Source organism: Duganella callida, from assembly GCF_004614165.1.
In the GTDB taxonomy this organism is placed as follows: domain Bacteria; phylum Pseudomonadota; class Gammaproteobacteria; order Burkholderiales; family Burkholderiaceae_D; genus Rugamonas; species Rugamonas callida.
This window is the reverse complement of sequence record NZ_SPVG01000146.1, coordinates 1-56,157: the sequence shown is the minus strand read 5'-3', so window position 1 is coordinate 56,157 and position 56,157 is coordinate 1. Positions and strand designations below refer to the sequence as shown.

Genomic DNA, 56,157 nt, shown 5'->3' with positions numbered 1-56,157 from the left:
GACCTGACCCCGGATTTAGGCGGCTTTGGCGGGGTGCGCCTGTTTGCGGTACAGGAATTCCAGCACGGCGCCGCGGTAGGCCATGTACTGCGGGTCCGCCGCCAGCGCCACGCGGTCGCGCGGCCGGTCCAGCCGCACGTCGACGATTTCGCCGATGGTGGCGGCCGGGCCGTTGGTCATCATGACGATACGATCGGACAGCAGCACCGCCTCGTCCACGTCATGGGTCACCATCACCACCGTCGATCTGGTGGCGGCGACGATCTTCAGCAGCTCGTCCTGCAGATGGGCGCGGGTCAGCGCATCCAGTGCGCCGAACGGTTCGTCCATCAGCAGCACTTTCGGTTCCATCGCCAGTGCACGGGCGATGCCGACACGCTGCTTCATGCCGCCCGAAATCTCGTTCGGCCGCTTGCTCTCGGCCTGCGTCAGGCCGACCAGCGCCAGCGCCGCCAGCGTGCGTTCCTTCAGTTGCGCTTTCGACTCGGTCTTGCCGAACACGCGCTCGACGCCGAGATGGATATTCTCGTAGCAGGTCAGCCAGGGCAGCAGCGAATGGTTCTGGAACACCACCGAACGCTCCGGCGACGGCCCGGCGATCTCGCGATTGGCGCACAGCAGCACGCCTTCGCTCGGCTCCAGCAGCCCGGCGATCAGATTCAGCAAGGTCGATTTGCCGCAGCCGGAGTGGCCGATCAGCGTAATGAACTCGCCCTTGCCAACCGCCAGGTTGATGTCGCGCAGCGCGTGAAACACGCCCTTTTTGGTGTGGAAGATCATCTCCACGCCTTCGATGTCGATGAATTTCGGATCGTCCATGACGCCGCTCCTCAGTTGGATACTTGTTCGTAGGTGAAGGCACGGGCCAGCGCCATCAGCGCCTGCTCCAGCAGCAGTCCGACCACACCGATCGCCGCGATGGCGATGATGATGTGCGGGACATTCAGGTTGTTCCACTCATCCCACACCCAGAAACCGATGCCCACGCCGCCGGTCAGCATCTCGGCCGCGACGATCACCAGCCACGCGGTGCCGATCGACAGCCGCACGCCGGTCAGGATGTAGGGCAGCGCCGACGGCAGCAGGATCTTGGTCAGCACCTTCCATTCCGACAGGTTCAGCACGCGCGCCACGTTCATGTAATCCTGCGGCACGCGCTGCACGCCGACGGCGGTGTTGATGATCATCGGCCAGATCGAGCAGATGAAGATCGACCAGATCGCCGCCGGATTGGCCGACTTGAACACCAGCAGGCCGATAGGCAGCCAGGCCAGCGGCGACACCGGCTTGAGCAGGCTGATAATGGGACTGAACATGGCGCCGAAAAACTGCACGCGTCCGACCAGGAAGCCGAGCGGAATGCCGACCAGCGCCGCCAGACCGAAGCCCACGCCCACACGCTGCAACGACGCCAGCAGATTCCAGCCTATGCCCTGGTCGTTCGGGCTGTTGCGGTAGAACGGATCGGAGAACAGTTTGACCGCTTCCGCAAACGTGACGGCCGGCGTGGGGAAGCTGCTGTTGTTCACCGTGATCAGCTGCCAGATCAGCACCAGCAGCGCCGCGCCCACCAGTGGCGCGACGATTTTCAGCGCGGTGGCGGAGACCTGCCTGCGCGCGCGGGCGGTGCCGTTTGCCGCCAGCGGACGGCGCGGACGGCGGCTGGAAGGCGAAGCGGCAGGCGCGGCGCCGGCGGCCTCCGGCTCCGCGCTATCGGGTTTGAGCAAGGCGTTCATGGCATCCTCCTGTTATCAGGCTTTGATCTTGAACGAGGCGGCGAACGCTTTCGGGTTCTTGCCGTCCCACACGGAACCATCCATCAATTTCGAAGTGCGTAAAGGGCTCTTGGGTACGGGGGTTTTGGTCATGGTGGCCGCATCCTTGTACAGCTCGATCTGGTTGACCGAAGTGGCCACCGCCAGGTAGTCGGGATCGTCCTTCAGCAGGCCCCAGCGGCGATGCTGGGTCATGAACCACATGCCGTCCGACAGATAGGGGAAGTTGACGGCGCCGTCGTTGTAGAACTTCATGTGGTTCGGGTCGTCCCAGGTCTTGCCCAGGCCATTCTGGTAGCGGCCCATGATGCGCTGGTCGATCGCGTCCTTGCTGGTGTTGACATAGGATTTGTCGGCGATGGTTTCCGCCATCTTGTTCTTGTTGGCCAGCGAGGAATCGATCCATTTGCCGGCTTCGAGAATGGCGGCCATCATGGCGCGGCAGGTGTTCGGGTATTTTTTCGCGAACTCCAGCGTGCAGCCCAATACCTTCTCCGGGTGATCCTTCCAGATGTCCTGGGTGGTGACGGCGGTGATGCCGACGCCGTCCATGATGGCGCGGTGGCCCCACGGTTCACCGACGCAGAAACCATCCATGTTGCCGACGCGCATATTGGCCACCATCTGCGGCGGCGGCACGGTGATCACCTTGGCGTCCTTCATCGGATTGATGCCGTTGGCGGCCAGCCAGTAGTACAGCCACATGGCGTGGGTGCCGGTCGGGAAGGTCTGGGCGAAGGTGTAGTCGCGCTTGTCGGTCTGCATCAGCTTGTACAGCGAGGCGCCATCGACGGCGCCCTTGTCGGCCAGCTTTTTCGACAGGGTGATGGCCTGGCCGTTGTTGTTCAGGCTCATCAGGACCGCCATGTCCTTTTTCTGCGCGCCTATGCCCATCTGCACGCCGTACAGCAGGCCGTACAGCACGTGTGCGGCGTCAAGGTCGCCGTTGGCCAGCTTGTCGCGCACGCCGGCCCAGGATGCCTCCTTGCTCAGTACAAATTTAACGCCGTACTTCTTGTCGAAGCCCAGCACCGACGCCATGACGACGGAGGCGCAGTCGGTCAGCGGGATGAAGCCGATCCTGATTTCTTCCTTTTCCGGTTTGTCCGAACCCGCCGCCCACACACCACCTGTTGCCAATCCCAACATGCTTCCTCCCGCTAAAAGACCCGCCGCTTGAATGATTTTCCTGCGCTTGATACTGATGTCGCCTGGCAAAGTGCTTTCCGCTTTCAGCTGCTTGTATTTCATGGCTATCCCTTTGTAGTCGTCGCTAACTATCGGCCAAAAAAAAGCGTCCACCCTCACGAACGGATTCGTGACCGGTGGACGCCGTTGTCCTGTGGGCCCCGCCGCCGTTGGCGAGGCGCATCAACGCATCATTGCGCTTGCACAGGACTATGCAATGACCGTGCCAGCTTGTTTACAGAGGGAAAGAGCGGCATCCGGGCAAAAAAAATGCACCGCAATCGCGCGGCGCATCATGATCGTGCATCTTTTTAGCCCAGCAAGTCTTCCACGTCGAGGATGCGCTGGGCCACTTCCGACAGCTTGAGGTTCTTGCTCATGGCCATCGAGCGCAGCTTCTGGTAAGCCTGGTCCTCGCTGAAGCCCTGGCGCTGCATCAACAGCCCCTTGGCCTTCTCGATCACCTTGCGCTCGGCCAGTTTGCTCTTGGTATCGGAGAGCTCGTCCAGCAACTTCTGCTCGCGCTTGAAGCGGGCCAGCGCCACCTGCAGCACCGGCTTGATGCGCTCGCTCTGCAGGCCGGCCACGATGTAGGCGGAGACGCCCGCTTCCACCGCCGCCTCCATGCTCTCGGCATCCTCGCTCTCGGTGAACATGACGATGGGGCGGCGCTCGTCGCGGGTGGCGATGACGATATGCTCCAGCACGTCGCGCGCGTCCGACTCGGCGTCGACGATGATCATGTCGGGCTGCAGCTGGGCGATGCGGTCCGGCAAATACATATCGGGCGGCAGCGAGGCGATGATGTCGTAGCCGGCTTCCAGCAGGCCGATACGCAGCACGCGCGCGCGCTCCGCCTGCGCGTGCAGCGCCTCGTCACTCTCATCATGGATGACAGTATTGACGACAACGATACGCAGATTGGGCATGGCCGGCTTACGCATGAGAGGGGGACATGACTCTGCAGCAAGCAAGAATCACTCCAGTAATTTGGATGTGCATGCGCAGATTCTACGGCACAAGTCCCGCATACTGCCAGCGTCACACCTGCCCTTGCATACCCCAGCGGCGCACGGTAATCGTTTCCAGTGGACGGAATACCACGTTTTCCGCCAGTAGGCCGATCAGGATGACGGCGGCCAGGCCGGCGAAAACCTTGTCGGTGTACAGCTCGTTGCGGTTCTGGAAAATGTACCAGCCCAGCCCGCCCTGGCCATTGGTGGTGCCGAACACTAGTTCGGCCGCGATCAGCGTGCGCCAGGCGAAGGCCCAGCCGATCTTCAGGCCGGACAGGATGGATGGCAGCGCGGCGGGTACCAGGATGTGCAGCACCAGCCGCAGACCATGCAAGCCGTAATTGCGGCCGGCCATGCGCAAGGTTTCCGGCACGGCCTGGAAGCCGGCAGAGGCGCCCAGCGCCAGCGGCCACAGCACGGCGTGGACGATCACGAACAGCAGGCTGGCCTTGCCCAGGCCGAACCAGAGCAGCGCCAACGGCAGCAAGGCGATGGCCGGCAGTGGGTTGAACATGGCGGTCAGGGTTTCCAGCAAATCGCGGCCGATGCGGGTGGAGGCGGCCAGCGCGGTCAGCGCGAAGGCCGCAACAATGCCGGCCACGTAGCCTTGCAGCAGCACCGCCAGCGTGATGCGCACCCGCGCCAGCAGTTCGCCGCTGGCGATGCCCTGGAAAAAAGCTTCCGTAGTCTGCACGAAGCCCGGCAGCAGCAGATCATTGGCCTGCCAGCGCGCGACGGCTTCCCAGGCGATGGCCAGCAGGACCAGGATCAGCAACTTGCGCAGCCAGGCTTGCTGCCAAACGCGCCGTACCAGCGGCAGTCGGGGCCCGGCTGCGCGCAGCACTGGCGGCGCGACGGTGTATTCGTATTCCTGGCGGATCGGCGGGTCGAGGATGAGACTCATGGCGCGGCGCTCCAGTCAGGCGATGCCGCTTGCCCGGCACGCTCAGCATGGGTAGCCGCCTGCGCGGGTCCGACAGGGTTGAACAGCAGGTTGTGGATGCGTTGCGTGGCGGCCTGGAATTCAGGGCTGCCGGCGCTGGCCAGGTCGAACTGGTGGCTGTTCAGCTCCGCCCGCACCTGCCCCGGATGCGGCGACAGCAGCAGGATGCGGTTGCCGACCACCAGCGCCTCTTCGATCGAGTGCGTGACGAACAGCAGCGTGAAGCGCAGCTCTTCCCACAGGCGTCCCAGTTCTTCCTGCATCTTGCGGCGCGTGAGCGCGTCGAGCGCGGCGAACGGTTCGTCCATCAACAGCACATCGGGCTGCATCGCCAGTGCGCGGGCGATGGCCACGCGCTGCTTCATGCCGCCGGACAGCGTGTGCGGATGCGCATGTTCGAATCCGCCCAGCCCCACCCTGGCGATCCAGTGCGCCGCCCGCTCGGCCGCCTCGTGGCGGCTGACGCGTTTGGTCATCAGCAGCGGGAACATCACATTCTCCAGCACCGATTTCCACGGCGGCAGCTGGTCGAATTCCTGGAACACCACGATGCGGTCCGGCCCCGGCCCGTCGACCGGCGCGCCGTTGATGCTGATGCTGCCGGCACGGGGGCGCACGAAGCCGGCCGCTGCCTTCAGCAGCGAGGACTTGCCGCAGCCGGAAGGTCCGAGCAGCACGAACCGGTCGCCGCGGTAGACATCGAAGCTGACATTGTGCGTGGCGCGCGTACTGCCATATTCCAGGCTGACGCCTTCCGCGCGCAGCAGCGGTGCGATGCCGCCGGTCGGACTGACAATCTGCAGACTCATGATCCGGCTGCGATCACAGGATCGTCAAAGAAATAATCGCGCCAGCTGGCCGGCTGCTTCTTGATGGCGCCGACGCGGTACAGGAACTGCGCCAGACCATAGGTGTTCTGCGGCGCCACGCTGAAATTCACCTGCGGGTTCCTGATGATCTTCAGCAGCAGCTCACGATCCACCCTGGCCTTGCTGACGCGCAGATAGGTATCGGCCGCCGCTTCCGGATTCCTGCTGATGTACTGCGCCGCTTCCGCCAGCGCGGCGGTGAAGGCGCGGTAAGTCTTGGGATTCTCGTTGCGGAATTTCTCGGTGGCGTACAACACCGTGGCGGAACTCGGGCCGCCCAGCACATCATAGGAATTCAGCACGATATGCGCATTCGGATTACCCGCCAGCTCCTGCTCCTGGAACGGCGGATTGCCGAAGTGGCCGTTGATCTCGGTGCCGCCGGCGATCAGCGCCGCCGCCGCATCCGGATGCGGCAGGGTCTGCGTATATCGATCGAGCCGCGCGAACTCCTTGTCGCCCCACTGCTTCGCTGCCGCGTACTGCAGGATGCGTGACTGCACCGACACCGTCACCGCCGGCAGCGCGATGCGGTCCTTCTCGCTGAGGTCGGCGATGGTCTTCACCTTGGGATTGGTGCTGACCAGGTAGTAAGGGAAGCTGCCCAGCGACGCCACGCCCTTCACATTCTGTTTGCCATTGGTGCGGTCCCAGATGGTCAGCAGCGGCCCGACGCCGGCGCCGGCGATATCGATGGCGCCCGACAGCAAGGCATCGTTCACCGCCGAGCCGCCCGACAACTGCGTGCGTTCGACCTTGATGTCGAGGCCCAGCTTTTTGCCCTGCTTCTCGATCAGCTGTTGATCCTGTACCACATTGAGCAGCAAATACACCACGCCGAACTGCTCGGCGATGCGGATGCGGCCTTCGGCCTGCGCGGGATTGGCGACGGCGAGGCTCAGGGCCAGGGCAGCGGCGGTGAATCGGAACATGGATATCCTCTGACGGTTAGAAAGGCACATCGCCTTCAATGGTGGTGCGGTACAGCTTGCGGCGCAGGTGATCGGGCGTGCCGGCCGCCAGATGCATCAGCGAGCGGTTATCCCAGAACACCATGTCATGCGGCTGCCAGCGGTGGCGGTAGACATGTTCCGGCTTGACGCTGTGCGCGAACAGTTCGGCCAGCAGCGCCCTGCTTTCGGCTTCGGCGAGACCAACGATGCGCGTTGTGAAATGCTCGCTGACGAACAACGCCTTGCGGCCCGTCTCCGGATGGGTGCGCACGACCGGATGCAGTACCGGCCTGACCTCATCGATCTGCGCCTGCGTCAACGCGGGACGGAACGGGCTGCGGCGGCGCAGCTCCTCGTACTGGGCCAGATAACTGTGCTCGGCACGCAGGCCCTGCACCGCATTGCGCAGCGCGGCCGGCAGCGTGTCGTGGGCCAGATGCATGTTCGCGAACAAGGTATCGCCGCCTTCGGCCGGCAATTCCTGCGCGTGCAGCATCGAGCCCAGGCTGGGCGCCTCCTTGTACGACAGATCGGAATGCCAGAAGTGGCCGGCGTCGCCGAGACCGACCGGCTTGCCGTCCTCGATGATATTGGAAATGATCAGCACCTCCGGGTGGGAGGGCAGCTGGAAATTGCGCAGCACATGGATCTGCAACGGCCCGAAACGGCGGCTGAAATCGACCTGCTGCTGAGGCGAGATGCGCTGGCCGCGGAACACCAGCAGATGGTGATCGAGATGCGCCTTGTGGATACGCTGAAAATCCCGCTGCGACAGCGGGCGATTCAGATCGAGCCCGATCACTTCGGCGCCCAGCGGCGCATCGAACAACTCGACCTGTAAGGAATCCTGAAGAACGGCAGCCATGACGCACTCTCATGAAAAGATGTGCGATACAGTCTATGCCGCCGTCCCCGTTTAGAAAACGAAGCTTATTTGATATCGATATGCGGGATTTGATGCCTAGCGAGGAAGAACAAACCTGGCTTCCAGTCGATACAGAAGATCAAAAGTGTTCATCCAATCCAAGCCGAATTCTTTACACAGGTTTTCGTCGCGGCGTTTACCGGATGGTGCGACGCTGGAAATTCCGGTACTGCCTATCACCGACATCCAATATCAGGCAGGGGCAAATATTCCTGCGCAGCGTGCTCCAAAAATAAAGAGCCAAACGGAACGTGGCCAGACTGGCCCAAATCTGGGCCTGGCGGAATGTCGGCTTACTCTGCCCTGCTTTCCCATGCGATCACCATTTCCTCATCAACGGAAATGTTTTAGGCGACCTCGGCCTCAGTCAGGCCGGCTCTGCGGCGAGACCAACTCATCAGACTGGGATTAACGAGTGCGTGAGTCATATTGCAAACAGATTAATTCATTACGACTGTGCTGTCAGTCGTATTTTTGCACCACGGAGGGATCGGGCAGGATTTGCTCCGGCCAGGAATAGCCGGAGCGGGAGGTTTTGCTTACGCCTGAACTTCGTACTTGGCCAGACGGTTGGCCACCGCCGGGGCCAGCTGGTCGCGGGAGCTGATGGCGATGCCCATGTCCTGCAGCTTGCCGTCGTTGATGCCGTAGACCCAGCCGTGCACGGTCAGTTCCTGGCCGCGGTCCCAGGCATCCTGCACGATGGTGGTGTGCACCACGTTGGTCACCTGCTCCACCACGTTGAGCTCCACCAGGCGCTCCGAACGCTTTTGCTCGTTCAGCACGGTGCCCATGTAGCGCTCATGCTTCTGGTGCACGTCGTGGATGTGGCGCAGCCAGTTGTCGACCAGGCCCACGCGGGTGCCGGTCATGGCGGCGTGCACGCCCTTGCAGCCGTAGTGGCCGACGATGATCACGTGCTTGACCTTCAGCACTTCGATGGCGAACTGCAGCACCGAGAGGCAGTTCAGGTCCGAATGCACCACCACGTTGGCGATGTTGCGGTGGACGAAGACGTCGCCCGGCGCCAGGCCCAGCAGTTCATTGGCCGGCACGCGGCTGTCCGAGCAACCGATCCACAGGTATTCCGGCGCGGCCTGTTTGGCCAGCCGCTGGAAGAACTCGGGGTCGCGCTCCACTTCCGATTCGGCCCAGCGGCGGTTGTTCTCAAGCAGGCCACGCAGGGGGGATGTGCTGTTTTCCAGACTTTTCATGATGCTCCTCTCGTACATAAAGAGACCGCCGTTCTGCCCGAAGACATGGCGGCGGTCCTGATACTCGCTGGCTCGGATGACGGCAACTTACTCGAAGAAGTCCTTCACCTTGTCGCGCCAGGTCTTGGTCTGCGGGCTGTGCTTGGAGCCGCCTTCGGTGGTCGATTTCTCGAACTCCCGCAGCAGTTCCTTCTGACGCTCGGTCAGCTTGACCGGCGTCTCCACCGCCACGTGGCAGAACAGATCGCCCGCGAAGCCGGAACGCACGCCCTTGATGCCCTTGCCCTTCAGGCGGAAGGTCTTGCCCGACTGGGTCCCTTCAGGAATCGTAAACGCTACTTTACCAGACAATGTCGGCACCTCGATTTCGCCGCCCAGCGCCGCCTTGGCGAACGAGATCGGCATTTCGCAATGCAGGTCGTCGCCCTCGCGCTGGAACACCGCGTGCGGCTTGATGTGAATCTCCACGTACAGGTCGCCCGGCGGCCCGCCGTTGGTGCCCGGTTCGCCGTTGCCCGACGAGCGGATGCGCATGCCGTTGTCGATGCCCACCGGGATCTTCACTTCCAGCGTCTTGTTGCGCTTGATGCGGCCCTGGCCGGCGCAGGCGGCGCATGGCTCGGGGATGATCTTGCCGGTGCCGTGGCATTTCGGGCAGGTCTGCTGGATGCTGAAGAAGCCCTGCTGCATGCGCACCTGGCCGTGACCGCCGCAGGTGGTGCAGGTGACCGGCGAGGTGCCCGGCTTGGCGCCGCTGCCGTGGCAGGTATCGCACTTGTCCCACGACGGCACGCGGATGGTGGTGTCGAAGCCGTGCGCGGCCTGTTCCAGGGTGATTTCGAGGTTGTAGCGCAGGTCGGCGCCGCGGTACACCTGCGGCCCCGAGCTGCGGCCGCGGCCGCCGCCAAAGATGTCGCCGAAGATGTCGCCGAAGGCGTCACCGAAACCGCCGCCAAAGCCGCCACCGCCGCCGCCCATGTTCGGATCGACGCCGGCGTGACCATAGCGGTCATACGCCTCGCGCTTTTCCGGATTGGTCAGCATCTCGTAGGCTTCCTTGACTTCCTTGAATTTCTCTTCAGCCTCCTTGCTGTCCGGATTGCGGTCCGGATGGTATTTCATGGCCAGTTTGCGGTAGGCCTTCTTGATCTCGTCTTCCGACGCGCTTTTGGAGACACCCAGTATCTCGTAGAAATCACGCTTTGCCATAGTTGGTCGGGACCTTGCTATTTACTCTGTACTGTTTATGCGAAAAAGCCGAGCCGGCACCGCTCACACGGCCACACGGCTCGGCTTGCCGTTCCCGCATGCGCGGGAATGACGCTTACTTGCTGTCTTTTACTTCCTTGAAGTCGGCATCGACCACGTCGTCCTGCTGCTTGGCCTGCTCGGCGCCGGCGCCTGGCGCGGCGCCCGCGTCGGCGCCGCCGGCGGCCTGCTGGGCCTGCATGTCAGCGTACATCTTCTCGCCCAGCTTCTGCGAAGCGGTCGACAGTGCGGCCACCTTGGCGTCGATGTCGGCCTTGTCGCCCGACTTGATCGAACCTTCCAGGTCGGTGATCGCGGCTTCGATCTTTTCTTTCTCGCCGGCGTCCAGCTTGTCGCCGTACTCGGTCAGCGACTTGCGGGTCGAGTGCACCAGCGCGTCGGCCTGGTTGCGCGACTCGGCCAGTTCCTTGACCTTCTTGTCTTCCTCGGCGTTCAGCTCGGCGTCCTTCACCATCTTCTGGATTTCATCTTCGGTCAGACCGGAGTTGGCCTTGATGGTGATCTTGTTTTCCTTGCCGGTGGCCTTGTCCTTGGCGCCCACGTGCAGAATACCGTTGGCGTCGATGTCGAAGGTCACTTCGATCTGCGGCGTGCCGCGTGGCGCCGGCGGGATGCCTTCCAGATTGAATTCGCCCAGGCTCTTGTTGCCGGCCGCGATTTCACGCTCGCCCTGGTAGACCTTGATGGTCACGGCAGGCTGGTTGTCGTCCGCGGTCGAGAACACCTGCGAGAACTTGGTCGGAATCGTGGTGTTCTTCTGGATCATCTTGGTCATCACGCCGCCCAGGGTTTCGATGCCCAGCGACAGCGGGGTCACGTCCAGCAGCAGCAGGTCCTTGCGCTCGCCCGACAGCACGGAGCCCTGGATGGCGGCGCCGACGGCCACGGCTTCGTCCGGGTTCACGTCCTTGCGTGGATCCTTGCCGAAGAACTCCTTGACCTTTTCCTGCACCTTCGGCATACGGGTCATGCCGCCGACCAGGATGATGTCATCGATGTCCGACACTTTCACGCCGGCGTCCTTGATGGCGATGCGGCATGGCTCGATGGTGGCGTTGATCAACTCTTCCACCAGCGATTCCAGCTTGGCGCGGGTCATCTTCAGGGTCAGGTGGACCGGCGCGCCGTTCGCCATGGCGATGTACGGCTCGTTGATCTCGGTCTGCTGCGACGACGACAGTTCGATCTTGGCGCGCTCGGCCGATGCCTTGATACGCTGCAGCGCGATCGGGTCCTTCTTCAGGTCCAGGCCGTTGATCTTCTTGAATTCGTCGATGATGTAGTCGATCACGCGCTGGTCGAAGTCTTCGCCGCCCAGGAAGGTGTCGCCGTTGGTCGACAGCACTTCGAACTGCTTTTCGCCATCCACGTCGGCGATTTCAATGATCGAGACGTCGAAGGTACCGCCGCCCAGGTCGTACACGGCGATCTTGCGGTCGCCCTTTTCCGTTTTGTCCAGGCCGAAGGCCAGCGCGGCCGCAGTCGGCTCGTTGATGATGCGCTTGACGTCCAGACCGGCGATACGGCCGGCATCCTTGGTGGCCTGGCGCTGCGAGTCGTTGAAGTAGGCCGGCACGGTGATGACGGCCTCGGTGACTTCCTCACCCAGGTAGTCTTCCGCGGTTTTCTTCATCTTGCGCAGCACTTCCGCCGAGATTTGCGGTGGCGCCAGTTTCTTGTCGCGCACGCCGACCCAGGCGTCGCCGTTGTCGGCCTTGGTGATCGAGTAAGGCATCAGGCCGATGTCCTTCTGCACTTCCTTCTCGTCGAACTTGCGGCCGATCAGGCGCTTGACGGCGAACAGCGTGTTTTTCGGGTTGGTCACCGCCTGGCGTTTTGCCGGCGAGCCCACCAGGATTTCACCATCTTCTTGATAAGCAATGATAGATGGCGTCGTGCGTGCGCCTTCGGCATTCTCGATGACCTTAGGTGTGCCATTTTCCATGATGGCAACGCAGGAGTTGGTGGTTCCCAGATCGATACCGATAATTCTACCCATGATGTTCTTCCTTATTTGCTAGAGTTCAGATGGTACTAATATGTGGAAAACGGCTATCTTTTCAAGAGCTTGAAACTATCGCCGCAATAGTATTTACTTTGCCTGCGCGGCGGTGACGATGGCCGGGCGCAGCAGGCGGTCGGCGATCATATAACCTTTCTGCAACACGGCAACCACCGTGTTGGCTTCCTGCTCGGCCGGCACGACGGCCACGGCCTGGTGCTTGTTCGGGTCCAGCTTTTCGCCCTGTTGCGGCACGATTTCCACCAGGCGGTTGCGCTCGAACGCGGCGGACAGCTGCTTCAGCGTCATTTCCACGCCTTCCTTCAGCGATTCCAGGGTCGGCGCCTCGACTTTCAGCGCCATTTCCAGGCTGTCCTTGACCGGCACCAGCGCTTCGGCGAAGCTTTCCACGGCAAATTTATGGGCCTTGCTCACGTCTTCCTGAGCGCGGCGGCGGATGTTTTCCCCGTCGGCTTTGGCGCGCATGAACGCGTCGTGCATCTCGGCCAGCTTGGCTTCGGTGGCCGACAGTTGCTCTTCCAGCGACTGCTGCTGCGCCTGTTCCGGGGTCGATGGTGGGGCCGACGCAGCGGCTTCTGCCGCCTCTGGATTAGGGGGTACGGCCTGGTTTTCCTGATCTTGCATCTAGAGACTCCTACAATCGTATTAGTTTGACATTACTTTTCTTACCGATGTGGCAGCAAATGGGGCAGTAACCTACTTTTTTCAAGGGCTTTTTGCGCCTGTCGTTTAAACAACATCGGCAGTAATCAGGCGGCTATTTTAACAGGCTGGCACTCGTCACCCGCAAGTGCTGATTATCGGGTGACGGCGTGGGAGGAATGGAAATGTTGCTTTTCAGTCGGCGGCGCCGAGTTGCAGGGCGGCGGTACGGCCGGTTTCGGCGTCTTTCTTGCGCTGCTCGCGCTCGGACGGAGCCAGCTGGGTCGGCCAGCCGATGATGTGCTGCTCGGCGATCTCGGCCAGCGCGCCGATCCAGGCCGGCGCGGCGTTCAGGCAGGGAATGTAGTGGAAGTCCTGGCCGCCGTTGGAGATGAAGTCGTGGCGCACTTCCATCGAGATTTCTTCCAGCGTTTCCAGGCAGTCGCTGATGAAACCGGGGCAGATCACGTCGATGCGCTTGACGCCGTCGCGCGCCAGCTGGATCACGGTGGGCGCCGTGTACGGCTGCAGCCACTCGGCCTTGCCGAAGCGCGACTGGAAACTGACCACGTACTGCTCCGGCTTGAGTTTCAAGGCGGCGGCCAGCAGGCGCGCGGTTTTCAGGCATTCGCAGTGGTAGGGATCGCCAAGCATCAATGTGCGCTTGGGCACGCCGTGGAAGGACATCACCAGCTTGTCCGGCCGCCCATGCTGCTCCCAGTGATTGAGCACCGATTGCCGCAGGGCGCGGATATACCCCTCATGGTCGTGGTAATTGCGTACGAAGCGCAGCTCGGGGATGTTGCGCACCGAGCCGTAGTGCTGGAATACGGCGTCGTAGATCGAACCGGTGGTGGTGCCCGAGTATTGCGGATACGCCGGCAGCAGCAGGATGCGCTCGCAGCCGTCGGTCTTCAGCTTGGCCAGCACCTCGGGCAGCGACGGCGAGCCGTAGCGCATGGCCATCGCCACGGTCAGGTCCTTGTGGCCGCGCGCCGCCAGCGCGGCATGCAGCTGCCTGGCCTGCCCGGCGGTGTAGGTCCGCAGCGGCGAGCCCTCCTCGGTCCAGATCGACGCATATTTCTTGGCCGACTGGCCCGAGCGGAACGGCAGGATGATCAGGTTGAGGATGAACCACCAGATAGCCTTGGGAATCTCCACCACCCGCGGATCGGACAGGAACTGCTTGAGATAGCGGCGTACGGCGGAACGGGTCGGCGCATCGGGCGTGCCCAGGTTGACCAGGACGATGGCGCTGCGGCTGACAGTGCCGTGCTTGTGGGAAGGTTCGGTTTGGAAGGTCATGAGTGGCTGTAGGTAATTACCGTCAGCCACTATCTTAATGTATAAGCTTGGCAACCGCGACGGCAATCGGCCCCATCACGGCGGCGAGTGCAAAAGCTGTCGCAATGAACCACTTCAGCAAGCGGGTTTCCAGCGCCGCCAGATCTCAGGGAGTGTCTGCGCGATATCAAGAAGCCAGCAGCTCGCGGGCGTGTTTGCGGGTGGTGGCGGTGATCTCCAGACCGCCCAGCATGCGGGCGATTTCTTCGACGCGCGATTTGGCGTCCAGCACGTCGATGCGCGAGGCGGTCTTGCCGTTGTCCAGCGTGCCCTTGGCGACCTGGAAGTGCTGGCCAGCCTGACTCGCCACCTGCGGCAAGTGGGTCACGCACAGCACCTGGCGCTCCTGCCCCAGACGACGCAGCAGACGGCCGACCACTTCCGCCACGCCGCCGCCGATGCCGCTGTCCACCTCGTCGAAGATCAGCGTCGGTACCGTGGTGGCGTTGGAGGTGATCACCGAGATCGCCAGCGAGATGCGCGCCAGCTCGCCGCCCGACGCCACCTTGGCCAGTGGCCGTGCCGCTACGCCGGCATGGCCGGCCACCAGGAATTCGACCTGCTCGACGCCGTACGCCGCCGGCTCGCACGGATGCAACGCCACCTCGAAACGGCCGCCGGTCATGTTCAGTTCCTGCATCGCCCTGGTGACGGCGGCGCCCAGCTGCCCGGCGGCGCGCGCGCGCGTGGCCGACAACCGCTGCGCCTCGCCCAGATACGCGGCCTTCAGCTTTTCTTCCTGCTTGCGCAAGCCTTCCAGATCGGTGGCATCGGCCAGTTGCGCCAGGCGCGACGCCAGCTTGGCGTGTTCTTCGTGCAGCTGCTCTTCCGGCACACGGAACTTGCGCGCCGCCGAGTGGATCGCGTCCATGCGCGCTTCCACCGTGCGCAGGCGCTGCGGGTCCAGATCGACGCGGTCGAGATAATCGTTGAGCGCATACACCGCTTCCTGCAGCTGGATGCGCGCCGGCTCGATCAGCTCCACCACCGCGCGCAGGCCGCTGTCGATGTCGGCCAGCTTGCCCAGCTTCTGGTTCAGCGACGACAACTGCGACAGGATCGGATGATCTTCCGCTTCAGAGATCACCGCCAGCGCTTCCTGCGCGCCCTCCAGCAGACTGGCCGCGTGCGACAAACGGCTCTGCTCATTGCTGACCTCCGCCCACTCGCCCGGCTTGACCGCCAGCTTTTCCAGCTCGTTGACCTGCCATTCCAGGCGCTCGCGTTCATACAGCACATTGGCCGCGTTGGTCTCGAATTCCTCCAGCTGCCGCGCCAACGCGCGCCACGCCTTGTACGCGACAGACACCGCCTTCGCTTCGCCATCGGCGCCGGCCTGACCGTCCAGCAGCGCGCGCTGCGCATCGGTCTTCATCAACGACTGGTGCGCGTGCTGGCCGTGGATGTCGACCAGCAGGTCGCCCAGCTCGCGCAGCTGCGCCGCCGTGGCCGCGATGCCGTTGATGTAGGCCTTGCTGCGGCCGGCGTTGTCGATCACGCGGCGCAGCAGCGCGCCGTCCTCCTCGGCCGCGAATTCATGCGTCGCCAGCCACGCGCGCGCCTGCGCGCTGACGGCGAAATCCGCCGTGATGTCGGCCTTGGCCGCGCCTTCGCGCACCACGCTGGCGTCGCCGCGGCCGCCCAGCGCCAGCGTCAGCGCATCGATCAGGATCGATTTGCCTGCCCCGGTCTCGCCGGTGAACACGGTGAAGCCGGCTGAAAATTCCAGTTCGATGGTATCGACAATAACGAAATCACGGATGGACAGGGTACGCAGCATGTGATGGTGTGTGGTTAGTTGAGTTTGCCCTCACCGGACGGATACTCGTTCCAGTGCAGCTTTTCGCGCAGCGTGTGGTAGTAGCTCCAGCCGTCCGGATGCAGGAAACTGATCGTGTGCGGCGAACGCCGGATCACGATGCGGTCCTGCGTCTGCAGGCTGGCGAAGGTTTGCATATCAAAATTGACGCTGACATCGCGCCCGCGCATGATCTCGACCACGATCTCGCTCGATTCCGGCAGCACGATGGGGCGGTTGGACAGCGCATGCGGCGCGATCGGCACCAGCACGATGCCGCCCAGCGACGGATGCAGCAGCGGTCCGCCGGCGGACAGCGCGTAGGCGGTGGAGCCGGTCGCGGTCGAAATGATCAGGCCATCGGAGCGCTGGTTGTACATGAACTGGCCGTCGACCTCGACGCGCAACTCGGCCATGCCGGCGCCGGTGCCGCGCGAGACCACCACGTCGTTGACCGCCATGCCGACGTGAATCGAGACGTCGTTGCGCAGCACACTGCCTTCCAGCAGGGTGCGGCGCTCGGCCTTGTAGCTGCCGCTGAGGATACGCGCCAGCACGTCCAGCATGCCTTCCAGCGGAATGTCGGTCATGAAACCCAGCCGGCCCTGGTTGATGCCGATCAGCGGCACATCGAACGGCGCCAGCTGGCGCGCGATGCCGAGCATGGTGCCGTCGCCGCCCATGACGATGGCGGCGTCGCAGCTGGCGCCGATGGCGGCGGCGTCCATCACCTGCACGTCATCGAAGCGCAGGTCGAGGTGCGCGGCGGTCTGCTCCTCGAACACCACCTGATAGCCGCCCTGCTGCAGGAAGTCGACCAGGCTGCGCACCGGTTCGGCGATGCCGTCGGTATTCTGGCGCACGACCAGGGCAATGGTGTGGAAAACAGCGTGGGTGGCGGTCATAAAAATCTCGGCTAGGGGCCATGGGCGGCGACACGCAGCAGGTTAACCCATAACGCCGCCTTGTGCCATCCTCCGCTGGCGTCGCCACTGTACATTTAAACAGTGCTCAATGCAAGCGGAGCAAGGGGATGACGCTCAGTGGCCCACCGTCATCACGCCCAGCGCCGCCGACGCCATGATCGCCAGCATCAGCGCGATCAGATAGGCCAGCATCAGCAGCACCCAGCGCCAGAAGGTGCCGAAGCGGCCCTTGTGGTAGACGCGGCGCATGGCCCACGGCAGATAGGCGATCATCCAGCACCACAGCGCAAACTGCAGCAGGCCGTAATGCGCGAACAGGATCACGCTGAAGATCAGGAAGGCGAAGGCGTTGGTGTGCAGCGCGAACAGCATATGCTCGCCGAAGCCGCGCCCCGAGCCCAGGTACAGCACCTTGAGGAACAGCGCGAACACCGGCATCAGGCAAAAGATTGCGTACGGCGCGTAGTGCAGCATGCCGTTCTTGAAGGCTTTCAGCTGTTCCTCGGCCGGCAGCTGGTTGAACGCATGCCACTGATGCCGCAGCGTGGGCCAGCCGGCCAGCTGGCCGTCGATGTATTCCTCGCTGATGTTGTCGTGCTTGTCGATCTCGATGGCCTTGGCGGCGCGGGCTTCGGACTTGGCGTCTGCCTCGCCCATGTCCTTCATGGCGGCCCCCACCGCCGTTTCCGCCGCTGCGCGGCTGCTTGCCTCGGCCGGATCTTGCGGCGTGGCCGATCGGACTTCGCGTGCGGCGGTGTCGGCCAGCACGCGGGCCGGCGCCACCACCCTGGCGGCCGTGGTGTCGCCCTCGACCTTGGTCTCTTCATGCTCGCCGCCGCCGAACTTCAGCAGCGCGAAGAACAGCACGCTGAAGGTCAGGTACAGCCGCAGCGGCTGCACGTAGCGTACCCGCCGGCCGCGGATGTATTCGTTGGTCAGCTCGCCCGGCTTGAGGATCAACCGGCGCAGCGAGCCCCACAGCTTGCCTTCCAGCGCCACATAGTGGCCGATGAACTCGTGCAGGAATTCGCGCGTGCTGGCCGCATGCAGCACCGCCTCCTGGCCGCAGTGGGAGCAGTAATGGCCGCTCAGCGGCGTTTCACAGTTGGCGCAGTTCGACAGCGGGACAGCGTGGCTCATGCAAGAAATCCTGACGATGGAAGGTGCTCTGAATGATAAACGACTTCGCTCCGAAGTTGTCAAAATTCAATCTGGCGACCGCCCCGAACCCAACCCGCTAAGATGGACCGCAACCACATGGAGGCCGTCATGAAAGACCAGCACGTCAATACCGACGCCAAAGTAAAGGACGATGGCGTCAAGCGCATGCCGCACGAGCGCGATGAAGCGCCCGATGCGCTGCAGGGCAACAAACAGCACAGCATCATCCAGCAGGCCGCCACCGACATCGACAGCGGCCTGGTCGACACCGACCTGCACAACCAGCGCGGCGTGCAGAAACCGCGCAGCGACGCCCAGGCGCAGCCGCAACCGCACACCAAACGCGACTAACAGGAGTCCCCGACCATGCAGCACCGTACCGCCCTCGTCCTTACGCTGACCGCCCTGCTGGCGCCGCAACTGGCGCCGGCCCAGTCCTATCAGGTCGGCTATGGTCCCAATCCGCAATTGCCGGAACCGGACCGCAAACTGATCCCGACCGTGAACGTGGCCGACACGGCGCCATGGTCGGCGGACCAGAAGCCGATGGCGCCGGCCGGTTTCAGCGTCAGCGCCTACGCCGGCAATCTCGACCATCCGCGCTGGGTCTACGCCCTGCCGAACGGCGACGTGCTGGTGGCAGAGACCAACGCGCCGCCCAAGCCGGACGACGCCAAGGGCATCAAGGGCGCGGTGATGAAGCACATGCAGAAAAAAGCCGGCGCGGTGACCGAGTCGGCCAACCGCATCACCCTGCTGCGCGGGCTGGACGGCAAGGGCGCGGCGCAGACCAAGACCGAATTCATCAAGGGCCTGAATTCGCCGTTCGGCATGGTGTTGGTGGGGAATAACCTGTACGTGGCCGACACCGACGCCGTGCTGCGCTTCCCCTACAAGGAAGGCGAGACCAGCATCGCCACCCAGGGCACCAAGGTGATGGACCTGCCGGCCGGCACCATCAACCACCACTGGACCAAGAACATCACGGCCAGCCCGGACGGCAAATTCCTGTACGTGACGGTGGGCTCCAACAGCAACGTCGCCGAAAACGGCATCGAGGCCGAACAGGGCCGCGCCGCCATCTGGCAGTTCGAGATCGCCACCAGCAAGTCGAAGGTGTACGCCTCCGGCCTGCGCAATGCCAACGGCATGGGCTGGGAACCGCAGACCAAGACGCTGTGGACCACCGTCAATGAACGCGACGAGCTGGGCAACGACCTGGTGCCCGACTACATGACCTCGGTGAAGGAAGGCGGCTTCTACGGCTGGCCGTACAGCTACTTCGGCCAGCACGTCGACAAGCGCGTGTCGCCGCAAAAGCCCGAGCTGGTGGCCAAGGCCATCGTGCCCGATTACGCGCTGGGCGCGCACACCGCCTCCCTGGGCCTGACCTTCTATGACCACACCTTATTCCCGCAGCCGTATCGCGGCGGCGTGTTCATCGGCCAGCACGGCTCGTGGAACCGCAAGCCGCACAGCGGCTACAAGGTGGTGTTCATCCCGTTCAGCGGCGGCAAGCCGTCCGGACCGCCGCAGGATTTCCTGACCGGCTTCCTCAACAAGGAAGACAAGGCCCAGGGCCGGCCGGTGGGCGTGGCGGTGGACAAACAGGGCGCGCTGCTGGTGGCGGACGACGTCGGCAACACCATCTGGCGCGTGGCGCCGGTGGCGGCAAAAACCGCCAGCCGCTGATAAAATCCTTGTCCGGTTTCACCACTCACAAGGATTAACGATGCGCATACTGCACACCATGCTGCGGGTAGGACACCTGCAGCGCTCGATCGATTTTTACACCAAGGTACTCGGCATGAAGCTGCTGCGCACCAGCGACAATCCCGAGTACAAATACTCGCTGGCCTTCCTCGGTTATGGCGCGAATCCCGATCACGCCGAGCTGGAGCTGACCTACAACTACGGCGTCGACAGCTACGACCTGGGCACCGCCTATGGCCACATCGCGATCTCGGCCGAGAACATCTACAGCGCCTGCGAAGCGGTGAAGGCCAACGGCGGCACCGTCACGCGCGAACCGGGACCGGTCAAAGGCGGCACCACGGTGATCGCCTTCGTCACGGACCCGGACGGTTACAAGATCGAACTGATCGAGCGCAGCTTCGACGGCGCCGGCGCCGGCCTCACCGCCTGAGCCGCCCCGCCACATACGCGGCGGCAAACGGGATCAGCATCGGATACAGGCTCCACACGGCGCGGCCATCGACGCGCACGCACAGCGCGGCGTAGAGCGGCGGCAGCGCCATCAGCAGCAGCAGCGATTTCAGCGGCTGCAGCGCCGGCGCCGCGCGGCGCATGCCCAGCAGCGCCAGCGGCAGCACCACGCCGACGCCGGCCGCAATCGAGGCCAGCGAGCGCACATCGTGCAGCGCCGCGATCACCGAGCCGATGCTGGGCGCCCAGACATAGCTGGGCAGCCCCGGCAGCAAGTACCAACGTACCGCCAGTATCCAGGTGCCGGCCAGCGCCAGCGCCGCCAGGCCCTGCGGCACGGCGATGCGGCGCATGGCCAGCAGCCAGACCAACAGCAGGATATTCTCTTCCCGCACGGCGGTGGCCAGCAACCCGGCCAGCGCAGCCAGCCAAGGCTGACCCGACAGCACAGCCAGCACGAACAGTGCGCGCATGCAGATGGCGGCCGGATCGGACAGCAGATAAGGCGCGTACCAGAACGTCGGTACGGACAGGATCAGCAGCAGGCCGGCGATCAGGGCGGCCTTGCGGCCCGCGCCCACCCGCTGCATGGTCAGCGCCAGCAGGACCGCGGCGCCACTCATGTACAACCAGTTGACCAGTGCAAAACTCTGGCGGGTGTCGCCGACGATGGCGGCCAGCCCGGCGGCCGAGGCCGGCGCCAGCAGACGGTAAGGGAAAGGCGCGCGCAGTTCGCTGAACGGCACTTCGCCGCGCAGGTAGCGGGCGGTATTGAAGTAGGCCAGCGAGTCTTCGACCGTGCCGCCCCAGCGCCAGATCATGACGAACAGCGCCAGCCCCGCGAATGCGGCGGCCAGCGCGAACCATTGTTGTGTGGTGAAAAGTGCAGAGCGCATGCGGGCCATATTTGACTATTTACTAACGAACAGCCCGCATGGTAACGCTTGTTTGACTTTTAGTCCATGGCCGGCAGCGACGGCTTGAGCAGGTCGGCGATGCCGATACGTTCGGCAAACTCTTCGCGCACGCGCTCGGCCACTTCGGTCACCGCCGTCACGCCGTCATCGGGAAAATCGATGATGGAGCGGAATGGACGGGCGCCGTGCGGCAGGCCGACGATGCGGGCGATCTCGTCCGCCACCGCCGCCGGATCGGCCTCCGGCGGCATCATCGCGGTCAGGCGCGCACCGACCTGGTCCATCAGACCGTGGTAGCGGGCATCGTAGGCGGCGCTGGTCGCGGCGTCGGCCGGATGGCCGGCGTTGGCGAAGTGGTCGGTCCCCGAAGTGAACGCCCCCGGCACCACGATCGACGTCTCGATATTGAAGCGCGCCAGTTCATACGCCATGGTCACCGCCACCGAATCCATGGCCGCCTTGGCCGCCGCGTACGGCCCCAGGAAGGGCGGGAAGCCGCCGCGCGTGGTCGAGCTGCTGACCCACAACACCAGCCCCTGCTGCTGCCGGCGCATCAGCGGCAGCACCGCCCTGTTGACGCGCTGGGTGCCGAGGAAATTGGTGTCGAACACCTTGCCGATTTCCTCCGGCGTAAAGGCCTCGGTCGGGCCGATCACCAGGTGGCCGGCGTTGTGCACCACCACATCCAGCCGGCCGCGCTCGGCCACGATGGCGGCCACCGCCGCATCGGCCGAGGCCTGCGACAGCACATCCAGTTCCACCGCGCGCACGTCGGCGCCATTGGCGAAGGCCCAGTCGCGCAGTTCGCGCACCTTGGCGGCGTTGCGGCCATGGATGTCGCGCATCGAGGCATACACCGTGTGGCCGGCCCGCGCCAGCGCCTTGACCGAGAGGTGGCCGATGCCGGTGCCCGCACCGGTTACCAGAACGATAGATTTGCTCATGATGGTCTCCTTACACCATGCCGCCGTTGGCGCGCAGCGTCTGGCCATTGATCCAGCTGCCGTCCGGACCGGCCAGGAAGGATACGGCGCCGGCGATGTCTTCCGGCTGGCCCAGGCGTTCCAGCGGCGCCATCTTGGCCAGGCGTTCGATCAGTTCCGGCGTTTTACCGTCGAGGAACAGCGCGGTGGCGGTCGGGCCGGGCGCCACCGAGTTGACGGTGATGTTCTTGCCGCGCAGTTCCTTGGCCAGCACCGAGGTCATGGCTTCCACGCCGGCCTTGGTGGCGACGTAGGCCGAGTAGCCGGGCAGCAGCGTGCCCACCAGGCTGGACGAGAAGTTGATGATGCGGCCGCCACTTTGCAGCTTGGCGGCGGCTTCGCGCATGGTGTTGAAGCTGCCCTTGAGGTTGACGGCCACCAGGCGGTCGAAGGTGTCGTCGTCGGTGGCGCCCAGGTGCGGCAGTTGCGGCGGCATGATGCCGGCATTGTTCACCAGCACGTCGACGCGGCCGAGCTGGCCGATGGTCTGGTCGAACAGGGCACGCACGTCGGCGGCCTTGGCAACGTCGGCCTGGATGGCGATGGCGGTGCCGCCGTCGGCGGCGATGGCGTCGACCACCTTGCCGGCTTCGGCCGCATTGCCGGCGTAGTTGACGACCACGGCAAAGCCGTCCCTGGCCAGGCGTTGAGCGATGGAAGCACCAATGCCACGGGATGCGCCGGTCACGATAGCTACTTGTTTCATGGTCTTGCTCCTTCAAAGTTGGTTGCGATGGAGTCAGTATGCTCTTGAGTCATAAACCAATAAATCCATGAAACTTGCTATGACTATGCAATTTTCACCAATAATACGGGCAAAAAAAACGCCGGCACGAGGCCGGCGCGGGAGTAACAAGTGGATGACCGCTTAGTGGACCAGCAGCGCGTTGATCGGCGCCAGATCCTCTTCCTTCAGCGCGCCGGCCGCCCCTTTCAGGCGCAGGCCGTTCATGATGGTGTCGTAACGGGCTTTCGACAGGTCTTTCTGGGTCGAATACAGCAGTTTTTGCGCATTCAGCACGTCGATGTTGATACGCACGCCGACCTGGTAGCCCAGCTTGTTCGAATCCAGCGACGACTTGCTCGACACCTCGGCCGCTTCCAGCGCCTTGACCTGGGCCAGGCCGCTGGTCATGCCGAGAAAGGCCTGGCGGGCGTTCTGCGACGCCGCGCGGCGGGTCGCCTCCAGGTCGTTGCGGGCCTTGTCTTCCAGCGCGATGTTCTCGCGCACCTTGCTGGTCACGGCAAAGCCGCTGAACAGCGGAATGCTCCAGCTGACGCCGACCGCCGTGTTGTTGGTGGTGTTGCCGCCGGCGCCGTCGATGCCGCTGACGCCGGTCGTGTACTGGTGGCTCTTGCTGGCGGTCAGATTCACGGTCGGCATGTGGCCGGCGCGGCTGCGCGAAATCTCGCGCTTGGCGATTTCCAGGTTCAGGCCGGCGGCGACCACGGAATAGTTCTGGCTTTCGGCCGAGTTGATCCACGGATCGACGGTGGCCGGCGACGGCGGCTCGATGGTCACGCCGGTGCGCAGCGGCGCCAGCTCGCCCGGCGCCTTGCCGACAATCACCTGCAGCGCGGTGCGCTTGTTGTCCAGATCGTTGATGGCGGCAAATTCCTGCGCCACCACCAGGTCGTAGGCGGCCTGGGCTTCATGGGTATCGGTGATGGTCTGGGTGCCGACCTCGAAGTTGCGCTTGGCCGAGGCCAGCTGCTCGGTGGTCGCCACCTTCTGCGCCTGGGTCGCGGTCAGGTTGTCCTGCGCGGTCAGCACGTCGAAATAGGCTTGCGCCACGCGCAGGATCAGGTCTTGCTGGGCCTGTGAAAACGTGGCTTCCGAGGTGGCCTGCACCAGCTTGCTCTGCTGGTAGGTCTGCCAGGCATCCCAGTTGAACAGCGGCTGCGTCAGCGACACGGTGTAGGCATTGCTGTGCAGCTTGTTGCGGCTGTCGGTCATGATGTTGAACACCGGGTCCGGGCCGGCGTTGTAGCCCTCATTGCGCAGATTGCTGCCGCTGGCCGAAATGTTCGGCAGCAGGCCGGCACGCCCCTGTATCGTGCGTTCCTGACCGGCGCTGACCGAAGAGCGGGCGCTGGCGAAGGTCGCATCGTTGGCCAGTGCTTGCTGGTACACCTGGAGCAGGTCGGCCGCCTGTGCGTTGAGCGTCAAGAAGGCGCTGGTGATCAGCACGGCGATAAGGGGTTTCTGCATTGCGGTCTCCGTTGGAGTCATCAAAAGTTAAACAAATCAAAAACACTGCACCTCGGCGCCGCGCCCGCCGGCAGCGCGGCGGCCGTTCAATACTTGGCCATCGTGCTGTCGACTTGCAGTGCCCAGGCGTGTATGCCGCCGGTCAGGTTGACCATCTTGCCGAAGCCGTGATGCTCCAGGTAAGCGGCCACCTGCATGCTGCGCGCGCCGTGATGGCAGATGCAGACGATGGTTGCGTCCTCATCCAGATCGTCGATGCGCGCCGGTATGGTATTCATCGGGATGTGGAGCGCGCCATCGATGTGGCAGGTCTCCACTTCCCATTGTTCGCGCACGTCCAGCAACACCGGGTTGGGACGCGCCTCGTCGGCCAGCCAGCTGGCCAGGTCTTGCGCAGAAATCTGCTGCATGGCCGGCTCAGAACTTGAACTTCGACGGTTCCACTGCCGATGCCAGCGCCTTGACGTTGGTTTCGAACAGGGTGCGGGTGTCGTAGCCGGCTTCGCCGGTACGGGTCACCAGCTGCGCCTTCATCGCCGGCGCCTCGCCGATGATGACCGCCAGGCGGCCGCCCACCTTCAGCTGCTTGAGCAGCGCTTCCGGCAGCACCGGCAGCGAACCGGACACCACGATCACGTCGAACGGCGCGCCGTTGGACCAGCCCTGGGCGCCGTTGCCCTGCTCCACCGTGACATTGGTCACGCCGTTGGCGGCCAGGTTCTGCTCGGCCAGCGCCTTCAGTTCCGGCGAGATTTCCACCGTGGTCACGTGACGCGCCTTATGCGCCAGCAGCGCCGCCATGTAGCCGGAGCCGGCACCGACTTCCAGCACCGATTCATGCTTCTTCACCGCCACGTCCTGCAGCAGACGGGCTTCGATCTTCGGCGCCAGCATGACTTCGCCGCCAGGCAGCGGGATTTCGATGTCGGCAAACGCCAGCGCCTTGTGCGCGGCCGGCACGAAATTCTCGCGCTTGACGATGTGCAGCAGTTCCAGCACTTCCGCGTCCAGGACGTCCCATGGGCGGATTTGCTGTTCGATCATGTTGAAGCGGGCTTGTTCGATATTCATCTTGTAACTCAGGTCGGGATGGAGAATCCGTCATTTTATCGTTGAACTGGCGACGAGGCACATATTAACGATTCAATGGCCGGCGCGAGGGAAATTGCGACAGTCTGCAGATTTGGGGGGCTGAACCTACCAAAACGGCAAGCTGGATGGAAAAATCGGGACACATGGGCGGTCAATCCGCCTTCAGTCCGCGCAGGGTGGTGGCGATGAAGGTCTCCATGAAGGCCTGCGGCGCGATGGCCGGCATGTCGCAGGTCGGCATATAGGAGTGGGTCCACATCATCAGCATCATCACCGGGGCGACCAGCACCTGGGTCATGACCACGGTGTCGAGCGGGCGGAACTCGCCGCGCTCGATGCCGCGCGCCAGGATGCGGGTGATCAGGCTGCTGCCACGGGCCACCACTTCCTCGTTGTAAAACTGCGCGAGCTCGGGGAAGTTGTTGCCTTCGGCCAGCATCAGCTTGGTGATGCCGGCCAGCGGCGTGGCGCAGATCTCGGTCCACCAGGTCATCAGCACGGTGGCCAGCAGCTCGGCGCTGGCACCGTCAAAGGCGGCGGCCGCCTGCTCGGCGGCGCCGATGGTGGCGACGATGTTAGCGCGCACCACGGCCTTGAACAGCTCTTCCTTGTTGGTGAAATATAAATACAAAGTCCCTTTGGAGACACCGGCCTGCCTGGCCACGTCTTCCAGACGGGTGGCGGCATAACCGCGTTCGACAAACTGGTGCAAAGCCGCCGCCAGTAACTCCTGAGGCCGCGCGTCTTTCCGCCGCTCCCAGCGTGGCTTGGTGTCTTGAGAGGCTTGCATGGGCGATGTAATCTTAATAACTTACTTATAGGTCATTAATATAGTCGCAAGCCCTGGAGGCGTCAAGCGGCAGCCGGGTCGCCCCGGCGCCGGAACGAACCGACGCGGCGGATTTACCTGGCGCTCAGCGTCAACAGCTGCTGCAGATACTGCTTCCACAGCGCCGCCATGGTGTGGCTGCCGTGGCCGCGGGTGGCATCGGTGTACGGCAGCACGACCGCGCTGCCGCGCTTGACGCGCTTGATGCCGGTTTCCAGGATATTCAGCTCGGGCGGATTGATCAGATCGTCGGCGCTGTTCACGGCCAGCAGCGGCGCCTCGATCTTTTCCAGCCCCGGCGCCGGATCGTAGTCATACGACGCCTGCAGCTGGTACATCAGGTCGTTGGCATCCGTACTTTTCACGCCGGCCGCCACGTAGCTGTCGAGCGCGGCGTCGGCGGCGGCCAGGGTCGGCAGCTGCGCCTGACGCTGGATGGTGTTGCTGCTCATCAGATACAGCATTTGCTCGCCGGTCCGCAGGCTCGGCGGCTGAGTGGTGTAGTCGCCGCCCTTCCATTCCGGATCGTTGCGGATGGCGTCGATGACCACGCGCCGCCAGATGCGGTTACGGCCGGAGATCTGCGCCGGCACGCTGGCCAGCGGCATCAGCGCATCCATGAAGCGCGGATAGCGTTCGCCCCAGACCCACGATTGCATGCCGCCCATCGAGGTGCCCATCACCAGCCGCAGATGTTTCACGCCCAGGCCTTCTTTCAGCAAGCGGTGCTGGGCGTCGACCATGTCGTTGTAGCCGTAATGTGGAAAGCGCGCATGCAGACCGTCGCTGGGCTTGCTCGACTGGCCATGGCCTATGCCGTCGGTCAGGATGATGTAATAGCGCGTCGCGTCCAGCACGCCGCCGGGCGCAAACAGCTCGCCGGCGAATTCCGGCCGCAGGAACTGGGCGCCGCTGCCGCCGGTACCGTGGGTGACCAGCACAGCGTTCCTGACCACGCCCTGCGCATCGCGCTCGGGCGTCCCCAGCGTGCGGTAATGGATACGCAACTCGGCCAGCTTCTCGCCGGAGCCGAACTGGAAATTCTTGAGGATGAAATCGCCCTCGACCGGGGCGGGATAATTGGCAGTGGCGGCCTGGACGCTGCCCAGGACCAGCAGCAGCGAGAGGGAGGCAATAGCTTTCAGCATTGGACGCCTTCGGAAGTTGATTCGCCACTATCATAGCTCAGACCGACAGCAGGAAGCGTCGCCGCCTGCCGCCACCGGTTCGACAGCATCGACCGCTTATCGCTGATCAGGGCAGGTCGGCCAGATCCAGGTAGCCGCGGCGCATGCAGATGGCCACCGCGTGGGCACGGTCGTTGGCGCCCAGCTTGGGCAGGATCGAACGCATGTAGGTCTTGACGGTTTCCTCGCCGATGCCCAGCTCGTGGGCGATTTCGCGATTGGAACCGCCGCGCGCGACCAGGTGCATGATGGAACACTCGCGCGGCGTCAGATCATCCTTGACGCTGGCGGCGGACGGTTGCAGTTCGGACGGCCACGATTGCTGGCCGCTGTGCACCAGTCGTATCACCGCCAGCATGTTTTCCGACAACATGCTCTTGAGCAAATATGCCGAGGCGCCCACCTTGCGCGCCTGCTTGACCAGGGCATCGCCGTTATAGGTGCTCAGCACCACCACCTTGGCGAACGAGGCATAGCGGCGGATCGCGGCGATCGCCGACAGGCCGTCGCCGCCGGCCATGCGCAAGTCCATCAGGGTGACATCGGGGATGGTCTGTTTGAATGCATCGATGGCCGCGGCGCCGTCGCCGACACTGGCCACCAGTTGCATGTCCGGCGCGGTGTCGAGCATCAGGCGCACGCCTTCGCGCATCAGATAGTGGTCATCTGCCAGAAGGATACGTATGGGACGTGGATGGAATGCGTTCATGCCGTTACCTTAAGGACCAAGACTGCGAAACTGCAATACGAGTCCTTTCATTATAGTCCACTAACGGCGGCCCATTCCTCTCTCATCGGGCCGACGCCCGCGCGCTGTCGCTTCGTACGCCAGGTTCTTCTTGATACGCAAGGCAATGCGCGTGCCGCGTCCGGCTTCGCTGCGGACCTGGAGATCCGCGCCCATGCCGCGCGCGCGCTCGAGGATGCCTTGCAGGCCCCAATGCGCGGCCTCGCTGTCCCGCTCGCCTTCGCTGGCCAGGCCGCAGCCGTCATCGTGCACGGCCAGCTGGAATTCCTGACGGCCGTAGTCCACCACCAGGGTGATCATGCCGGCCCGCGCGTAGCGCGCGGCGTTGAACAGGGCTTCGCGGCCGATGGCGTAAATATCTTCGTAGACGCGCGCGCTCAGCGAGCGCGGCGTGCCGTGCAGACGCGCCTCGAACGCATGGCTGCCCAGCGCCGTCAACGTGTGGCCGAATTCGGACAGGCTGTCGAACAGCGTGCTGCTGGTGGACGGCGCGCGCAGATCCATGATCTGGTTGCGGCCTTCAACCAGCAACTGCTCGGCCATGCCGAGGGTGTGCGCCAGGCGCTCGCGTCCCTTGTCGTCCATGGGCGCCATCTCGTAATGCGCGCGGAACGACAGGATCAGCCCCTGTATGCTCTGCAACAAGGTATCGTGCAGCGAACGGGCGATGCGCGCGCGCTCGCTCAGGCGCGCCTGCATGCGCTGCGTCAGTGCGCGGAGGTGCAGCACATGCGCGCCATACAGCAGCGCCGCCGCGAGCATCACCAGCAGGAGGCGGCACCAGACCGACTGCACAAACGTCGGCGGAATCTCGAGGTCCACCGCGGCCAGCGCCGGATACCAGACGTCGTCCTCATTGGCGGCGCCGACTTCGAAGCGATAGCTGCCCGGCTGCAGATTGGTGTAGAACGCTTCGCGCCGTTCGACCGGCCCCTGCCAGCCGGCATCGACGCCGAGCAGGCGATAGCGGAAGCGCACGCGTTCCGGCATGCGCATTCCCAGCGCGGTGAATTCGATATGCAGGTCGTCCGTTCCCTCGGGCAGACGCAGCACGCCCCGCGCCGGCACCGCTACGGGCAGGGCGTACCTGCTGGTCGACACGCCGCGGATCAGCACCGGCGGCGCGACGCGGTTGCGCGCGATGTGCGCGGGATCGAGCACGAACACCGCGCTGCTGGTGCTGAACCACAGCCGGCCGTCGTCGCCGCGCAACAGCGAGGGGATGGGCCGCAACTGCCGGGCGTGTCCTTCCAGCCCGTCGCGCGCATCGAAGCGCTCGAAGGCGGGCATGGCGTCCGGGCGCTCCAGCCAGCCGGCGATCTGCCCGGCCGAAATGTGAAAAATCCCGTCGGCGCCATGCAGCCACAAGTCGCCGTCCGGCGTGCGCACCAGGCCGGACACGCCGCGGAACGCCTCGCCGCCCTGACCGCGCAGGCGCCGCAGCCGGCCCTGGCGGTACAGCATCACGCCGCGCTCGCCGCCCAGCCACATGCGGTCCAGGTCCGGCGTCAGCAGCAGCACGGCGCCCAGATCCAGCCCCGCCGCCGCATTCAGCTGGCGCGCCGGCCGGCCGGCATCATCGGTGACGGTCACCGTATTGTTGGCGTGGGCCAGCCACAGCGCGCCGCCGTCGTCGCTGGCCATGGCCAGGGTCAGCGCGCCGGCGTAGCGCGGCATCTCGTCGGCCCGGCGCCAGCGGCCGCCGGCCAGGCGGAACAGCGGGCCGCTGGAATACGACACCCACAGCACGCCCCGGCGGTCGCGCAGCATGGCCTGCGGCGCAAACCCGCGCACCTCTTCCGGCGCCGGCGTCAGCGACAGCCGGCCCTCCGGGCTGAGCGCAAAAATGCCGGCATCGGTGCCGAAAAACGCCGTGTCGTCCGCGCCGCGGTAGCTGGCGGTAATCGAGCCACGCGCGTTCAGCCGGCTCCAGTGCCGCCCGCTCTGGCGGTAGACCGCGCCGTTGGCCCGGTCGCCGATCAGGATCGAGGCGCGCGGTCCCAGCGCCACGCCGGGCTCCTCCAGCGGCTGCTCCAGCGTCACCGCGCTCAGACGGTTACGCCGCAGGCGGTCGAGGCCGGACGCCGTGCCGATCCAGATACTGCCCTCGCGGTCTTCGAAGAACGCTTGCGCCTGCGGTCCGCTCATGCCCGAACTGCGCGTCAGCCGCTGGTGCGGATAGCTGGCGCCGTCCGCGCCGAAGCGCCGTTCCACCCCGTCCGGATGCAGCACCCACATGGTCTGGTCGGCGCCGAAGCGCATGCCCATGCCGGGAAACGCCGGCTGCGGCGGCCGGCCCGCCGGCGGCGCCCCGGTCTGCACCCGAAAATAGCGATAGTGCGCGTCCCTGGCCCAGATGGCGCCATCCGGCCCCTCGGCCACCGCCAGCAGCTGCACGCGCGGCCAGGCCTGGGTGAAACGCTGCTGTCCGGGTCGGCGGAAGAACAGTCCCTGCAGCGTGCCCACCCATTGCGTGCCGTCGCGCGCGATCAGCACCTGGTAGACGAATTTCTCCGGCAGGCCGACCGCCCCGCCCAGCAGCTGGAAGCGTTTGGCGCCGGCCGCCAGCCAGGCCAGGCCATCGCGCGTGCCGACCCACACCGAGCCGTCGGCCGGCGCTTCGATATGGATCACGCCACCGAGCGGGAATCCCTCGGCCTCGCCGAATGTGTGCTTGCCGTCCGGACGAAACAGCGCGATGCCGCCCAGCCGGTAGCCGACCCACAGGCCGGACTTGCCGTCCGCGTTCAGCCCGATCACGTTGCTGGAATCCAGCGGATGGCCGTAGACGCTGTCCACCCGTTCGAAGTGCACGCCGTCGTAGCGATACAGGCCGGTGGCGGTGGCCACCCACAGCCAGCCGTCGGTGGTCTGCGTAATTTTCAGTACATCGGCCGGCGCGTTCTGCAAGCGGGTCCAGGCCGTGTGGGTGTAGTCCGAAAGCAGCGGCGCAGGTGCGGACGCCCCAGCCAGCAGATGGATGAGAAGCAGGCCTGTGGCCAGCGCGCGCTGGAGGAGACGGCAAATGATCACGGTGGACGGTATCGTCAGGATCATCCGAGTGTAACCAACAATATCAAGCCGCCACCGGACTGCGGATGCCGAAAGCGCTGGCGCCTTACCTAGAAGTGGGGGTGCGGCGGCATCGGGCTGGTCCGACAATGGCCGTGTCTCGCAAGCAGCAAGCATAGGCTCGACACCATCAGGCAAATCAAGGAGAACCTTGTCCACGGCGCCGAACGCGATGCGGCCCGGCGCATGCGGGCCGGGACCGTCACGCTGGACAGCGGCCACCTGCCGATGTTGTCGCAGCCGGACCAGGTAGCCGACCTCATCCTGCGCGCCGCGCGATCGATCGAATAACGTTTAGCCCAAGGAGTCACGATGAACATCCGTCAATGCATACTCGCCGCGCTGTGGTTGGCATGGTCGCTGGGCGCGCACGCGGCGCCACCCGAGGTCAGCTACCGCAGCGTGAAGGTGGACGGCGTCAATCTCTTCTACCGCGAGGCCGGTCCCAAGGATGCGCCGGCGATCCTGCTGCTGCACGGCTTTCCGGCCTCGTCGCACATGTTCCGCCACCTGATGCCGCTGCTGGCCGACCGCTATCGCCTGATCGCGCCCGACTACCCCGGCTTCGGCCAAAGCGACATGCCGCCGCCGGACAAGTTCACCTACAGCTTCGACAACGTGGCCAGCCTGATCGACAAGTTCACCGCCAGCGTCGGCCTGTCGCGCTACGCGCTGTATGTGCAGGATTACGGCGCGCCGGTCGGCTACCGCCTCGCCAGCGCCCATCCGGAGCGCATCACGGCCATCGTGGTGCAGAACGGCAATGCCTACGATGAGGGCATCGCCGGCGAATTCTGGGCCCAGTCCAAAGCCTGGTGGGCCGACCGCTCGGAAGCCAATACCGGCAAGATGCGCCCCATCCTGGACGCCGGCACCACCAAATGGCAATACATGGAAGGCGCGCGCAACCCGGAACATGTCAGCCCCGATGCCTGGACCCTGGATCAGGCCTATCTGGACCGCCCCGGCAACAAGGAAATCCAGCTCGAGCTGCTCTACAGCTACAGCAGCAATCCGCCGCGGTATGCGGCGTGGCAGGCGTATTTCCGCAAGTATCAGCCGCCGATGCTGATCGTCTGGGGCAAGAACGACAAGATCTTCCCGCCCACCGGCGCCTATCCGTATCTGCGCGACCTGCCCAAGGCCGAACTGCACCTGCTCGACAGCGGCCACTTCGCGCTGGAAGAGGACAGCCCGGCCATCGCCGCCTACATGCGGCCATTCCTGCAGCGTCACCTGAAACCGGCCGGAGGCTGACATGCACATCCATCCATGGGCAGCGCTGCTGCTGAGCGCGACGCTGGCGGCTTCCGCCGGCCATGCCGCGCCCATCCACAACATCGTGCTGGTGCACGGCGCCTTTGCCGACGGCTCGGGCTGGAAAGGCGTGGCCGACATCCTGACGGCGGCCGGCTACCACGTCAGCGTGGTGCAGCATCCCGATTCGTCGCTGAGCGAGGACGTGGCGGCGACGCGGCGCGTGCTGGACCGCCAGGACGGGCCGGCGGTGCTGGTCGGCCACAGCTACGGCGGCACCATCATCACCGAGGCCGGCAACCATCCGCAGGTGCAGGCGCTGGTCTATGTGTCCGCCTACGCGCCCGACGCCGGCGAAGACCCCAAGGCGCTGCGCGCGCTGCAGCCGGCGCCGACCAGCAACATCGTGCAGGTCGGCGACGGCTTCATCATCCGCGATCCCGCCACCTTCCCGGACGACTTCGCCGCCGACGTGCCCAGGGACGTGGCGCGTTTCATGGCGATCAGCCAGGTGGCCACCGCCACCCGGGCGCTGGCGGCGCCGGTCGGCGCGGCCGCCTGGCGCAACAAGCCCAGCTGGTACATCGTGTCCGCCGAGGACCGCATCATCAACCCGGAATTGCAGCGCTACATGGCCAGGCGCGCCAACAGCAAAACCGTGGAACTCAAGGGTAGCCACGCTGTCTTTATCGCGCAGCCGGCGGCGGTGGCCAGAATCATTCAAGAGGCGGCGCAATAGGCATCCCACCAGGAGATCGTCATGAGATTGAAACACGTACTGTTCATCGTCACCAACACCCACGAAATCGGCCCGCACAAGCGCAAGACCGGCTACTTTTTCCCCGAGATCGCGCACCCGGTCGAAGTTTTCGAGAAACATGGCTACGCGGTCGAATACAGTTCGCCGCTGGGCGGCGCGCCCAGCGACGACGGTTACGACGAGAAGGACCCGGCCCAGCTGGCGTTCAGGCACAGCAAGTCGATCCGGCGCCTGGCGCACAGCCGCAAATTAGCGGACGTCGATGTGCTCGACTATGACGTGGTGTTCGTGCCCGGCGGCCTGGGGCCGATGGCCGACATCGCCACCGATGCGGACGTGAAAGCGGCGCTGGCGCGCGCCTGGGATGGCGGCATGATCGTCGCGGCGGTGTGCCACGGCCCCTGCTCGCTGCTGAACGTCAAGCTCGGCGACGGCTCGTCGCTGCTCGCGGGCCGCAAGGTGACCGGCTTTTCCAACAAGGAAGAGGACGGCTATGCCAGGGACGATGTGCCCTTCATGCTGGAGGACGCGCTGAAGGCCGAGGGTGCGCAATACTCGTCGGCCGATCCGTGGCAGCCCAAGGTGGTGCTCGACGGCCGCCTGATGACCGGCCAGAACCCCGCCTCGGGCGGCCCGCTGGCGGAAGAAATCGTCAAGGCGCTGCGCTGACGTCTCATGCCCGTCATGGACGCCGCCGCCCCGATCAATGGCTGGGCGCCGCCGGGCAGCGTGACCATCAGGCCGGCCTGGCCCGGCGACAGGTTGAGGTTGCGCACAATCTGCGGCAACGGGCCGGCCGGAATTCCGGGGCCACCGCGGTCCACGAGACGGCCGCGGCATCGGCCGGCGGCTGCACACTGCGGCTGGCGGGTCCGATGGCGCTCATGGGAATTTCACCAGATTGAGCGCCGGCAGCGGACCGCCCGGGAATTGCTGCATGCGTCCCGCTTCGACGCCGCCGAGATCGAGCGCGAAGAAGCCCAGTTGATCGATCAGGCTGGCCACCACGGTCTTGGCGGCGGCATCGTCGCCGGACAGGAACAGCACGCGCCGCCCTCCCTCCGCGCGCGGGTCGCCGGCCAGCAGCGCCGGCAGCAGGTGGTTGAAGGCCTTGACCACGCGCGCGCCGGGCAGCAGATCGGCGATCACCGCGCTGGATGCCCGGCCGCCGAGGTCGATGGGCTGGAAGGCCGGCGCCTCGATCGGATTGTTGGCATCGACCACGATGCGGCCGTTCCATGGTCCCAGGTCGCGCACCGCGGCCGGGATCTTCGACCAGGGCACGGCGAGGAAGACCAGGTCGGCCCGCGCCGCCTGTTCGATGCCGGCCGGGGTGATGCCGGGCAGTCCGGCCGCCAGCTGCGCCAGCGACGCCGCGCCGCGGCTGTTGGCGATCAGCGCCGGGATGCCGCGCGCCGACAGGGCGCGCGCGATGGCGCTGCCGATGGCGCCCGCGCCGATGATAGCGATGTTCATGTCAGCCCCCTTACGCGGTAAAGCCGCCGTCGACCAGCAGCTCGGCGCCGGTCACGAACGCCGCCTCCGCGCTGGCCAGATACGCCACCGCCGCCGCCACGTCCTCGCCCCGGCCATAGCGGCCGACGGCGATGCCGGGCTTGACGAAATCGGCCACCGGCCCGTCGGCCGGGTTCATGTCCGAATCGGTGGGGCCGGGCTGCACGGTGTTGACGGTGATGCCGCGCGGGCCGAGGTCGCGCACCAGGCCGCGCGTGAAGCCGGTCACCGCGCCCTTGCTCAGGGTGTAGGCGGAGGCGGTGCCGAAGCCGGCGTACTGCACCATCGAGCTGCCGATGTGGACGATGCGGCCCCCCTGCCCCATGTGCTTCAGCGCTTCCTGGGTAGCGACGAACACGCCGGTCACGTTGACCGCCAGGATGCGCTGGAAGTCGTCGAAGGCGATCTCGCGCGGGTCGCCCAGCACGCTGATGCCGGCGTTGTTGACCAGGATGTCGACGCGGCCGAACCGCGCCGCCACCGCCGCCACTGCCTGGCGCACGCGCTCCGGGTTGCCGGCGTCGGCCTGGATGGCCAGCGCGCGGCCGCCGGCCGCCTCGATCGCGGCGACCACCTGCTGCGCCTTGTCCGGCGAGGCGTGGTAGGTGATGGCGACGGTGGCGCCGTCGGCCGCCAGGCGTTTGGCGATGGCGGCGCCGATGGAACGGCTGCCGCCGGTGACGATGGCGATCTTGTCGTGCAGTTTGCTCATGATGGATGTCCTTTCAAAGGTGATTGGCGATGGAACCAGTATGGCCGCGCCACTCCCCCAGCGGTAGTCGGAACTGGCTATAATCACTTTCAAGCAAATGTTGAAAGCCAGCCCGTGGAAACCCTGTCCAATCTCGAATCCTTCGTGCGCAGCGCCGAGCTGGCGAGCTTTTCGGAGGCGGCGCGCCGGCTGGCGCTGACGCCGGCCGCGGTCAGCCGCAACGTCGCCCAGCTGGAGCGCAACCTCGGCGTGCGCCTGTTCCAGCGCAGCACGCGGGGCCTGACCTTGACCGAGGCCGGCGAGCGCTTCCTGCAGGCCGTGTCCGGCGGGCTGGACAGCATCCAGGCCGCCATCGCCGGGGTCAGCACCCAGGCCGGCCAGCCGGCCGGCACCCTGAAGCTGAGCGCGGCGCCGGGCTTCGCCCGCGATTTCCTGCTGCCGCTGATGCCGGCCTTCCTCGATCGCTATCCGGCGGTGCGGCCGGACTGGCACCTGGACAACCGCCAGGTCGACCTGATCGCCGGCGGCTACGACGCCGCCATCGGCGGCGGCTTCGAGCTGACGCCGGGCGTGGTGGCGCGCGAACTGGCGCGCATCAAGATCATCGCGGTGGCCACGCCCGGCTATCTGCGCGGCCGGCGCCTGCCGCGCCAGCCGGCCGACCTGAGGGACTTCGACGGCATCGTGATGCGCTCGGCCATCACCGGCCGCCTGCGTCACATGGCGCTGCGCAACGGCGCCGGCCAGGAACAGCTGACGGAACTGACGCCGCGCATGACCATGACCGAGCCGGACGGGATGGTGCAGATGGTGCTGATGGGCATGGGCGTGGCGCTGCTGGCGGTGCCGAACGTGCTGCAATACCTGGAAAGCGGCCAGCTGGTGCGCATCCTGCCCGACTGGGCCGACGACGCCGGCGCGATTTCGCTGTACTTCGCCAGCCACAAGCTGCTGCCGGCGAAAACCCGCGCGCTTGTGGATTTCGTCGCACAATCTTTTCGCGAACAGGAACTGGCGCGGCGTTTTCTGGCATAAGATCACAGAACCGCGGCGCGCGCTGCGGGTATACACGGCAGCGATGCGCGCCCGCCCAGGAGATGGAGATGAGTGATCAGTCCGCTTTTCGACGCAGCAATCTGACGATGGCCGAACAGGTACAGTACGGCATCACGTTGATGTATGTGGCCGGCCGGCTGCCGGCGCAACGCTACATGCTGCGCTGCGGCGTGCCCGGCGAGGTGATCGAGCGGGTGCTGGAACCGCCTTACAAGCGCCGCGTGTACGGCGAACACGGCAGCGCCGACCCGGCCGCCACGCCGTAAGCGCTCAGATGAAGATGATGGCGGCGGCCAGCGCGATGATCAGGCCGAATTTGGTCAGCTTGTAGGCCGTCTTGTTCCAGGCCTTGAAGCGGCGGCGGTACTGGCCCATCACGAACGACACCTTGAACAGCTTGCTCACCAGGCCGGTCTGGTCGCCGGTTTCGTTGGGCGAGGCGGCGGCGGTCATCATGGTGCGGCCGAGGAAGCGGTTGACCGCGGCGGCCCAGCGGAAGCGCATCGGCCGCTCGACGTCGCAGAACAGGATCACGCGGTCGCGGTCGCTGCCGTTGATGGCCCAGTGGATGTAGGTTTCATCGAACATCACCGCCTGGCCGTCGCGCCAGCTGTGGCGCTCGCCGTCGACGTCGATGAAGCAGCGGTCGTCGTTGGGTGTCATCAGGCCCAGATGGTAGCGGATCGAGCCGGCGTACGGGTCGCGGTGCGGGTTCAGCTTGGCGCCGGGCGGCAGCTCGGCAAACATCGCCGCCTTGACGGTCGGGATGGCGCGCAGCAGTTCCGTGGTGCGCGGGCACAGCCGCTCGGCCGAGGGGTGGCCGGCGTCGTACCACTTCAGGTAAAAGCGCTTCCAGCCGGTCTTGAAGAAGGAATTGAAGCCGGCGTCGTTGTTCTGCTCGGCCGCCTTGATCTTCTGCATGGCCAGCAGGTTGCGCGCTTCCTCGCGGATCACTTCCCAGTTCTGCTGCAGCGGCGCCAGCTCCTTCCAGTAATCGAGCTCCAGGTAAGGCTTGGACGGCACGCGCGAAAAGGTATGCATGAACAGGTTGATCGGCGACATGAACGACGAATGGTCGAACAGTTGGCGCATGAACGGCAGCCGCACCTTGCCACGGAAGTGGATGTGCAGAATGCAAAGGAAGATAAAACCGACTAAGACCAACTTGATCACAGCGTCACTCTCGACTGTTGTTTTGCTAGCAAACCGGCCAAAAGACCGGTCAAGCCGCAGGATGGGCACACTAAAATGGGCATTTTGCCATAAAGGGCGGTGTCATGTTCAGGTACCTGAGGAAATGGCTGGTTGGCTTGGCCGCAATCTTGCTGTTTCAACAGGCCCAGGCGCTGAATCCCGGCGTGCGGCTGGAAGACCTCAACCACGTCAGCTGGAGCGAAAAGGATGGCGTGCCGTCCGATATCCAGGGCATGGCGCAGACCCGCGACGGCTGGCTGTGGCTGAGCACCATGGACGGGCTGTACCGCTTCGACGGCCTCAGCTTCGAACGGGTGCCGCTCAAGCGCAACCGCATCTACAGCGTGCACGCGCTGGACAACGGCGACCTGCTGGTCAGCTACGAGCTCGAGGGCTTGTCGGTGATCCACCCGGACGGCAAGGTGGAAGACCTGGCCGATCCGGCCGGGCAGAAGCTGGGCTCGCTCGGCGCGATGGGCATGGACCGCGCGGGCGCCATCTGGGCCGTGTCCACCAACGGCTTGTACCGCTACGCCCACGGGCAGTGGCAGTTGATCGGCGGCGGGCCGGACTGGGCCGGCCGCACGCTCAGCCTGGTGATCGACCAGTACGACCGGGTCTGGGCCTCGACCGACCGCGGGCTCTACCGCTACGAGCGCGACAGCGGCCAGCTGCTGCGCGTCGTCGGCGAGCACTTCCATGGCGGCCTGATGCAATCGCCCGACGGCCGCCTGTGGGTCGGCCAGCGCGACGCCGTCTATCCGGTGCCGATGCCGGCCACCGGGCAGTCGCTGCCGCGCCAGCCCGAGTTCAACCAGGCCGAATCGCGCACCATGGGCCAGTTCGACCGCGACGGCAACCTGTGGGCGCTGGCGTGCCCGATCGGCGTCTGCCGCGTCGCGCGCGCCGGCAACCTGCACGATGGCGCGATCATCCCGTCGCGCCAGGCCAGCGGCCGGCTGGACCAGAGCTGGCAGCTGAGCAACCTGTCCGCCAACGCGGTGCTGGAAGACCGCGAGGGCAATATCTGGATCGCCACCAACACCGGCCTCGACCGTTTCCGCGAGAACAAGCTGGTGCCGGTGCGGATTCCCGCGCCTTCCGGCAACCTCAGCCTGGCGGGCGACAGCGAGGGCCGGCTGTGGGCGGCCGAGTGGCGCAACCGCGCGCTGTGGCGCGTGCATCCGGACGATCCGCCGCTGCGCGATCCGGGCCGCACCGTCTCGACGGTGGCCACCGACCGCGATGGCGCGCTGCTGCTGGCCGGCCCGCGCGACATCGAGCGGCTGCGGCGCGGCCAGTCCAGCCGCATCGCCCTGCCCATGCCCGGCGGCCAGCCCACCGACCTCAATGTGCTGGGCCTGCTCGACGACGGCAAGGTGCTGTGGATGGCGTCGATCCAGACCGGCCTGCTGGGCTGGGTGGACGGCAAGTGGCTGCCGCGCTCGGCCTTCAACCTGCCCAAGCGCATCTTCATGTCGGCGGCCGCCGGTCCGGGGCAATTGTGGCTCAGCCATAATGACGGCGGCCTGACCTTTTACGACAATGGCCAGCAGACCCGCTACGACATCGCCGTGGTCGGCCAGGAATCGGGCATCTTCCCCGGAACGCAGTTGATCGTCGCCGGCGAGCACGGCCTCGCGGTGCTGCGCGGCGGCAAGTTCGAGGCGCTGGCGCCGTTCCATGCCGAGGCGCTGCGCAACGTCAGCGGCCTGGCCGTGACGCCGGAGGGCGACCGCTGGCTCAACGGCGCGCGCGGCGTGGTGCACGTCCGCCGCGCCGACTGGGAAGCGGCGATGCGCGATCCGCGCCAGCCGCTGGCGTATGAAGTGATCGACGCGCTGGAGGGCTATCCGGGCCGCGCGGCGATGGAAAACCGGCTGCAGACCATCTACAACGCCGGCAATGGCCAGCTGTGGTTCCGCACCAGCGGCGGCATCGTGCGGCTGGACACGGCCACGCTGCGGCTCAACACCGTCAAGCCGGTGGTGCAGCTGCTGCGCGTGAACAGCGACGAGCGCAGCTACCCGGCCAACGCGCCGCTGCGGCTGCCGCCCGGCGTGCGCAGCTTCAACATCCAGTACACCGCGCCCGGCCTGCGCAAGCCGGAGGCGATGCGCTTCCAGTACCTGCTCGACGGCGTCGACCCGCACTGGCAGGACGCCGGCACGCGCCGCGCCGCGTACTACACGAATATCGGCCCCGGCCACTACACTTTCAAGGTGCGCGCGGTCAACGAGGACGGCATCGTCAGCGACGCGGTGGCCACGCTGCAGATGGACGTCGCGCCGAGCATGACCGAGACCTGGTGGTTCCAGCTGCTGTGCGCGGCCGCCGCGCTGCTGCTGCTGTACGGCCTGTACAAATACCGGCTGCGGCGCGTCACGGCCGCCATGGCGCGCCAGCTGCAGGTGCGCATGGACGAGCGCGAACGCATCGCGCGCACCCTGCACGATACCTTCCTGCAAAGCGTGCAGGCGCTGACGCTGCGCGTGTACGCGGTGCTGACCAAGCTGCCCGCGGGCAGCGAGCCGCGCGCCAAGCTGGAGGCCATCCTCGACGACGCCGACCGCGCCATCGACGAAGGCCGCGACCAGGTGCAGCAGCTGCGCAGCGGCCAGGACATCGGCGCCCAGCTGGACCAGACCGGCACCGGGCTGGCGGCGCTGCAGCCGCATATCCGCTTCGAACTGCAGATCGAAGGCACGCCGCGCCAGCTGGCGCCGCCGGTGCAGGAAGAATTGTGCGCCATCGGCCAGGAGGCGTTGCGCAACGCCTTCCAGCATGCGCGGGCGGCGCGCATCACGGTGCGCATCGACTACCGCGACGAGGTACTGTCGCTGCGCGTGGCCGACGACGGTCGCGGCATCGACAACGAAGAAGTGCGGCAGCGGCTGCGGGAGCGGCACTTCGGCATGGTCGGCATGCGCGAGCGCGCCCGCCGCGTCGGCGCCAGCATCGACATCAGCAGCGCGCCGGGCCAGGGCACGGTGGTCGAACTGCGCGCCGCCGCGCGGCTGGCCTATGTGGAGCAAACCGCCTGACCTTGTCGCGTGTCGGGTGAATAAACATGCGCGGGCTTGGTGAATTTCGCAATTGCGGCGCAATCGTGCTGAAAGCACAATGGTGCACAATAAAATCACTGGAGACACCATGCCCGATCCTGTCCGCGCCGCCGTGGCGCTTGCCGTCGCCGCCGCGTTTTGCGCGCCGGCCGGCGCCGAAACCATCACCATCAAGTCGCCGGACGGCCGCAACGCCGTGCGCATCGACGGCGATAAGCTGACCTGGTCCGTGAGCCGCGACGGCAAGGCCATCCTTGAGCCGTCGCCACTGGGGCTGAACCTGGACATCGGCGCCATCGCCGCCGGCGCCACAGCGGGCGGCCATACCGAGAGCAGCGTCGACGACACCTACGAGATCGTCGCCGGCAAGGCGCGCAGCGCACCCGATCGTTACAATCAGTCCGACCTGGCCTTCACCGCCAGCGGCAAGGATGGCAGGCCGCTGCAGTTCCACCTGCTGGTACGCGCCTACGACAACGGCGTGGCGCTGCGCTACCTGGTGCCGGAGCAGGCCGGCCTGAAAGCGTTCAAGGTGATGAACGAGGCCACCCAGTTCAACTTCGCCAGGGACTACGACTGCTGGGGCGCCAACATGGGCCGTTTCGACACCAGCTTCGAGGCGGAATACGACCCGGTGAAGGCTTCGCAGATCCGCAACTTCCACAACTACATGGCGCCGCTGGTGTGCAAGACCGGCGCCGGCACGACCACCTTCGCCATCGCCGAATCCGACGTGAAGGATTACCCGGGCATGTACCTGTCCGGTCGCGGCGATGCGGGACTGGGCGTGATGATCACGCTGCCGCCGCGCTTCGACAACAACCGCGACTACCGCTTCCGCAAGACCGTCTCCGCCAGCGTGCAGTTGCAGGGCCGGGGCTTCCGCACGCCGTGGCGGGTGGTGATGCTGGGCGACGCGCCGGGCGACCTGGCCGCGTCGTCGCTGATTCCGACCCTGGCCGCTCCCTCGCAAATCAGGGACACCAGCTGGATCAAGCCGTCCAAGACGGCGTGGGACTGGTGGAACGACTGGGCGGTGAAGGTGCCGGGCGCCGGCATCAACACCGCCACCTACAAGGCGTTCATCGATTTTTCCAGGGAGATGAAGCTGGACGACATCCTGATCGATGAAGGCTGGTCGGTCGGCAGCGACGTCGAGCCGAATCCGCAGGCCGACGTCACCCGCGCCAAGCCGGCCGTGGACATGCCGGCGCTGCTGCAATACGCCAGGTCGCAGGGCGTGGGCGTGTGGTTGTGGGTGCAGTGGCAGCAGCTGGACAATCAGATGGACGCCGCCTTCAAACAGTATGCCGCCTGGGGCATCAAGGGCGTGAAGGTGGACTTCATGAACCGCAACGACCAGGAGATGGTCGACTGGTATCACAAGGTACTGAGCAAGGCCGCAGAGTACAGGTTGATGGTGGATCTGCACGGCGCCTATCCGCCGAATGGCCTGAACCGCACCTGGCCCAACTTCATCACCCAGGAAGGGGTGCTGGGCGCCGAGAACAACAAGTGGAGCGCGCGCATCACCGCCACGCATAACGTCACGCTGCCGTTCACGCGCATGATCCTCGGGCCGATGGATTACACGCCGGGCGGCTTCCACAACGCCACGCCGGCCACCTTCGCGCAACGCAATCACGAACCGATGGTGATGACCACGCGCGGCCAGGCCGTCGCCATGTACGTGGTGTACGACAGCCCGTTCCAGATGGTGTCCGACAGCCCGGCCGCGTACAAGAATGCCGACGGTTCCTGGGCCGACGGCGCGGAGTTCATCCAGACCGTGCCGACGTCCTGGGATGAAACGCGCATCGTGGCGGGCGACATCGGCGAATACATCGTCTCGGCGCGCCGCAAGGGCGATGTGTGGTACCTCGGCGCCATGACCAACGAAACCGAACGGACGCTGAAGGTGCCGCTGTCCTTCCTGGGCAAAGGCGGCTACCACGCCGATGTCTTGCAGGACGGTGCCGACGCCACGCATCTGCAGGCCGGCGGTGGCGCGGTCACGGCGATGCAGAGCCTGACGCTGAAGCTGGCGCCATCCGGCGGCGCGGTGGCCGTGTTGCGGCCGCGCACCCCATAACCGGCGCAGCTTCACTGCGGCGGCGCCAGGAAGCGCCGCTCGAAGCTGCAGGCGTCCAGCGCCTGGCTGTAGTAGTAGCCCTGGCCCTGCCCGCAGCCGGCATCCGCCAGGAAGGTCATTTCGGCCGAGGTTTCTATGCCCTCGGCCACGGCCGACAGCCCCAGGTTGTCCACCAGCGCCAGCACCGCGCGCAGCAATGTCTGACGGCGCGTGTCGGCATGGTCGATGCCGTGGACAAAACTGCGGTCCACCTTGAGCAGGTCGATCGGCAGTTCGGCCAGGTAGCTCAGACTGGAATAACCGGTGCCGAAGTCATCGATCGCCAGCGACAGCCCGGTGTCTTTCAGGCGCTGCAGCACGCCGCCGGCGCCGCGCATGTCGTGCATCATGGCCGATTCGGTCAGTTCCAGCTGCAGCCTGGACGCCGCCAGGCCCGAAACGTCGATCTGGTGTTCCAGATAATCGGCGAAATCGACCTGCGCCAGCTCCAGTGTCGAGACATTGATGGCGATCGCACCAAACCGCAGGCCGCTGTTTTGCCACAGGCGCGCCTGTGCCAGGGCCTCGCGCATCACCCAGCGTCCCAGCGTCACGATCAACCCGCATTCCTCGGCGCTGCGGATGAAACGCCCCGGCGCCACCCAGCCCCAGTCGGGATGCTGCCAGCGCAGCAACGCCTCGCAGCCGCACAGGGTGCCGTCGGACAGGCGGATCTTTGGCTGGTAATGCAGTTCGAACTCGCCTTCGCACATCGCGCGCCGCATGCCATCCTCCATCTGCCGGCGTTCCACCACATTCGCCAGCAGGCTGCGGCTGAAAAAGCGCCAGGTGTTGCGGCCCTCCACCTTGGCCGCCTGCAGCGCGGTGTCGGCATGGCGCAGCAGCGCGTCGCCGCAGTTGCCATGCTCGGGAAACAGCGCGATGCCGATGCTGCAGCCGACTTTCACCTCGGTGCCGTCCACCTGGTGCGGGCGGGCGATGGCATCGTGGATACGCTCCGCGGCCTGGGTGGCATCGATGCGCGCGCTGCCCGGCGCCATCAGCACCAGGAACTCGTCGCCGCCCTGGCGGCTGATCAGATCGATGCTGCGGAAGCACGCGCGCAGACGCGTGGTCACCGAGATCAGCAGGGCGTCGCCGGCGGCGTGGCCGTGGTGGTCGTTGACCGCCTTGAACTTGTCCAGGTCCAGGTACATCACCGCCAGCGGCACCGCGCGCACCTTGGCTTCGGCCAGAATCTGTTCCAGATGGCGCTGGGCCGCAAACCGGTTCGGCAGACCGGTCAGAAAATCGTGCCACGCCAGGTGGTCGACCTGCTGTTTCAGCGCATGCGCACTGGTGATGTCGTGGAAGGTCATCACCACCCCGCTGACGGCGCCAGCGCTGTCGCGGATCGGCGAGGTGGCGTCCTGGATCATGATGTCGGGGTCGCCCTGCCGGGTCAGGACACAACCGCCGGACAGCCGCACCACGCCGCCGGTGGCCAGCACGCGCAGCACGGGATGTTCGATCTGCACCTGCGTCTCGGCGTCGCGCAACGCCATCAGCTGACCGATCGGCGTGCCCTGCACGTCTGGCGCGCTCGCATTCAGCAGCCGCAGCGCGGCCGGGTTGGCGTAGTCGATGCAGCCGCGCGCGTCGGTGGTGAGCACGCCGTCCGCCATGGCCTCGGTCACCGCGCGGTACTGGTGATGCGCGCCGGCGTCGGCGCCGGCGCGGCGGGTGGCGATCACCACCGCCCGTAACATCTGGCGCAGCGGCTCGCGGCCGATGGTGGCGCTGAGCACGTGGGTGACGGCGCCGCGCACCACCGCCTGCCTGGCCTGCATCAGGGTGCTGTCGCAGGCCAGCACCACAATCGGCACGGTGTGGTAATACGCCGACAAAATGCGCCAGATATCGCCTTCGGCGTCGTCCGTCAAATGCGGGTTCAGCAATATCAGCTCGGGGACGTCGCCGGCCAGGCGCGGCAGCTCGTCGAGTGCGGCGACACCGTGGCAGCTGATCTGATCCTCGTCGCCCGGCGCGCTGCGCAGCAGGCGCTGCATGCGCCGGCGTTCGGCCGCGTCGGCACTGACGATCAATATACGCATGTCCATCGTCTCCCCTTCACCGCGCGGTTTGTCCTTACACAGTACCATATTGCGCCGCCGCGAAACGCTACAGTACGTGAACCGTACAGGCAGTGAGCGGTTACTCTGAAATCAGCGTCCAGCCGCTTTCCGTGGCCTGCAAACGGTGGGTCAGCGCAAGCGATCCGAGCAATACCGGGTCGTGCGATACCACCATCAACGCGCCCTGATACTGGCGCAGCATGGCTTCCAGCGCTTCGAGCGCGCTCAGGTCCAGGTGGTTGTTCGGTTCGTCGAGCAGCAGCAGCTGCGCCGGCGGATGCGCGTACAGCGCGCAGGCCAGCGCCACTTTCAGGCGTTCGCCGCCACTCAGCGTCGCGGTGGGCGCGGCGGCCAGTTGTGCGTCCAGCCCCATTTGCGCCAGGCAGGTGCGCAGCGCCGCTTCACCGGCGCCACGGTTGACCTCCAGCAGGTGCTCGATGGCCGAGCGCTGCGGCGCCAGGCCGGCCAGCTGCTGATCCAGCAACGCCACCCGCGCGCGCACCTCGCAGCGTCCCGACCGCGGCGCCAGCTGGCCCGCCAGCACCTTCAGCAATGTCGACTTGCCGCAGCCGTTCGGCCCCGTCACGCCGATGCGCTGCTGGCCGGTGATCGTCAGGCTGATGCCGGCGGCGGTCGTGTATGGCAGCACCACCTCTTCCAGCACCGCCAGGCGCTGGCGCGCAGCCTGCTGGCCGCCCGGCGCGTGCATGGCGATGACGGCATCCGGCACAACCTGGCGCGCCGCTTCCTGCACGCGTTGCGACAACAACGCCCGCTGTTCCGCGTGCTGCTGCCGCAACTTGCCGGCCGTACCCTGGGCACGGTTCTTTTGCCCGCCCAGCAGTATCTTTGCCTGATTCGCCTCACGCCCCTCGGCGGTGCCTTTCGCCGCGCGCCGTTCCTGCCGCTCCTGCTGCTCGCGCATGGACTGCGCTTCGCGCCTGCGTTCCAGCTTGCGCTGCTCCAGCTGTCGCTGCGCGCCTTCGCGCTCGGCGCGCTGGCATTCGGCGTACAGGGCATAACCGCCGCCATAACCGCGCAATCCCAGCGGCGACAGTTCGACGATGCGCTCCATCTGCTCCAGCAGCTCGCGGTCATGGCTGATCACCAGCAGCCCGCCGGGCCAGCGCCGCAGTTGCGCCAGCAGCGCCTCGCGGTTGGCGCGGTCGAGATGGTTGCTCGGTTCGTCGAGTATCAGATACGCCGCTTCCGACAACCACGCCGCGATCAGCGAGACGCGCATCGCCTCGCCGCCGCTCAGCGACGAAGCCGGCGTCTCCGGCCGCAGATGCGCCAGGCCATGCTGCTCCAGTTGCGACTGCAGCCGCTCGCGCAGATCCCAGCGCTCGCCCACCGCATCGAAATCGGCGGGATCGGCGCTGCCTTGCGCGATACGCTGCCAAGCCTCCAGCGCCGGCCCCACGCCGGCCAGTGCGGCCACCGTGGCATGTGCATCCTGCGCGATCTGCTGCGCCAGATAGTGCACCGCACCGTTGCGCACACAGCGGCCCGACGACGGCGCCAGCTCGCCGGCCATCACGCGCGCCAGCACGCTCTTGCCGGCGCCGTTACGTCCCACCAGCCCGGTGCGGCGCTGGTCGAACACTTCGTTCAAATCGTGGAAAAGAATGCGGCCGTCGGCCAGCGCATAGGAGACGCCTTCCAGCGTCAGCAAGGTATTCGTCATGGTGATGTTTTCAGTCGATGCGTGATAACCGTCCCGTTGCGGGACACCTGGTCATTCAGATAACTGCATCGTTGATCACATCGTACGAACACCTCATGGGGAATGAAGGACGACTATGCCATCATCGCCCGTCCAAGTCAAATCAGGCCGCCGGCCAGGCGCCCACCTGACTGAGCATGCCGAACCAGTCCTCCAGGTGCCAGGTGCGGGTCACGCGGTCCGCCGACAGATCATGGAATTCATGGATGGCGATGGCGATCGGCTTGCCGGTCGGCGGAATGCCGAAAAACTCGCCGCGATGCGTGCCGGTGATCTGCGCGCGCACCGCCGCCTTGCCGTCGCGGCCGAACATGTCCAGGACGGTGATCTTCACGTCGGGGAACGCGGCGGTGAACATGCCGATGATCGGCTTCATGCCTTCCAGGCCCGGCTGCTGGCCCGGGCCGAGCGGAATGTCCTGCCAGTCCGGCGCGACCGCCAGATGCAGCAGCTCGGGATTGTGCTCGTTGAAGGCGCGGTAGAGATGTTCGATTGCCTGTTGCTGGGCCGTGGTCAGGCCGTTGTCCTGCATGGTCATGGTGTGCTTTCCGGGTGAGTGAATGACCCGTTCACTGTAGCGCCCACGCCGCACGCAAGTCCAATCGATAATGGATATGCAGTATTATCCACCGCATGGATTTACATGGAATCGACCTCAATCTGCTGGTGGCTTTCGACGCGCTCATGTGCGAGCGCAACGTCACGCGCGCAGGCGTGCGCATCGGCCGTACCCAGCCCGCCATGAGCGCGGCGCTGGCGCGTCTGCGGCTGTTGTTGAAGGATGACTTGTTCGTGCGCAGCGCCAGCGGCCTGCAGCCCACGCCGCGCGCGCTGGAGCTGGCGGCGCCGCTGGGCGAGGCGCTGGCCAGCATCCAGCGCACGCTGGACTTCACGCAGGCGTTCGATCCGGCGCGGTCGACCGTGCGGTTCACGCTCGGCCTGTCGGAGCATCCGGCCTTCCGGCTGCTGCCGGCGCTGCAGGAACGGCTGGCGCGGCGGGCGCCGGGCGTCACCCTGCGCGTCAAGGCGTTCACCGCGCGCGAGGACGCGCTGGCGCTGCTCGATGCGGGCGAGGCCGATGCGGCCGTCGGCGTCCCCGCCGGCGACACGCCGCGCATTCCGACCATGGCATTGTTCGAGGAAGCTTTCGTCTGCGTCGCACGCAAAAAACATCCGCTGACCAAAAGGAAGATGACGCTGGAGGCTTTCCTGTCGTACCAGCACCTGCTGGTGTCGCCGGAGGGGGATGGCGTCGGCCTGGTGGATACCAGTTTGGCGCAGCTGGGACGCAAACGCAGCATCGCGCTGGCCCTGCCGCAGATGTACGCCGTCCCCGGCATCGTCGCCCGCAGCGATCTGCTGGCGACGATGATGAGAGGCGCGGTGGAAGCCAGCGGCATGCGCGATCAGCTGGCGCTGATGTCGCTGCCGAAGGAAATCAATCTGGCGCCGGTGCCGTTCGTGCTGCATTGGCACCGGCGCAACGATGCACATCCGGCCCAGCGCTGGCTGCGGGAGCAGATCGCGCTGGTCGCCGCAACGATGGCCTGATCAATCCCAGGCCGGCGCCAGGCCTTGAGGGCTGGTCAGGCGCTCGCCGCGATCCAGCGCACCGATCTGCGCCATATCGTCGTCGCTCAGATTCAGTTCACGCGCCTTCAGGTTGCTTTCCAGGTTGGCGCGTTTGGTCGACGACGGGATCACCGCGTAGCCCAGGCGCATCGCCCAGGCCAGCACCACCTGCGCCGGTGTCGCCTGATGCCGTTCGGCGATAGCGAGGATGGTCGGATCGCTCAGCACCTTGCCGTAAGCCAGCGTCATGTACGAGGTGACGTGGATGCCGTTCTGACGCGCAAACTCGGCCACCTTGCGGTTCTGCAGGTACGGATGCAGCTCGATCTGGTTGGTGGCAATCGCCTCCGCGCCCACCACCTCGATCGCCTGTTGCATCAGATCGATGGTGAAGTTGGAGATGCCGATCTGCCGCGTCAGCCCCTGCTCGCGGGCTTCCGCCAGCGCTTCCATGAACTCCTTCAGCGCCACCGCGTCGCCGGGCGAGGGCCAGTGGATCAGGGTCAGGTCGACGTAATCGGTGCGCAGCTTGGCCAGGCTCTCCTTCAGGCTCGGTATCAGCTTGTCGCGCGACAGATTGTCGATCCAGATCTTGGTGGTGAGGTACAGCGCCGAACGCGGCACGCCGCTGGCCGCGATGGCGGCGCCGACTTCGGCCTCGTTACCGTAGATCTGCGCGGTGTCGATCACGCGGTAGCCGGCTTCCAGCGCATTGCGTACCGAATCGAACGCCGCCTCGCCCTGCAGACGGAAGGTACCCACGCCCAGCGCCGGCACTTCCATGATCTTCTGCGCCAGCGCCTGCAGCCCGTCGGTGTAAATACCGTGGAACAGCCTGACCACTTCCTCGTCGCTGACGCCGACCGGCGCAAAGCAGCCGGCCCACTCGACCACCGATGTCGTCTCGCCGGCCGGCTTGACGCGCAGCGTGGCGTAGTAATCGCGGGACGGGAACGGCGCCTTCAGGATCGAATAGCTGTAGTAGCGTTCCTCGTCGTTGAACACTTCCAGCCGTTCGACGATGGCGTCGCCGGACGGATTGGCCAGGGTGCGGATGCGGCCACCCTCGCTCAATTCGCTTTGCGGGATGTATGGCAGCCAATCGGGCAGCGAGTTGAACCCGCCGATCAGCTGCCAGACACGGTCCGCGCTCACCGGGAGCGTAATGCTTGCAATCGTGCTGGCCATGGTCTTACTCCTTGTCGCCTGGCAGGGGCGCATTGTCCGCCACCAGTTTCTGTTCACGCATCTCCTGCCAGAAGGCGGCAGGCACTTTTTCGTTCAGCGCCGCATGGTCCTCGGCGATGCGCTCCGGACGGCTGGCGCCCGGGATCACTGCCGCCACCGCCGGATTGGCCAGCGCGAAGTGCAGTGCGGCCGCCTTGACGCTGACGTTGTGACGCTGGGCAATGGCCTTGATGCGCTCCACCTTGGCGATGATTTCCGGCGAGGCTTTCTGGTATTCGAAATGGGCGCCGCCGGCCAGGATGCCCGAGCTGTATGGGCCACCGACCACCACGTCCATGCCGTGCCTGAGCGCCGTCGGCATCAGGCGCTGCAGCGCGCGTTCGTGATCGAGCAGCGTGTAGCGACCGGCCAGCAGGGTCACGTCCGGTTTCGGTTCATCCAGTTCCAGCATCAGTTCCACCGGTTCGACGCGGTTCACGCCCAGGCCCCAGCCCTTGATCACGCCTTCGTCACGCAGGCGATCGAGGGCGCGGAAGGCGCCGGTACGGGCCGTTTCGAAGTGCTGCAGCCAGCTGTCGCCGTAGAAGTCCTGCGCCACGTCGTGGATGAAGACGATGTCCAGGTGGTCGGTCTTCAGGCGTTTCAGGCTGTCCTCGATGGAGCGCAGGGTGCCGTCGGCGGTGTAGTCGTTGACAATCTTGTTAGGGCGGCCAAACTGGAACACGCCCCCCTTCTCGCCCAGCTGGCGCGCCGACGGATCTTCCACTTCGTCGAGGATCACGCGGCCGACCTTGGTGCTGAGGATGTACTTGTCACGCTTGTACTTGGCCAGCGCTTCGCCGATGCGCAGCTCGGACAGGCCGGCGCCGTACAGCGGCGCGGTGTCGAAGTAACGCACGCCCTGATTCCAGGCCGCTTCCACGGTGGCCAGTGCTTCTTCGTCAGGGATGTTGCGGAACATATTGCCCAGCGGTGCGGCGCCAAAACCCAGTTTGCTTTGCAGTTTGTTACGGATGCTCATGTCGATTCCTTTCGGAGGAGTAATTTGAAGAACTGAGGCAAAGTTTAGATTGACTACTTTAGACTGTCCAAGACATAATTTGCACAACTTAAGTCATTCGAGGTCTCAAATGCTCGACATCCGCCAACTCCAGTATTTCGTCACCGTGGCCGAAGAGGAACATGTGGGCCGCGCCGCCGAGAAGCTGCATATCTCGCAATCGCCGCTGAGCCGACAGATCGCCCAACTGGAGGAAAAGCTGGGATTGACGCTGTTCGAACGCAGCCAGCAACGCATCCGCCTGACCCGTGACGGCCGCACTTTCCTGGCCGAGACGCAGGCCTTCCTCACCCACGCCCGGCGGCTGGAGGCGCTGGCCAAGCGCCTGGGACGCGGCGACGAGGGGGGCCTGTGTATCGGCTACATCGAAAACGCCATGCATGCCGGCGTGCTGCCCGGCGGCCTGCGCACCCTGCGCGCAACGCGGCCGAACGTGCACGTGGCGCTCTACAGCCTGCACTCGTCCGAGCAGCTGGAAGGACTGCGCCAGCGCAGCCTGGACATTGCGCTGGTGTGCGATCCGCCGCCGGCCGACGATCCCGACCTGGAAGCGGCGCGCGTGCTGAGCGATCCAATGATCCTGGCGCTGCCGGAGGGCCATCCGCTGGCCGACATCACGGAACTGAAGCCGGACGATCTGGCCGGCCAGGACTGGATCGTGGTGCGCCATCACGAAACGGGCGAACATCACCACAACTTCGTGGCCGCCTGCGTGCGGTCGGGCTTCACCCCCAGCATCAAGATGGAGGCCAGCGAACCCACCACCGCGCTGGGCCTGGTGGCGGCCGGATTGGGCGTGGCGCTGGTGCAGCAGGGCCTGCGGCATCAGGCGCCGCCGGGCGTGGTGCTGCGCGAGCTGCCGTGGTTCAGTTATCGCGCGCCGTTGTGGGCGGCATGGCACCGCATCAACCTGCGGCCGCTGGTGGCCAACTTCCGCGAAACCTTGCTGTCGTTGGCGGCGACGGCAAGCTAGCAATATCGGCTACACTAGCGCACATCTCTTTTTACGTAGCGCGCCATGCCGGAAAAGAATCTGCCCGAACTGATCACCCTGAAACGTCTGATCGACGAAGGTGGAAAACATCTGGAGGTGCGCACGTCCTGCACGGTGGCGATGGACGGCCGCCAGTTCCCGGTCTACAGCATCGCCATCGGCAATCCGGCCCCGGACGTGCCGGCGCTGGGCATCTTCGGCGGCATCCACGGGCTGGAACGCATCGGCACCCAGGTGGTGCTGTCCTTCCTCGAGAACCTGCTGGCGCGGCTGCGCTGGGACGATACGTTGCACCAGCAGCTGCAGTCGCTGCGGCTGGTGCTGATGCCGCTGGTGAACCCTGGGGGCATGTGGCAGGCCACGCGCTGCAATCCGCAAGGCGTGGACCTGATGCGCAACGCGCCGATGAGCGCCGTCGAGCGCGTGCCCTTCATGCTGGGCGGGCAGCGCTTCAGCCATCACCTGCCGTGGTTCCGCGGCGCCGAGGGCGCGCCGATGGAGCCGGAAAGCCAGGCGGTGTGCGAGCTGGTGGAACGCGAGCTGCTGACACGCCAGTTCAGCATGGCGCTCGACTGTCACTCGGGCTTTGGCCTGCGCGACCGCATCTGGTTCCCGCACGCGCACACGGCGACGCCGATCCCGCATCTGGCCGACATCGGCGCGCTGGAAGAGATGTACACCCAGGCCTACCCCAACCACAACTACGTGTTCGAGCCGCAGAGCCGCCAGTACCGCACCCATGGCGACTTGTGGGACTATCTGTACCTGAACGGCACCGCCTACAGCGAGCGCGTGTTCCTGCCGCTCACGCTGGAGATGGGCTCCTGGCTGTGGGTGAAGAAGAACCCGCGCCAGATCTTCGACCGCATCGCCATCTTCAACCCGACCGCACGCCACCGTCTGCAACGCGTGCTGCGGCGGCACCTGATCCTGCTCGACTTCCTGATGCGCGCGGCCACCAGCCATACGCGCTGGCTGCCGTCCGGAATGACGCGCACCTTCCATCATCGCCGCGCGCTGACGCAGTGGTATCACTCATGAGCCACTGGGTGCTGCTGCGGGGACTGATGCGCGAACAGCGCCATTGGGGTCGTTTCGCCGGCGAACTGGCCGAGGCGGTGCCGGATGCCGTGATCATCACGCCCGACCTGCCCGGCAACGGCGAACAGCACGCGCTGCGTAGCGCCACCACGGTGGCCGCGATGGTGGAGTTCTGCCGCCAGGATTTGCGCGCGCGCGGCGTACCGGCGCCCTATTCGCTGCTGGCCCTGTCGCTGGGCGGCATGGTGGCGGTGGAATGGGCCAGCCGCTATCCGCAGGAAGTCGAGCGCTGTGTGCTGATCAACACCAGCATGCGGCCCTACAGCCGCTTCCACCAGCGGCTGCGCTGGCAGAACTACCCATCGATACTGAGGCAGGTGTTCAAGGGCGGCGTGGAAAACCAGGAACGTCTGATCCTGCGGCTGACCAGCCGCGAGGGCGACATGGCCTACCGCGAAGGCATGCTGACGCGCTGGCTGGCCTACCAGCGCGAATATCCGGTCACGCGCGCCAACGCGCTGCGCCAGCTGTGGTCCGCCGCCCGCTTCCGCGCCCCGGCCGCGCGGCCCGCCGTTCCGGTGCTGGTGCTGAGCAGCGCCGGCGATCAGCTGGTCGATCCACGCTGCTCAGCCAATCTGGCGCAGGCCTGGCAGGCGCCGCACCGCGTGCATCCCACCGCTGGTCACGATCTGCCGCTGGACGATGGCCCCTGGGTGGCGCGGCAGGTGGCCGGGTGGCTGGCTACTTCTGCTGCGGCAGTTGCCACTCGGGCGTCGCCAGGCGCTCGGCAAGAAAGCTAGCCAGCGCCTCCACCTTGGCCGGCCTGGCACGTGCCGATGGCCGCACAAAATACAGGCCGCCGGTCGCCATGCGCCAGGTCGGCAGCAGCTGTACCAGCTGGCCGTCGCGCACGTATTCGCTGGCCATGAATTCCGGCAGTTCGCAGATCGCCACGCCGGCCAGCACGGTCGGGATCAGCGCATCGGCATTGTTTACGCGCAGCGGACCTTCCGGCACCACGCTGACCTCCTCGCCCTCCTCGCTGGTGAAGCGCCACGCCGGGCTGCGCGCGCGATAGGCATAGGCCAGGCAGGCATGAGCACTGAGTTCCGAGGGATGGGACGGCGCACCATGCCGCTCCAGATACGCGGGCGCCGCCAGCAGCACCTGCGACACCGAACACAGTTTGCGCGCCACCAGCGCGGAATCGCCCAGCACGGCGATGCGCAGCGCCGCGTCATAGCCATCGCCGACCAGATCGACCGTGGCATCCGACAGGTGCAGGTCGACCGACACCTCCGGATAGCGCTGGAAGAACTCCGGCAGCAGCGGCGCCACCCAGCGCAGGCCGAACGACATCGGCGCGGCAAACTTGATCAGGCCGCGCGGCTGCACCGACATCTCGCGCGCCGCGCCTTCGGTGGCTTCGGCCTCGCGGTAGATGCGGCTGGCGCTTTCGGCGATCGTGTGACCGAACTCGGTCAACGCCAGCTGGCGCGAACTGCGGTTGAGCAGGCGCGCGCCCAGGCGGTCCTCCAGCCGGCTCACGCCGCGCGACACCGTCGCCACCGATACGCCCAGCGCCCGCGCCGCCGCGGCGAACGAGCGTTCCTCGGCCACCTTGGCGAACATCGCCAGTCCTTCAAAATCTGGAATTTTTGACATCGACAATTCTGCAACGATAGTTTGCGATTGCTTCTATTTTAAAACATCTGGCGGCTGCGTACTATGTCTTCACCGAGCAGCACTTCTCAACCAACACTAAAGGAAACGATCATGAAACTCGCAAACAAAATCGCACTGGTTACCGGCGGCACCAGCGGCATCGGCCTGGCCACCGCCAAACGCTTCGCCGCCGAAGGCGCCACCGTGATCATCACCGGCCGCCGCGAGGCGGAACTGGCCGCCGCGGTGGACGCCGTCGGCCACGGCGCCACCGGCCTGCGCATCGACTCGTCGCGCCTGGGCGACCTGGATAAACTGTACGCCGAGATCAAAACCCGCCACGGCCGCCTCGACGTCCTGTTCGCCAATGCCGGCGGCGGCTCCATGCTGCCACTGGACGCGATCACCGAAGACCACTACGTCGACACCTTCGACCGCAACGTCAAGGGCGTGCTGTTCACCGTGCAGAAAGCGCTGCCGCTGCTGAGCAAAGGCGCCTCGGTGATCCTGACCGGCTCCACCGCCGCCACCACCGGCACGGCCGCCTTCAGCGTCTACGCCGCCTCGAAAGCCGCGGTGCGCGCCTTCGCCCGCAACTGGATCCTGGACTTGAAAGACCGTGCCATCCGCATCAACACCATCGTGCCCGGACCGATCAAAACCCCGGGCCTGGTGGAACTGGCCGGCGACGACGCCGCCCAGCAGCAAGGTCTGCTCGACTACCTGGCCAGCCAGGTGCCGATGGGCCGCGTGGGCGAGGCCAGCGAAATCGGCAGCGCCGTCACCTTCCTGGCCTCGGACGACTCCAGCTTCGTCAACGGCGCCGAGCTGTTCGTCGACGGTGGCCTGGCGCAGGTATGATCACGCCGCGTCCTTACGCCTCGCTGGCCGGCAGCGATGCCGGCTGGCTCAAGGCCCGGCTGCACTTCCGCTTCGCCGGCATGGGGCGGCCGGAATATGGCGCGGTGGGCGCGCTGCATGTGTGGAACGACGACGAATTCGCGCCGGACTCCGGCTTTCCCATGCACGCCCACCGCAACGTCGAGATCATCACCTACGTGCGGCGCGGCGCCATCACCCACGCGGACAGCCTGGGCAACCAGCACCGCATCGAAGCCGGCGACGTGCAGGTGATGAGCGCGGGCGAAGGCATCGTCCACTCGGAGCACAACCGCGAAAACGAGCCGACCTTGCTGTACCAGATCTGGCTGCATCCGCGCACCGCCGGCGGCGCACCGTCGTGGCGGACGAAACGCTTTCCGCGCCCGGAACGCAGCGGCAGGCTGGCCGTGCTGGCCAGCGGCGACGCAACCGACCAGGCCGAAGGCGCGCTGCCACTGAGCGCCGACGCCCGTCTGCTGGCGGCGACGCTGCAAGCCGGCGAGCGCATCGAGCACCGCCTGTCCGGCCGCGCCTACGTGGTGGCCGTCAACGGCCGGCTGGCGGTGAACGCTACCGAACTGGCGGCCCGCGACGGCGCGGTGATCGACGGCGAACAGCGGCTGACGCTGAGCGCCATCGACGCCACCGAAGTGCTGCTGATGGAAGTGGCGTAAAATACCGCCCCTATGCACGCGACCACTTCCCTGGAGTGCCGACCGAACTGCGGCGCCTGCTGCACGGCCCCCTCCATCACCAGCCCCATCCCCGGCATGCCCGACGGCAAGCCGGCGGGGGTGCGCTGCGTGCAACTGGCGGACGACAACCGCTGCCTGATCTTCGGCCAGCCCGCGCGCCCCGCCTTCTGCGGCGGCCTGCAGCCCGCGGCCGACATGTGCGGCACCGACCGCGCGCACGCCATCCGCTGGCTCACCGACCTCGAACGCGCCACCGCCCCATAATCCGGGGTCAGTTCTGCCAATCGCACACGGGCTCTGCCGTAGCGCATGCGCTA

At 65.7% G+C, this 56,157-nt stretch carries 52 protein-coding genes and 1 pseudogene; 17 read left to right on the top strand and 36 right to left on the bottom strand.

What is annotated here, in order from left to right; genetic code table 11:
* Positions 1-15: 15 nt before the first annotated feature.
* From E4L98_RS14295 to E4L98_RS14220, 16 genes are all read right to left on the bottom strand, one after another.
* The gene (locus tag E4L98_RS14295; protein ID WP_135202224.1) at positions 16-819 is read right to left on the bottom strand and encodes an ABC transporter ATP-binding protein; all 804 of its coding nucleotides are present in this window, start codon (positions 817-819) and stop codon (positions 16-18) included.
* A gap of 11 nt (positions 820-830) precedes the next feature.
* A complete protein-coding gene (gene ntrB / locus E4L98_RS14290; RefSeq protein ID WP_135202223.1) occupies positions 831-1,736 on the bottom strand; it encodes a nitrate ABC transporter permease in 906 nt (301 codons plus the stop codon).
* Between the two features lie 15 nt (positions 1,737-1,751).
* Positions 1,752-2,924 (bottom strand): CmpA/NrtA family ABC transporter substrate-binding protein, encoded by a 1,173-nt coding sequence (locus E4L98_RS14285; RefSeq protein ID WP_135202222.1) that lies wholly within the window; start codon positions 2,922-2,924, stop codon positions 1,752-1,754.
* 350 nt (positions 2,925-3,274) lie between these two features.
* A complete protein-coding gene (locus E4L98_RS14280; protein WP_135202221.1) occupies positions 3,275-3,892 on the bottom strand; it encodes an ANTAR domain-containing response regulator in 618 nt (205 codons plus the stop codon).
* Positions 3,893-4,004: 112 nt separating this feature from the next.
* The gene (locus tag E4L98_RS14275; protein WP_135202220.1) at positions 4,005-4,883 is read right to left on the bottom strand and encodes an ABC transporter permease; all 879 of its coding nucleotides are present in this window, start codon (positions 4,881-4,883) and stop codon (positions 4,005-4,007) included.
* On the bottom strand, positions 4,880-5,731 hold the full coding sequence (locus E4L98_RS14270) for an ABC transporter ATP-binding protein (protein ID WP_135202219.1): 852 nt from the start codon (positions 5,729-5,731) through the stop codon (positions 4,880-4,882). The genes E4L98_RS14275 and E4L98_RS14270 overlap by 4 nt, the downstream gene beginning before the upstream one ends.
* Positions 5,728-6,723 carry an ABC transporter substrate-binding protein gene (locus tag E4L98_RS14265; RefSeq protein WP_229257393.1) on the bottom strand — a complete coding sequence of 332 codons (996 nt, stop codon included), beginning with the start codon at positions 6,721-6,723 and terminating at the stop codon, positions 5,728-5,730. Before E4L98_RS14265 ends, E4L98_RS14270 begins: the two co-directional genes overlap by 4 nt.
* A 16-nt stretch (positions 6,724-6,739) precedes the next feature.
* On the bottom strand, positions 6,740-7,609 hold the full coding sequence (locus E4L98_RS14260; protein WP_135202217.1) for a TauD/TfdA dioxygenase family protein: 870 nt from the start codon (positions 7,607-7,609) through the stop codon (positions 6,740-6,742).
* Positions 7,610-8,208: 599 nt separating this feature from the next.
* A complete protein-coding gene (can, locus tag E4L98_RS14255) occupies positions 8,209-8,883 on the bottom strand; it encodes a carbonate dehydratase (protein ID WP_135202216.1) in 675 nt (224 codons plus the stop codon).
* 87 nt (positions 8,884-8,970) lie between these two features.
* Positions 8,971-10,092: a molecular chaperone DnaJ gene (dnaJ, locus tag E4L98_RS14250; RefSeq protein ID WP_135202215.1), complete on the bottom strand. Its 1,122-nt coding sequence runs from the start codon at positions 10,090-10,092 to the stop codon at positions 8,971-8,973.
* Between the two features lie 115 nt (positions 10,093-10,207).
* Entirely contained in the window at positions 10,208-12,151 is a 1,944-nt protein-coding gene (gene dnaK, locus E4L98_RS14245) for a molecular chaperone DnaK (RefSeq protein ID WP_135202214.1), read from the bottom strand.
* A 93-nt stretch (positions 12,152-12,244) separates the two neighbouring features.
* Positions 12,245-12,799, bottom strand: a complete 555-nt coding sequence (gene grpE / locus E4L98_RS14240; RefSeq protein ID WP_135202213.1) for a nucleotide exchange factor GrpE — start codon at positions 12,797-12,799, stop codon at positions 12,245-12,247.
* A 213-nt stretch (positions 12,800-13,012) separates the two neighbouring features.
* On the bottom strand, positions 13,013-14,122 hold the full coding sequence (gene hemH, locus E4L98_RS14235; RefSeq protein WP_135202212.1) for a ferrochelatase: 1,110 nt from the start codon (positions 14,120-14,122) through the stop codon (positions 13,013-13,015).
* A 166-nt stretch (positions 14,123-14,288) separates the two neighbouring features.
* Positions 14,289-15,941, bottom strand: coding sequence for a DNA repair protein RecN (recN, locus tag E4L98_RS14230; RefSeq protein WP_135202211.1), 1,653 nt, complete (start codon positions 15,939-15,941; stop codon positions 14,289-14,291).
* A 14-nt stretch (positions 15,942-15,955) separates the two neighbouring features.
* A complete protein-coding gene (locus tag E4L98_RS14225) occupies positions 15,956-16,864 on the bottom strand; it encodes an NAD kinase (protein WP_135202210.1) in 909 nt (302 codons plus the stop codon).
* A 135-nt stretch (positions 16,865-16,999) separates the two neighbouring features.
* Complete coding sequence (locus E4L98_RS14220) at positions 17,000-18,025, bottom strand: DUF3667 domain-containing protein (protein WP_135202209.1); 1,026 nt, start codon at positions 18,023-18,025, stop codon at positions 17,000-17,002.
* Positions 18,026-18,154: 129 nt separating this feature from the next.
* Between E4L98_RS14220 and E4L98_RS14215 the strand changes: the two genes are divergently transcribed.
* From E4L98_RS14215 to gloA, 3 genes are read left to right on the top strand one after another with little or no spacing between them, the layout of a single operon-like run.
* Positions 18,155-18,397, top strand: coding sequence for a hypothetical protein (locus tag E4L98_RS14215; protein ID WP_135202208.1), 243 nt, complete (start codon positions 18,155-18,157; stop codon positions 18,395-18,397).
* A gap of 15 nt (positions 18,398-18,412) precedes the next feature.
* Positions 18,413-19,738 (top strand): PQQ-dependent sugar dehydrogenase, encoded by a 1,326-nt coding sequence (locus tag E4L98_RS14210; RefSeq protein WP_135202207.1) that lies wholly within the window; start codon positions 18,413-18,415, stop codon positions 19,736-19,738.
* A gap of 40 nt (positions 19,739-19,778) precedes the next feature.
* Positions 19,779-20,192, top strand: a complete 414-nt coding sequence (gene gloA, locus E4L98_RS14205; RefSeq protein ID WP_135202206.1) for a lactoylglutathione lyase — start codon at positions 19,779-19,781, stop codon at positions 20,190-20,192.
* Here the strand turns inward: gloA and E4L98_RS14200 are convergent.
* The 10 genes from E4L98_RS14200 to E4L98_RS14155 form a co-directional block, all read right to left on the bottom strand.
* Positions 20,182-21,108: a hypothetical protein gene (locus tag E4L98_RS14200; RefSeq protein WP_135202205.1), complete on the bottom strand. Its 927-nt coding sequence runs from the start codon at positions 21,106-21,108 to the stop codon at positions 20,182-20,184. The genes gloA and E4L98_RS14200 overlap by 11 nt on opposite strands.
* 59 nt (positions 21,109-21,167) lie before the next feature.
* Positions 21,168-22,073, bottom strand: a complete 906-nt coding sequence (locus E4L98_RS14195; protein ID WP_135202204.1) for an SDR family oxidoreductase — start codon at positions 22,071-22,073, stop codon at positions 21,168-21,170.
* Between the two features lie 10 nt (positions 22,074-22,083).
* Complete coding sequence (locus E4L98_RS14190) at positions 22,084-22,818, bottom strand: SDR family oxidoreductase (protein WP_135202203.1); 735 nt, start codon at positions 22,816-22,818, stop codon at positions 22,084-22,086.
* Between the two features lie 162 nt (positions 22,819-22,980).
* Positions 22,981-24,324 carry a TolC family outer membrane protein gene (locus tag E4L98_RS14185; RefSeq protein WP_135202202.1) on the bottom strand — a complete coding sequence of 448 codons (1,344 nt, stop codon included), beginning with the start codon at positions 24,322-24,324 and terminating at the stop codon, positions 22,981-22,983.
* An 86-nt stretch (positions 24,325-24,410) separates the two neighbouring features.
* A complete protein-coding gene (locus E4L98_RS14180) occupies positions 24,411-24,734 on the bottom strand; it encodes a rhodanese-like domain-containing protein (RefSeq protein WP_135202201.1) in 324 nt (107 codons plus the stop codon).
* Between the two features lie 7 nt (positions 24,735-24,741).
* Positions 24,742-25,395, bottom strand: a complete 654-nt coding sequence (locus E4L98_RS14175) for a protein-L-isoaspartate O-methyltransferase family protein (protein ID WP_135202200.1) — start codon at positions 25,393-25,395, stop codon at positions 24,742-24,744.
* Between the two features lie 172 nt (positions 25,396-25,567).
* Positions 25,568-26,206 (bottom strand): TetR/AcrR family transcriptional regulator, encoded by a 639-nt coding sequence (locus tag E4L98_RS14170; protein ID WP_135202199.1) that lies wholly within the window; start codon positions 26,204-26,206, stop codon positions 25,568-25,570.
* A gap of 113 nt (positions 26,207-26,319) precedes the next feature.
* On the bottom strand, positions 26,320-27,393 hold the full coding sequence (locus tag E4L98_RS14165) for an alpha/beta fold hydrolase (protein ID WP_135202198.1): 1,074 nt from the start codon (positions 27,391-27,393) through the stop codon (positions 26,320-26,322).
* Between the two features lie 106 nt (positions 27,394-27,499).
* Positions 27,500-28,141 (bottom strand): response regulator transcription factor, encoded by a 642-nt coding sequence (locus E4L98_RS14160; protein ID WP_135202197.1) that lies wholly within the window; start codon positions 28,139-28,141, stop codon positions 27,500-27,502.
* A 60-nt stretch (positions 28,142-28,201) separates the two neighbouring features.
* Positions 28,202-31,237, bottom strand: coding sequence for a sensor histidine kinase (locus E4L98_RS14155; protein ID WP_135202196.1), 3,036 nt, complete (start codon positions 31,235-31,237; stop codon positions 28,202-28,204).
* A 327-nt stretch (positions 31,238-31,564) separates the two neighbouring features.
* Here E4L98_RS14155 and E4L98_RS14150 point away from each other — a divergent pair, with 327 nt between their 5' ends.
* The 3 genes from E4L98_RS14150 to E4L98_RS14140 are packed head-to-tail and all read left to right on the top strand — an operon-like array spanning position 31,565 to position 33,938.
* On the top strand, positions 31,565-32,509 hold the full coding sequence (locus E4L98_RS14150; protein WP_135202195.1) for an alpha/beta fold hydrolase: 945 nt from the start codon (positions 31,565-31,567) through the stop codon (positions 32,507-32,509).
* 1 nt (position 32,510) lies between these two features.
* Positions 32,511-33,248 (top strand): alpha/beta fold hydrolase, encoded by a 738-nt coding sequence (locus E4L98_RS14145; RefSeq protein ID WP_135202194.1) that lies wholly within the window; start codon positions 32,511-32,513, stop codon positions 33,246-33,248.
* 21 nt (positions 33,249-33,269) lie between these two features.
* Positions 33,270-33,938, top strand: coding sequence for a type 1 glutamine amidotransferase domain-containing protein (locus tag E4L98_RS14140; RefSeq protein ID WP_135202193.1), 669 nt, complete (start codon positions 33,270-33,272; stop codon positions 33,936-33,938).
* 213 nt (positions 33,939-34,151) lie between these two features.
* Here the strand turns inward: E4L98_RS14140 and E4L98_RS14135 are convergent, their stop codons facing one another.
* Together E4L98_RS14135 and E4L98_RS14130 are read right to left on the bottom strand one after the other, a co-directional pair.
* Positions 34,152-34,745, bottom strand: a complete 594-nt coding sequence (locus E4L98_RS14135) for an NADPH-dependent F420 reductase (protein ID WP_135202192.1) — start codon at positions 34,743-34,745, stop codon at positions 34,152-34,154.
* Positions 34,746-34,755: 10 nt separating this feature from the next.
* A complete protein-coding gene (locus tag E4L98_RS14130; RefSeq protein ID WP_135202191.1) occupies positions 34,756-35,496 on the bottom strand; it encodes an SDR family oxidoreductase in 741 nt (246 codons plus the stop codon).
* Between the two features lie 114 nt (positions 35,497-35,610).
* On the opposite strand from E4L98_RS14130, the gene E4L98_RS14125 reads away from it, so the two are divergent.
* Both E4L98_RS14125 and E4L98_RS14120 read left to right on the top strand, forming a co-directional pair.
* Complete coding sequence (locus E4L98_RS14125; RefSeq protein WP_135202190.1) at positions 35,611-36,531, top strand: LysR family transcriptional regulator; 921 nt, start codon at positions 35,611-35,613, stop codon at positions 36,529-36,531.
* A 68-nt stretch (positions 36,532-36,599) separates the two neighbouring features.
* Entirely contained in the window at positions 36,600-36,818 is a 219-nt protein-coding gene (locus E4L98_RS14120; RefSeq protein ID WP_135202189.1) for a hypothetical protein, read from the top strand.
* 4 nt (positions 36,819-36,822) lie between these two features.
* Here E4L98_RS14120 and lpxO read toward each other — a convergent pair whose 3' ends face one another.
* The gene (gene lpxO, locus E4L98_RS14115) at positions 36,823-37,725 is read right to left on the bottom strand and encodes a lipid A hydroxylase LpxO (RefSeq protein ID WP_371857221.1); all 903 of its coding nucleotides are present in this window, start codon (positions 37,723-37,725) and stop codon (positions 36,823-36,825) included.
* 149 nt (positions 37,726-37,874) lie between these two features.
* Between lpxO and E4L98_RS14110 the strand changes: the two genes are divergently transcribed.
* Together E4L98_RS14110 and E4L98_RS14105 are read left to right on the top strand one after the other, a co-directional pair.
* The gene (locus tag E4L98_RS14110; protein WP_135202188.1) at positions 37,875-40,790 is read left to right on the top strand and encodes a sensor histidine kinase; all 2,916 of its coding nucleotides are present in this window, start codon (positions 37,875-37,877) and stop codon (positions 40,788-40,790) included.
* 109 nt (positions 40,791-40,899) lie between these two features.
* Positions 40,900-42,903 carry a glycoside hydrolase family 97 protein gene (locus E4L98_RS14105; RefSeq protein WP_135202187.1) on the top strand — a complete coding sequence of 668 codons (2,004 nt, stop codon included), beginning with the start codon at positions 40,900-40,902 and terminating at the stop codon, positions 42,901-42,903.
* Positions 42,904-42,914: 11 nt separating this feature from the next.
* Here the strand turns inward: E4L98_RS14105 and E4L98_RS14100 are convergent, their stop codons facing one another.
* The 3 genes from E4L98_RS14100 to E4L98_RS14090 form a co-directional block, all read right to left on the bottom strand.
* The gene (locus E4L98_RS14100; protein WP_167761329.1) at positions 42,915-44,996 is read right to left on the bottom strand and encodes a putative bifunctional diguanylate cyclase/phosphodiesterase; all 2,082 of its coding nucleotides are present in this window, start codon (positions 44,994-44,996) and stop codon (positions 42,915-42,917) included.
* A gap of 100 nt (positions 44,997-45,096) precedes the next feature.
* Positions 45,097-46,704: an ABC-F family ATP-binding cassette domain-containing protein gene (locus E4L98_RS14095; protein ID WP_135202185.1), complete on the bottom strand. Its 1,608-nt coding sequence runs from the start codon at positions 46,702-46,704 to the stop codon at positions 45,097-45,099.
* A gap of 142 nt (positions 46,705-46,846) precedes the next feature.
* On the bottom strand, positions 46,847-47,281 hold the full coding sequence (locus E4L98_RS14090) for an ester cyclase (protein ID WP_135202184.1): 435 nt from the start codon (positions 47,279-47,281) through the stop codon (positions 46,847-46,849).
* Between the two features lie 95 nt (positions 47,282-47,376).
* On the opposite strand from E4L98_RS14090, the gene E4L98_RS14085 reads away from it, so the two are divergent.
* The gene (locus tag E4L98_RS14085; protein ID WP_135202183.1) at positions 47,377-48,294 is read left to right on the top strand and encodes a LysR family transcriptional regulator; all 918 of its coding nucleotides are present in this window, start codon (positions 47,377-47,379) and stop codon (positions 48,292-48,294) included.
* Here E4L98_RS14085 and dkgB read toward each other — a convergent pair whose 3' ends face one another.
* The 3 genes and pseudogenes from dkgB to E4L98_RS14075 form a co-directional block, all read right to left on the bottom strand.
* Positions 48,295-49,098, bottom strand: coding sequence for a 2,5-didehydrogluconate reductase DkgB (gene dkgB / locus E4L98_RS14080; protein ID WP_371857225.1), 804 nt, complete (start codon positions 49,096-49,098; stop codon positions 48,295-48,297).
* A gap of 15 nt (positions 49,099-49,113) precedes the next feature.
* Positions 49,114-49,503, bottom strand: a pseudogene (locus E4L98_RS30700) (SRPBCC family protein); the annotation flags it as partial.
* A 4-nt stretch (positions 49,504-49,507) separates the two neighbouring features.
* Positions 49,508-50,524 (bottom strand): aldo/keto reductase, encoded by a 1,017-nt coding sequence (locus tag E4L98_RS14075; RefSeq protein ID WP_205746728.1) that lies wholly within the window; start codon positions 50,522-50,524, stop codon positions 49,508-49,510.
* A gap of 109 nt (positions 50,525-50,633) precedes the next feature.
* On the opposite strand from E4L98_RS14075, the gene E4L98_RS14070 reads away from it, so the two are divergent.
* The 3 genes from E4L98_RS14070 to E4L98_RS14060 are packed head-to-tail and all read left to right on the top strand — an operon-like array spanning position 50,634 to position 53,398.
* The gene (locus E4L98_RS14070) at positions 50,634-51,536 is read left to right on the top strand and encodes a LysR family transcriptional regulator (protein WP_135202181.1); all 903 of its coding nucleotides are present in this window, start codon (positions 50,634-50,636) and stop codon (positions 51,534-51,536) included.
* Positions 51,537-51,581: 45 nt separating this feature from the next.
* Positions 51,582-52,598, top strand: coding sequence for a M14 family zinc carboxypeptidase (locus E4L98_RS14065; protein ID WP_135202180.1), 1,017 nt, complete (start codon positions 51,582-51,584; stop codon positions 52,596-52,598).
* Positions 52,595-53,398, top strand: coding sequence for an alpha/beta fold hydrolase (locus tag E4L98_RS14060; RefSeq protein ID WP_135202179.1), 804 nt, complete (start codon positions 52,595-52,597; stop codon positions 53,396-53,398). Before E4L98_RS14065 ends, E4L98_RS14060 begins: the two co-directional genes overlap by 4 nt.
* Here the strand turns inward: E4L98_RS14060 and E4L98_RS14055 are convergent.
* Positions 53,340-54,263 (bottom strand): LysR family transcriptional regulator, encoded by a 924-nt coding sequence (locus tag E4L98_RS14055; protein ID WP_135202178.1) that lies wholly within the window; start codon positions 54,261-54,263, stop codon positions 53,340-53,342. The two genes, E4L98_RS14060 and E4L98_RS14055, sit on opposite strands and share 59 nt — an antisense overlap.
* A gap of 111 nt (positions 54,264-54,374) precedes the next feature.
* Here E4L98_RS14055 and E4L98_RS14050 point away from each other — a divergent pair, with 111 nt between their 5' ends.
* The 3 genes from E4L98_RS14050 to E4L98_RS14040 are packed head-to-tail and all read left to right on the top strand — an operon-like array spanning position 54,375 to position 56,104.
* A complete protein-coding gene (locus E4L98_RS14050; protein WP_135202177.1) occupies positions 54,375-55,124 on the top strand; it encodes an SDR family oxidoreductase in 750 nt (249 codons plus the stop codon).
* On the top strand, positions 55,121-55,819 hold the full coding sequence (locus E4L98_RS14045) for a pirin family protein (protein ID WP_135202176.1): 699 nt from the start codon (positions 55,121-55,123) through the stop codon (positions 55,817-55,819). The genes E4L98_RS14050 and E4L98_RS14045 overlap by 4 nt, the downstream gene beginning before the upstream one ends.
* A gap of 12 nt (positions 55,820-55,831) precedes the next feature.
* Complete coding sequence (locus E4L98_RS14040) at positions 55,832-56,104, top strand: YkgJ family cysteine cluster protein (RefSeq protein WP_135202175.1); 273 nt, start codon at positions 55,832-55,834, stop codon at positions 56,102-56,104.
* Positions 56,105-56,157: the final 53 nt, after the last annotated feature.

What these genes read in the sequence shown, in the direction of transcription:
- E4L98_RS14105 (WP_135202187.1), top strand. Translation starts at nt 40,900, where the DNA reads ATGCCCGATCCTGTCCGCGCCGCCGTGGCGCTTGCCGTCGCCGCCGCG.
- E4L98_RS14175 (WP_135202200.1), bottom strand. Translation starts at nt 25,395, where the DNA reads ATGAATATCGAACAAGCCCGCTTCAACATGATCGAACAGCAAATCCGC.
- E4L98_RS14155 (WP_135202196.1), bottom strand. Translation starts at nt 31,237, where the DNA reads ATGATCCTGACGATACCGTCCACCGTGATCATTTGCCGTCTCCTCCAG.
- E4L98_RS14275 (WP_135202220.1), bottom strand. Translation starts at nt 4,883, where the DNA reads ATGAGTCTCATCCTCGACCCGCCGATCCGCCAGGAATACGAATACACC.
- E4L98_RS14150 (WP_135202195.1), top strand. Translation starts at nt 31,565, where the DNA reads ATGAACATCCGTCAATGCATACTCGCCGCGCTGTGGTTGGCATGGTCG.
- E4L98_RS14095 (WP_135202185.1), bottom strand. Translation starts at nt 46,704, where the DNA reads ATGACGAATACCTTGCTGACGCTGGAAGGCGTCTCCTATGCGCTGGCC.
- E4L98_RS14215 (WP_135202208.1), top strand. Translation starts at nt 18,155, where the DNA reads ATGAAAGACCAGCACGTCAATACCGACGCCAAAGTAAAGGACGATGGC.
- E4L98_RS14195 (WP_135202204.1), bottom strand. Translation starts at nt 22,073, where the DNA reads ATGAGCAAATCTATCGTTCTGGTAACCGGTGCGGGCACCGGCATCGGC.
- E4L98_RS14225 (WP_135202210.1), bottom strand. Translation starts at nt 16,864, where the DNA reads ATGACCGCCACCCACGCTGTTTTCCACACCATTGCCCTGGTCGTGCGC.
- grpE (WP_135202213.1), bottom strand. Translation starts at nt 12,799, where the DNA reads ATGCAAGATCAGGAAAACCAGGCCGTACCCCCTAATCCAGAGGCGGCA.
- E4L98_RS14170 (WP_135202199.1), bottom strand. Translation starts at nt 26,206, where the DNA reads ATGCAAGCCTCTCAAGACACCAAGCCACGCTGGGAGCGGCGGAAAGAC.
- E4L98_RS14045 (WP_135202176.1), top strand. Translation starts at nt 55,121, where the DNA reads ATGATCACGCCGCGTCCTTACGCCTCGCTGGCCGGCAGCGATGCCGGC.
- hemH (WP_135202212.1), bottom strand. Translation starts at nt 14,122, where the DNA reads ATGACCTTCCAAACCGAACCTTCCCACAAGCACGGCACTGTCAGCCGC.
- E4L98_RS14260 (WP_135202217.1), bottom strand. Translation starts at nt 7,609, where the DNA reads ATGGCTGCCGTTCTTCAGGATTCCTTACAGGTCGAGTTGTTCGATGCG.
- E4L98_RS14065 (WP_135202180.1), top strand. Translation starts at nt 51,582, where the DNA reads ATGCCGGAAAAGAATCTGCCCGAACTGATCACCCTGAAACGTCTGATC.
- E4L98_RS14075 (WP_205746728.1), bottom strand. Translation starts at nt 50,524, where the DNA reads ATGAGCATCCGTAACAAACTGCAAAGCAAACTGGGTTTTGGCGCCGCA.
- E4L98_RS14100 (WP_167761329.1), bottom strand. Translation starts at nt 44,996, where the DNA reads ATGCGTATATTGATCGTCAGTGCCGACGCGGCCGAACGCCGGCGCATG.
- E4L98_RS14165 (WP_135202198.1), bottom strand. Translation starts at nt 27,393, where the DNA reads ATGCTGAAAGCTATTGCCTCCCTCTCGCTGCTGCTGGTCCTGGGCAGC.
- E4L98_RS14200 (WP_135202205.1), bottom strand. Translation starts at nt 21,108, where the DNA reads ATGCGCTCTGCACTTTTCACCACACAACAATGGTTCGCGCTGGCCGCC.
- E4L98_RS14130 (WP_135202191.1), bottom strand. Translation starts at nt 35,496, where the DNA reads ATGAGCAAACTGCACGACAAGATCGCCATCGTCACCGGCGGCAGCCGT.
- E4L98_RS14070 (WP_135202181.1), top strand. Translation starts at nt 50,634, where the DNA reads ATGCTCGACATCCGCCAACTCCAGTATTTCGTCACCGTGGCCGAAGAG.
- E4L98_RS14085 (WP_135202183.1), top strand. Translation starts at nt 47,377, where the DNA reads ATGGATTTACATGGAATCGACCTCAATCTGCTGGTGGCTTTCGACGCG.
- E4L98_RS14210 (WP_135202207.1), top strand. Translation starts at nt 18,413, where the DNA reads ATGCAGCACCGTACCGCCCTCGTCCTTACGCTGACCGCCCTGCTGGCG.
- E4L98_RS14050 (WP_135202177.1), top strand. Translation starts at nt 54,375, where the DNA reads ATGAAACTCGCAAACAAAATCGCACTGGTTACCGGCGGCACCAGCGGC.
- E4L98_RS14090 (WP_135202184.1), bottom strand. Translation starts at nt 47,281, where the DNA reads ATGACCATGCAGGACAACGGCCTGACCACGGCCCAGCAACAGGCAATC.
- E4L98_RS14180 (WP_135202201.1), bottom strand. Translation starts at nt 24,734, where the DNA reads ATGCAGCAGATTTCTGCGCAAGACCTGGCCAGCTGGCTGGCCGACGAG.
- E4L98_RS14285 (WP_135202222.1), bottom strand. Translation starts at nt 2,924, where the DNA reads ATGTTGGGATTGGCAACAGGTGGTGTGTGGGCGGCGGGTTCGGACAAA.
- E4L98_RS14040 (WP_135202175.1), top strand. Translation starts at nt 55,832, where the DNA reads ATGCACGCGACCACTTCCCTGGAGTGCCGACCGAACTGCGGCGCCTGC.
- E4L98_RS14135 (WP_135202192.1), bottom strand. Translation starts at nt 34,745, where the DNA reads ATGAACATCGCTATCATCGGCGCGGGCGCCATCGGCAGCGCCATCGCG.
- E4L98_RS14265 (WP_229257393.1), bottom strand. Translation starts at nt 6,723, where the DNA reads ATGTTCCGATTCACCGCCGCTGCCCTGGCCCTGAGCCTCGCCGTCGCC.
- dnaJ (WP_135202215.1), bottom strand. Translation starts at nt 10,092, where the DNA reads ATGGCAAAGCGTGATTTCTACGAGATACTGGGTGTCTCCAAAAGCGCG.
- recN (WP_135202211.1), bottom strand. Translation starts at nt 15,941, where the DNA reads ATGCTGCGTACCCTGTCCATCCGTGATTTCGTTATTGTCGATACCATC.
- E4L98_RS14140 (WP_135202193.1), top strand. Translation starts at nt 33,270, where the DNA reads ATGAGATTGAAACACGTACTGTTCATCGTCACCAACACCCACGAAATC.
- E4L98_RS14160 (WP_135202197.1), bottom strand. Translation starts at nt 28,141, where the DNA reads ATGAACGCATTCCATCCACGTCCCATACGTATCCTTCTGGCAGATGAC.
- dkgB (WP_371857225.1), bottom strand. Translation starts at nt 49,098, where the DNA reads ATGGAAGTGCCGGCGCTGGGCGTGGGTACCTTCCGTCTGCAGGGCGAG.
- E4L98_RS14220 (WP_135202209.1), bottom strand. Translation starts at nt 18,025, where the DNA reads ATGAGCCACGCTGTCCCGCTGTCGAACTGCGCCAACTGTGAAACGCCG.
- can (WP_135202216.1), bottom strand. Translation starts at nt 8,883, where the DNA reads ATGAAAAGTCTGGAAAACAGCACATCCCCCCTGCGTGGCCTGCTTGAG.
- E4L98_RS14280 (WP_135202221.1), bottom strand. Translation starts at nt 3,892, where the DNA reads ATGCCCAATCTGCGTATCGTTGTCGTCAATACTGTCATCCATGATGAG.
- E4L98_RS14295 (WP_135202224.1), bottom strand. Translation starts at nt 819, where the DNA reads ATGGACGATCCGAAATTCATCGACATCGAAGGCGTGGAGATGATCTTC.
- ntrB (WP_135202223.1), bottom strand. Translation starts at nt 1,736, where the DNA reads ATGAACGCCTTGCTCAAACCCGATAGCGCGGAGCCGGAGGCCGCCGGC.
- E4L98_RS14055 (WP_135202178.1), bottom strand. Translation starts at nt 54,263, where the DNA reads ATGTCAAAAATTCCAGATTTTGAAGGACTGGCGATGTTCGCCAAGGTG.
- gloA (WP_135202206.1), top strand. Translation starts at nt 19,779, where the DNA reads ATGCGCATACTGCACACCATGCTGCGGGTAGGACACCTGCAGCGCTCG.
- E4L98_RS14145 (WP_135202194.1), top strand. Translation starts at nt 32,511, where the DNA reads ATGCACATCCATCCATGGGCAGCGCTGCTGCTGAGCGCGACGCTGGCG.
- E4L98_RS14120 (WP_135202189.1), top strand. Translation starts at nt 36,600, where the DNA reads ATGAGTGATCAGTCCGCTTTTCGACGCAGCAATCTGACGATGGCCGAA.
- E4L98_RS14270 (WP_135202219.1), bottom strand. Translation starts at nt 5,731, where the DNA reads ATGAGTCTGCAGATTGTCAGTCCGACCGGCGGCATCGCACCGCTGCTG.
- E4L98_RS14185 (WP_135202202.1), bottom strand. Translation starts at nt 24,324, where the DNA reads ATGCAGAAACCCCTTATCGCCGTGCTGATCACCAGCGCCTTCTTGACG.
- dnaK (WP_135202214.1), bottom strand. Translation starts at nt 12,151, where the DNA reads ATGGGTAGAATTATCGGTATCGATCTGGGAACCACCAACTCCTGCGTT.
- E4L98_RS14060 (WP_135202179.1), top strand. Translation starts at nt 52,595, where the DNA reads ATGAGCCACTGGGTGCTGCTGCGGGGACTGATGCGCGAACAGCGCCAT.
- E4L98_RS14190 (WP_135202203.1), bottom strand. Translation starts at nt 22,818, where the DNA reads ATGAAACAAGTAGCTATCGTGACCGGCGCATCCCGTGGCATTGGTGCT.